This window comes from Streptomyces sp. SA15 (genome assembly GCF_002291145.1).
In the GTDB taxonomy this organism is placed as follows: Bacteria; Actinomycetota; Actinomycetes; order Streptomycetales; family Streptomycetaceae; genus Streptomyces.
Genome location: NZ_NTGE01000126.1, coordinates 1 through 57,096 on the forward strand (window position 1 = coordinate 1; position 57,096 = coordinate 57,096).

Sequence of the window (57,096 nt, forward strand, 5' to 3'; positions counted from 1 at the left end):
ACGGGTGCGTCCGCCCCGCGTCGGCCGGAGCAGGGCCGGGCGGCATGGATGGCACGGCCCTGCTCCGGCCGGCACGGACGGCTCATCCATGCGCGAGCCGGGGCCGGGGGTCGGCGGCCTGGAGGGGCAGGGCCCGGCCGGTGGCTGTGCGTGCCGAACCCCGCGTCGGCAGGAGGCCGGCCGCGTCGGGAGGTCAGCTCCGGCCCATGGCCCTCTCGAGGCGGTACGGACGGCACGGCCCTGCCTCCGTCGGCTCAGCCTTGCGCGAGGCCGAGCCGGAAGCACGCCGCGTCGGCAGGTCAGCCCCGCCCGACAACCCTCTCCAGCGCCCCGAGTGCCGACGCGAGCTCCGTCTCGGTGATCGTCAGCGGGGGTGCCAGTCGGATCGTGGAGCCGTGGGTGTCCTTGACCAGGATGCCCTCCCGCAGGAGCCGTTCGCCGACCTCGCGGCCGGTGCCCACGGCGGGGTCGACGTCGACGCCGGCCCACAGCCCGCGGGCGCGGAAGCCGACGACTCCCTTGCCGACCAGCTCGGTCAGACCGTCGCGCAGCACCGCCCCCAACTCGGTCGCCCGGCGCTGGAATTCGCCCGTCTCCAGCAGCTCGACCACCGCCGTGCCGACCGCCGCGGCGAGCGGGTTGCCGCCGAACGTCGAGCCGTGCTCGCCCGGCCGCAGCACACCGAGCACGTCCCGGCGGGCGACCACCGCGGAAACCGGCACGATGCCGCCGCCCAGCGCCTTGCCCAGCAGGAGTACGTCCGGGACGACCCCCTCGTGCTCGACGGCGAGCGTACGGCCCGTGCGGCCGAGCCCCGACTGGATCTCGTCCGCGATGAACAGACAGCCCTCGCGGCGGGTGAGCTCGCGCACGCCGGTCAGATAGCCCTCGTCCGGGATGACCACCCCCGCCTCGCCCTGGATCGGCTCGATGAGCACGGCCGCCGTCGTCTCGTCGACCGCGGCCTCCAGGGCGGCCAGGTCGTTGTACGGGACGATCCGGAAGCCCGGAGTGAAGGGGCCGAAGCCCTGCCGCGCCGTCTCGTCCGTGGAGAAGCTCACGATCGTCGTCGTACGGCCGTGGAAGTTCTCGGCCGCGACCACGATCGTCGCCTGATCGGCCGGGACGCCCTTCACCTCGTACGCCCACTTGCGCGCCACCTTGATGCCGCTCTCGACCGCCTCGGCGCCCGTGTTCATGGGCAGCACCATGTCCAGGCCGGTCAACTCGGCGAGCCGTTCGGCGAATTCGGCGAGCCGGTCGTTGTGGAAGGCGCGCGAGGTGAGCGTCAGCAGGTCGAGCTGCTCGTGGGCCGCCGCGATCAGCGCGGGATGGCGGTGGCCGAAGTTGAGGGCCGAGTAGCCGGCCAGCATGTCCAGGTAGCGGCGGCCCTCCACGTCCTCCACCCAGCTGCCCTCCCCACGGGCGACGACCACGGGCAGCGGGTGGTAGTTGTGCGCGAGGACGGGCTCCTCGGCGCGGATGAGGTCGGCGGACGAACGCGTACGGACGGGTGCGGTCATGAGCGGATCTCCTGGGTGCAGCACTTGATGCCGCCGCCGGCCTTCCGGAACTCGGACAGGTCGACGGGGACGGGGACATAGCCGTGCTCGCCAAGGCGGGCGGCGAGCGCCTCCGCCTGCGGCGCGATGAAGACGTGGCGACCGTCGGACACGGAGTTCAGGCCGAAGGCCATCGCGTCCTCGCGGGTGGCGAGCACCGCGTCCGGGTACAGCCGGGCCAGCACCTCGCGACTGCCGGGGGAGAAGGCCTCCGGGTAGTACACGATGTTGTCGTCGTCGAGCACGAACAACGCCGTGTCCAGGTGGTAGAAGTACGGATCCACCAGCGTCAGGCTGATCACCGGGTGCCCGAAGAACTCCTGCACCTCGCGGTGCGCCTCCCGGGTCGTACGGAACCCGGTGCCGGCCAGGAGGTACCGGCCCGTCCAGACCAGATCGCCCTCGCCCTCGCAGACGGACTCGGGGTGGTGGACGTCGTAGCCCGCCGCCTTGAACCACGTCGCGTAGTGCCGGGACTCGGGGCGCCGCTCGGGCGCGTGGAAGAGGGAGCCGAAGACGCGGCCGTCGACCACGACCGCCGAGTTCGCGGCGAAGACCATGTCCGGGAGACCGGGAACCGGCTCCACGGTGTCGACGGTGTGGCCGTGGGCCCGGTAGGCGCGGATCAGCGCCTGCCACTGCTCGCGGGCCAGATCGACGTCGACGCGGGTGTCGGGATGCATCCAGGGATTGATCGCGTACTGCACGGCGAAGTGTCTGGGTTCGCAGACGAGGAAACGCCGTCGGCGCGGCACACGGGTATCGGTCACAGAGGGGTTCCTCCGCTTCCTGCGGTGTCAACTGAGGGGTGACACCAAGGTAGGAAGGGACGGCGACGGCCGACAAGAAACGAGAATTGCGCGCTCGCGCAGGAACGCTGCGTATTCGGTCGCTTCCGCGCAGGTCTGCTGCGTGCGCCGGCGCTCACTCCGGCGCAGGCTGGCTCGCGCCCGCCTCCGGGCTCTCCGGGATGAGGTGGGACAGCACCATCACACTGATCGTCTTCCGGATGAACGGCTCCGCGCGGATCCGCTCCAGCACCTCCTCGAAGTGCTCCACGTCCCGCGCCCGCACATGCAGCAGCGCGTCCGCCCCGCCGGTCACCGTCATCGCCGCGGCGATCTCCGGGTGGTTGCGGACGACCTCCGCGAGCCGCCTGGGCGGGGCCGCGCCCTCGCAGTACACCTCGACGTACGCCTCCGTACGCCAGCCCAGCGCCGACGGCCGCACCGTGGCCGTGAACCCGGTGATCACCCCCGTGTCCCGCAGCCGGTCCACCCGCCGCTTGACCGCCGTCGCGGACAGACCGACGGCCGCGCCTATCTCGGCGAAAGAAGTCCGCGCGTTCGCCATCAACGCGGTGACGATCTTCCGGTCGAGCTCGTCGAACGGCGTGGGCCTGCTGTTCATGCGGGCACTGTATCCAGCGGAAAGGTCAGGACCCCGGCACGTGTCCAGGCGTACGAATAACTCCTACACTCCGGGTTCATGCTGCGCGCCCTGGCTGTCGACGACGAACGCCCCTCGCTGGAGGAACTCCTCTACCTGCTGAACGCGGATCCCCGCATCGGCAGCGCTCAGGGCGCGGGCGACGCGACCGAGGCTCTGCGCCGGATCAACCGGGCGCTGGAGTCCGGGCCCGACGGGCCCGAGGCCATCGACGTCGTCTTCCTCGACATCAACATGCCCGGCCTCGACGGCCTCGACCTGGCCCGGCTGCTCACCGGGTTCGCCAAGCCCCCGCTCGTCGTGTTCGTCACCGCCCACGAGGACTTCGCCGTCCAGGCCTTCGACCTCAAGGCCGTCGACTACGTGCTCAAGCCCGTCCGCAAGGAACGCCTCGCCGAGGCCGTCCGCCGGGCCGCCGAACGCCGCGACACGGCCCCCCGTATCCCCGTGCACGAGCCCGACCCCGACCACATCCCCGTCGAGCTGGGCGGCGTGACCCGCTTCGTCTCCGTCGACGACATCACGCACGTCGAGGCCCAGGGCGACTACGCCCGGCTGCACACCGACAAGGGCAGCCACCTCGTACGGATCCCGCTGTCCACCCTGGAGGAGCGCTGGCGCTCCCGCGGCTTCGTCCGCATCCACCGCCGCCACCTGGTCGCCCTGCGCCACGTCGGCGAGCTACGCCTGGACGCGGGTACCGTGAGCGTCCTGGTCGGCTCCGAGGAACTCCAGGTCAGCCGCCGCCACGCCCGCGAGCTGCGGGACCTGCTGATGAGGAGGCCGTGACGGTGCCCCAGAACCCCACCGAACGCCGTGTCGTCGTCACCGGCCCGCCCCGCCGGGTCCGCCGGGTCCCCGGCTACTACCGCCCGCGCACCGAGATCGACGAACAGACCACCCTCGGCCACACCTACGTCCGCTCCCTGATGCGCACCCAGCTGCGCGCCGCCCTGACCGTGTTCGCGGTCCTCGGCCTCCTCATCGGCCCGCTGCCGCTGCTCTTCGCCGCGATGCCCGACGCCCGCGGCCTCGAATGGGCCGTCCTGGGCTTCGGCCTCTACCTGCCGCTCGTCCTGCTCGCCCGCTGGGCCGTGCGCCGCGCCGAGCGCAACGAACGCGACTTCGTGCGCCTGGTCGAAGACCGATGAACCGGCGAGCCCAAGACCGATGAACTCGAACTACGCCGTCCCCGCCGTCGCCCTCGTCGTCGTGGCGACCGTCCTCGTCGGCGCCTTCGGCCTGCGCATATCCCGTACCACCTCCGACTTCTACGTCGCCTCCCGCACCGTCGGCCCCCGCCTGAACGCGGCCGCCATCAGCGGCGAGTACCTCTCCGCCGCCTCCTTCCTGGGCATCGCCGGCCTGGTCCTGGTGCAGGGCCCGGACATGCTCTGGTACCCGGTCGGCTACACCGCCGGCTATCTGGTCCTGCTCCTGTTCGTCGCCGCCCCGCTGCGCCGCTCCGGCGCCTACACGCTCCCCGACTTCGCCGAGGCCCGGCTCGCCTCCCAGGCGGTACGGCGGCTGGCGGGCGCCTTCGTCGTCGGGGTCGGCTGGCTGTACCTGCTGCCCCAGCTCCAGGGCGCCGGACTGACCCTGACCGTGCTGACCGGGGCGCCCGCATGGCTCGGCGGCGTGATCGTCGCGGCCGTCGTGGTGGCCACCGTCGCCGCCGGAGGCATGCGCAGCATCACCTTCGTGCAGGCCTTCCAGTACTGGCTCAAACTCACCGCCCTGCTCGTCCCCGCCCTCTTCCTCGTCCTGGCCTGGCAGGGCGACGGAGCCCACCGCCACGCCTTCGACGAACCGGCCACCTTCCGCGAGCAGCGGGTCGTCCGTGTCGACGACCGTCTCGACCTGAAGCTGGACGCGCCGCTGACCGTCACGGTGAGCGGCACGATCGACGGCCGCCCGCACGACGACGACCGGATCCGTCTCCCCGCCGGCACGCACCGCATCGAACAGGGCACCCGGCTGACCTTCGCCAAGGACGCCCCCGTCCCGGCCGCCGACCGCGGCAGCAACGGCGGCATGTCGACCTCCCTGGCCGCGGGCCGCGAGGAACGCCCGCTCTACGCGACGTACGGGCTGATCCTCGCCACCTTCCTCGGCACCATGGGCCTGCCGCACGTCGTCGTCCGCTTCTACACCAGCCCGCACGGCGTCGCCGCCCGCCGCACGACCGTCGCCGTGCTCGCCCTGATCGGCGGCTTCTACCTGCTGCCGCCCGTCTACGGCGCCCTCGGCAGGCTCTACGCCCCCGAACTCGCCCTCACCGGCGACGCGGACGCCGCCGTCCTGCTGCTGCCCGAGCGCGTGATCGGCGGGCTCGGCGGCGACCTGCTCGGCGCGCTGGTGGCGGGCGGGGCCTTCGCCGCGTTCCTGTCCACCGCCTCGGGGCTGACCATGGCCGTGGCGGGCGTCCTCACCCAGGACGTGCTGCCCTCGCGCGGTGTCCGGCACTTCCGGCTGGGCACGGTGCTCGCCATGGCCGTACCGCTCGCGGCCAGCATGCTGGTCGGCGGGCTCCCGGTCGCCGACGCCGTCGGGCTGGCCTTCGCCGTGTCCGCGTCCTCCTTCTGCCCGCTGCTCGTCCTCGGTATCTGGTGGCGGCGGCTGACCCCGCCGGGCGCCGCCGCGGGCATGCTGATGGGCGGCGGCTCCGCGTTCGTCGCCGTGGCCGTGACCATGGCGGGCTTCCCGGGCACGGGCGGGCTGCACGCCCTGCTCGCCTGGCCCGCGCTCTGGTCGGTGCCGCTGGGCTTCCTCACCATGGTGCTGGTGTCCCTGGCGACGGCGGGGCGCGTACCGGCGGGGACGGCGGCCATCCTGGCCCGCTTCCATCTGCCGGAGGAGCTGAGGGCGGAGGTGAAGGCATGAGAGGTCTTCACGGAGGGCCGGGCGCGGTCGTGGTGGAGGCGATGAGCGGTTTTCACGGAGGGCCGGGCGCGGTCGTGGTGGAGACGACGAGCGATCTCCACGAAGGGCTCGGTGCGGTCGTGGCGGTGAGCGCATGAGCGGATTCCTCGCCGGCCTGTGCGTGGCGATCCTCCCCGTCCTGGCCGCCGGGTTCTGGCTCGGCCGCCGCACCACACGCCCGCAGCACCTCGGCGGACTCGGCACCCCCGTCGAACACGCCACCTTCCAGACCCTGCACACCGCATCCCTCGCCGCGCCCCCGCTGCGGGCGGGCCTGACGGAGGAGACCGCGCGCAAGTCGGCCCGTCGGCTGCGCTCCCTGCTCGGCACGGACGCGCTGTGCCTGACCGACCAGAAGGAGGTCCTGGTCTGGGACGGCGTGGGCGAGCATCACCGCGCCGAGATCATGGAACGCCTCGCCGGCCCCCTGGAGACCGGCCGCGGCGAAGCCTTCCGCTTGGAGTGCGACGCCCCCGACTGCCCGGTGCGCTGGGCGGTCGTCGCCCCCCTCACCGTCGACGACCGCGTCCACGGAGCCCTCGTCGCCTGCGCACCCCGCGAGTCCGCCGTGCTCGTCCGGGCCGCCGGAGAGGTCGCCCGCTGGGTCTCCGTCCAACTCGAACTCGCCGACCTCGACCAGTCCCGCACCCGCCTGATCGAGGCCGAGATCAAGGCCCTGCGCGCCCAGATCTCCCCGCACTTCATCTTCAACTCGCTCGCGGTGATCGCCTCGTTCGTCCGCACCGACCCCGAGCGCGCCCGTGAACTGCTCCTGGAATTCGCCGACTTCACTCGCTACTCGTTCCGACGGCACGGCGACTTCACCACCCTCGCCGACGAACTCCACGCCATCGACCATTACTTGGCGCTCGTCCGGGCACGCTTCGGCGACCGCCTCTCCGTCACCCTGCAGATCGCCCCCGAGGTACTGCCGGTCGCCCTGCCCTTCCTCTGCCTCCAGCCGCTCGTCGAGAACGCCGTCAAACACGGCCTGGAGGGCAAGGCCGACAAAAGCCATATCAGCATCACCGCGCAGGACGCCGGCGCCGAGGCCCTGGTCGTCATCGAGGACGACGGCGCCGGAATGGACCCCGTCCTGCTGAGCCGTATCCTCGCCGGCGAGGTCAGCCCGTCCGGCGGCATCGGACTGTCCAACGTCGACGACCGCCTCCGCCAGGTCTACGGCGACGACTACGGCCTGGTCATCGAGACCGCCGTGGGAGCGGGCATGAAAATCACCGCCCGGCTGCCGAAGTATCAGCCGGGCGTGCACTCGGCGGGCCGCCTCAGCGACGGATGATCAGGTGCTCTTGGTGGCCACCATCCCGAGGGTGATCAGTCCCAGTACGACCCAGCCGAACCACAGCCAGCCGTTGCTGCCGAGTGCCACCGTGTAGGCCGTCACCACGACGAGTCCGCCGACGGTGAGCACCCCCATCGTCTTGGTCGAGCCGTCCGTAGAACCGGGCATCGCAACACCCTCCTCATGGTTCGTCCCCCTCCATGGTGCCCCCGTTCTGCTTCCGGACGGTACACACGACGAAATGTGCCTCGTTCTTCCAGGAGCCCTCGCTCGTCCAGGACCCCGCCGTGTACACCGACGGGTCGAAGCCGTAGTCGCCCGGCGGCACTTGACGGCCGCAGGCCAGATCCGACTCGGTGCGCGCCTCGCCGAGCGTGACGTCGGCGCCGAGCCGGGTGAAGCCCAGCACTTCCTCGTCGTGCGGGCCGGCGCAGGAGACCAGCCGGGCGTCCCGGTGGGAGCGGACGTCGAGACAGTCCCGCTTCTGCATGGTCGCCGTGTCCGCGAAGGCCGAGCCCGGCTTGCGGTGCTCGCCCAGCGGCCCGTACACGGGCCCGTGCGCGCCCAGCACCAGACAGGCGGTCCGCCGCCCGGCGGACTCGAACCCGTCCGACGTCGGCACGACGGCGAGACTGCGCACGTCCGCCAGCTTGTCCCGGAGCTCCCGCGTCCGCTCCTCGCACCGGTCCGGCCCCAGCCGCCGCGCCTCGTCCGCCGACGCGGCCGCCACGAAGGCCATCACCTGCCCGTCCGGCGCCTTGTCCCGGCAGGTCGTGTCGACCGACAGCCGGGGCGTGCCCTGGAAACGCTCCGCGCCCGGCCACTCGGCGAGCACACAGTCACCCTCCCGGAGGGGCTTGGCGAGCCCGACACTCTCGCCGTACGGCGGGCCGGTCCCGTCGGTGGTCCGGTCCGCCAGGGCGTACCAGACGCCGCCCAGGGCGAGCACCAGCCCGAGCCCGCAGGCTACGGCGACCTGCAGGGCCCGGGGTCGCTCGCGCCGTCGGCGTCCGGACGGGGACGCAGCGGGGAGGAGAGGCGGCCCGAAGCCCTGCGGATGCCTGGGCGGGCCGAAACCCTGGGCGTCCTCCCCGGACGAGCCGTGCCCTGACCGCTGCGGGGTCGCGGGCGGGTCGAGGCCGGGCCCGTGGGGCGACCTCGCCCCGGACCGACCGAGCCTTGGTCCTTGCGGCGACCCGGGGGAGCCGGATCCTACTCCTCGCGGCGGCCCGAGGGAGTCGACCTCTGGCCCTCGCGGCCCCCCGGACCGGCCGAAGCCGGACACTTCCGGCTCGCCGGGCGTAGCGACCTCTGGTTCCTGCGGCGAGCCAGGCGGGCCGGATCCGGCCCAATGCGGCCCCGTGGGCGGCACGGGTGCCCCTGTTCCGGCCCAGGGCGGCTGCCCCGCGCCGGCCCACGGCGGCTGCGACCCCAGGTCGGTCTGTGTGCGGGCGTACGCCTCCGCCTGCGGCAGGACGATGCGCGACAGCGCCGCCTCCGCCTCCGCCGCCGACAGCCGCCGCGCGGGGTCCTTGACGAGCAGCGCGTCCAGTACGGGACCCAGCGCCCCGGCGCGTACGGCCGGACGGGGCTCCTCCATGACGACCGCGGTGATCTCCGCGAGCTGCGACTCCCGCTCGAAGGGACCCCGGCCCTCGACGCCGTGGTACAGCGTGCAGCCCAGCGAGAACAGGTCGGCGCCCGGCGTGGGCGCGCCGCCCGTGGCCCGCTCGGGCGCCAGATACCCGGCCGTGCCCACCAGCACCGAGGCCAGCGTGTAGCGCGTCTCGTCGGCGTCCGGCTGCACCGAGATGCCGTAGTCGGTGAGCAGCACGCGACCGTACGGCGCCCCGGTGCGGTCCGGCGCCAGCAGGATGTTCGCCGGTTTCACGTCCCGGTGCATGACGCCCCGCTCGTGCCCGGCGGTCAGCGCGTCGAGCACGGCGAGCCCGATGCGGGCGCACTCGGCCGGGGCGAGCGGCCCCCGTGTCTCGACCAGCTCGCGCAGGTCGACGGCGCCCGCGACGTACTCCATGACGATCCATGGCAGCCCCTCGTGCTCCAGCACGTCGTGCACGGTCACCACGTGCGGATGGCCGCGCAGGCCCGCCGCGTGCCGGGCCTCGGCCCGGGCCCGCGCCACCCGGGCCTCCCGCTCGTGACCTGCCTCGGCCGGGTCGCGGAACACGATCTCCTTGAGCGCCACCTCGCAGGCGAGTCTCTGGTCGTGAGCGAGCCACACATGGCCCATACCGCCGCTGCCGAGGCGGTTCAGCAGCAGATAACGGCCGGCGATGACCCGGCCCACTCCCGACGTCGGTGATCCTGAAGGCATCCGGTGACTCCCGGGTTCTACGGGGGTGCTACGTGGCTGCGCTTGCGGTGGGCTCGCCGGTCCCGGGCCCACTGGTGGCGGGTGCGCTGCTCGTCGGCCCGGTGCTTGCCGGGTTGCTGGTGACGGGGACGCTGGTGACGGGCGCGCTGGTCGGGGGCGGTGGCGCGCTGCTGGTGACCGGGTCGCCGGTCGGCGGCGAGCTCGTCGGGGGGGTCGGGGGAGGGCGGTGAGTTCGGGGGCGGTGGCTCGGATGCGGAGTCGGGCGGTGGGCTGGACGGGGGCTGATCGGAGCTGGGCGGCGGGTTCGAAGACGGCGGCTCGGAGCCGGGCGCCGTACTGGACGAGGGACCGGAGGGCCCGGAAGGCGAGGGCCTGGGCCCACCGCTCGACGATGACGGCGGCGGCGTCGTGCCCGGCCCGCCGGACGGAGAGGGCGCCGGGGGAGCCGGGGGAGTGGTCGACCCACCGGTTGACCCTCCGGGTGACCCACCGATCGTGTCCTCGGACGCACCGCCCGCCACGCTCAACGTCACGTACTCCCCGAACCTGAGCTCGGTCCCGGCCGGCGGATCGGACGCCGTGACCCTGGCACCGTCCGGCGGCAGCCCCTTCCCGTCGTACGAGACCGCCAGCCCTCGGTCGGCCAGCTGCCGGCTCGCCTGCCCGAACGTCGTCCCGGCGAGGTGGGGCACCGCGCGCCGCTTCCGAGTGTCGAACGTGGAGTCGTCCTCGCCCGTCGTACCGACCGGCCGGTTGATGCCCCGGTCGGGCTTGACGACGTCGACCAGCGCGATCCGGTCCAGTGTCCGAGGCGCGGGCCGCACGGCCACCACGGAGGAGCGCTGGTATCCCCGCCATTTCTTGTTGCCGTCCTCGAACTCGACGGAAATCCGGCTCGTGTCCCCCTCGAAGGGGCGCAGCGGATTTCCGCAGGAACACTTCACGGCGGGAAGGCCCTGTTCATCGACGAGAATCGCGATTCCCGCCTGGAGCAGCGAGTTGAAAGGGACGGCCTTTTCCTTCTCGTAGTCGTGGTTCCTCACGAGAGTGTCGTGACGCAGGAGAACGGGTGTGAGTCGATCCAGATAATCCGGGATCCGCTCCGTGGTGATGTCCAGCGCTCCTGCCCACGCCTGGGCCTTTTTGTGATTCCCGGGGTCGGTGAGGAACTGTTCGAGCCGCTCGACATCACAGATCGTCGGCTTCTTCGTGCCCCCGTAGAGTCCGGGCGTGTCACCCCGCTGCAGGCCGCCGTGCGCGGGCCGCGACCGGACCCGGGCGTCCTGGCCGAGCCCGACGCTCTCGTCGAAGAACGGCGCGAGAGAGGGCACGCCCGCGGCGACCGCCTTCACGACGGACAAAGGTGTGTCTCTGTCGCAGCCGCTGAGCGCCAGAACGAAAACAACCAGGACGGCGATCTTTCGAGTCGTCGACCGCATCGCCGATTTCCCGGCACACTGCACGAACACGCGAAGTGTCATCACCGCTCCCCCCGGCGGTTCCCCCATCGCGTTTCATGCTACTGAATGGAAGGCCTCTCAACGCCCGCGTGCGTTCAATGAGGCCAAATAGGCGTTGTATGCCTCGAGTTCCTTGTCGCCGTCGCGATCGGCGGCCCGGTCCTCGCGCTTGGCCTGCCGCTGCTCGGAGCGGTACCACTGGAAGAGCAGCGCGATCAGCACCAGCACGGACGGGATCTCGCTGAACGCCCATGCGATGCCGCCGGCCGCGTTCTGGTCCGAGAGCGCGTCGATGCCGAGGGAGGCGGGCGGGTTCTTGAACGTCTCGACCATCGGCGCCGACGCCATCATCAACGCGATACCGAAGAACGCGTGGAACGGCATGCCGGCGAACAGCTCCAGCATCCGCATCAGATAGCCCGGGCGGTTGGGGCCCGGGTCCACGCCCATGATCGGCCAGAAGAAGACCACGCCGACGGCGAGGAAGTGCACCATCATCGCGGTGTGCCCGGTCTTTGAGCCCATCAGGAAGTCGAACAACGGCGTGAAGTACAGCGCGTACAGACTCGCGATGAACAGGGGGATGGTGAACGCGGGGTGCGTGATGATCCGCAGGTAGTGGCTGTGCAGGAACATCAGCAGCAGCTCACGCGGCCCCTTGCGGCCCTTGCCCGCGACCGGCAGCGCCCGCAGCGCCAGCGTGATCGGGGCGCCGAGCAGGACCAGGATCGGCGACAGCATGCTGATCACCATGTGCTGCACCATGTGCACGCTGAACATGACCATGCCGTAGTCGTTCAGCCGGGTGCACATCACGAGCCCGACGCTCAGCACCCCGAAGGCGAACGCGACAGTACGCCCCACCGGCCACGCGTCCCCACGCCGCCGCAGCCGCACGACCCCCCACGCGTACAGAGCGAGCCCCACCAGGCAGGCGACGAGGAAGAACGGGTCCGCCGACCACTGAAGCCCCCGCCCCAGCGTGAACGGCGGCAGATCCATGGTCATGCCGTGCCCGCTGTGATCCATCCACCGGCTCCTGATTCGTGGGGGTTGTGCAAGTCTGTCCGCACACAGACTAGAACCGCCCCCGGCCGCAGCAGCGGCCGGGGGCGGACTCTTCAGTTCCGTACGACTTGATCTACACGTTGATCTGCACGACTCGGCCTAGAGGACGCACTCCGCCTCTTCGTACCGCTCCGCAGGAACCGTCTTCAGCGTCTCCACGGCCTCCGCCAACGACACCATCACGATGTCCGTCCCCCGCAGCGCCGTCATCTTCCCGAACTCGCCCCGATGCACGGCCTCCACCGCATGCCACCCGAAGCGAGTAGCAAGCACCCGGTCGTAAGCGGTAGGCGTTCCACCCCGCTGCACATGCCCGAGGATCACCGGCCGCGCCTCCTTCCCGAGCCGCTGCTCCAGCTCGATGGACAGCTGCCGCGCGATTCCGGCGAACCGCTCATGCCCGTAGATGTCCTTGCCGCCCTCGTCGAAGCTCATGGAACCGGGCTCCGGCTTGGCACCCTCCGCCGCCACGACGATCGCGAACCGCTTGCCCGCCTCGAACCGCTCGCCGACCTTCTTCGTCAACTCCTCGATGTCGAAGGGCCGTTCCGGTACGACGATGGCGTGGGCGCCCGCAGCCATGCCAGAGTGCAACGCGATCCAGCCGGTGTGGCGGCCCATGACCTCCACGACCAGGACACGCTGATGGGACTCGGCGGTGGTCTTCAGCCGGTCCAGCGCCTCCGTCGCGACGCCCACGGCCGTGTCGAAGCCGAAGGTGACGTCGGTGACCGCGATGTCGTTGTCTATGGTCTTCGGCACGCCGACGATGGGCAGACCGGCGTCCGACATCAGCCGGGCGGCCTTGAGCGTGCCCTCACCGCCGATCGGGATGATCGCGTCGAGACCTAGCTCCTCGACGTGGCCGCGGGCCCGCTCCACACCGTCCCGCAGGTGCGAGGGCTGGACCCGGGAGGAACCGAGGATCGTCCCGCCACGCGCCAGGATCCCGCTCACCGCGTCGAGGTCCAGCTTGAGGTAGTCACACTCCAGGAGGCCCTTCCAGCCGTCCCGGAAACCGATGACCTCGTCGCCGTGGTCGACGACGGCACGGTGCACGACGGACCGGATGACCGCGTTCAGGCCGGGGCAGTCGCCGCCGGACGTGAGGACACCAATGCGCATAGCCCGAAATACCTTCTCGATGTGGGCCGGGTCCGGACCACGCTGTCCGGCTCGATCCCCGCCACACTAGCGGCAGGAGGGCGCGCGGCCGAACAACGCGTCCGCCTGCTGGACGACCCCGCTCACCTGTGCGGACGTACCGTCAGACGGGCTGGTTACACCAGGTCGGACACCCGGTGTACGACATCTCACGCGGGCTGCTGCGCGGAAGCGATGCGCTCGTTGCGCAGCGCCTCGTACCACCGGTCGTCGGTCGGCGGCAGCGCGTTGACGTCCAGCGCCAGCTTCAGCAGCAGGTCGGCGATGAGCGGGTTGCGGGCCAGCACCGGGCCGTGCATGTACGTACCGAAGACCGTGTCGTTGTACGCGCCCTCCGTGCCGTCCCCCGTGCCGTTGCCCTTGCCCAGCCGCACCTTGGCGAGCGGGCGGGCGGTGGGGCCGAGGTGGGTGACGCCCTGATGGTTCTCGAAGCCGGTCAGCGAGGGCAGGCCAAGGCGCGGGTCGATGTCCGCGAGCACGTCACCGACGCACCGCTCGCCCTCGCCGCGCACGGACACCACGTCCAGCAGACCGAGACCGGGCTCGCGCTGGCCGAGGTCGTTGATGAACTCGTGGCCGATGATCTGGTAGCCGGCGCACACCGAGAAGACGATCGCGCCGTTCTCCACGGCCCGGTGCAGACCGCCGTCCCGGCGCAGCCGCTCCGCCGCGAGCCGCTGCGGCCGGTCCTCGCCACCGCCGATCAGGTAGATGTCGCCGGAGGTCGGGATCGGCTGGTCGCTGCGCACGTCGAGCCGGGCCACGTCGAGGCCGCGCTGCCGCGCCCGGCGCTCCACGACCAGGACGTTGCCCTGGTCGCCGTACGTACTGAGCAGGTCGGGGTAGATCCAGACGACCCGCAGGCTGTTGTCGCTCATGAAGTCATTGTCCTCGGATTACGTCGGTTGCCGACTACGTCAGTTGCCGACGCGGCGGCGCAGGTCCTGGAAGGCGGTGTAGTTGGCGATGACCTCGATCCGGCCGGGCGGGCACATCTGCACGGCCTGGTCGAGGTTGTCGTACACCTGGAAGTGCTGTCCCGCGACCTCCAGGCGTACCGCGAGGTCCAGCCTCCGGTCGCCGATGACGCAGATCGGATGGCCGGTCAGGCGCGTGTAGTCGACGTCCCAGAGCCAGGAGGTGTCGGTGCCGTCGGCGCTGCGCGCGTTCACGGAGAGGATCACGGGGGTCGGCGGCGGATCGATCAGGCTGAACGTTTCGAGCCAGCCCGCCGGGTTCTTGGCGAGCAGCAGCCGCAGGTCCCGGCCCTGGAACTGGACGACGTCGTAGCGCCCGGCCACCGCCTGCACCTGGTACATGCGTTCCAGGGCGACCTGCGGCGGCACCCCGAAGACGGCGGCGACGGCGGCCGAGGAGGCGGCGTTGGCCTTGTTGGCGCGGCCCGGCAGCTGGAGGTGGATCGGCCAGGCGGAGCCGTGCGGGTCGAGAACATGGTCACCGGACAGCGCCCAGCTCGGCGTGGGACGGCGGAAGCCGCACTCACCGCAGAACCAGTCGTCGCCGGGCCGCTGCATCACGCCACCGCAGGACGGGCAGGACCAGGCGTCGTCCTTCCACATCTGTCCGGCGGCGACCCAGATCACGTTGGGGGAGGAGGACGCGGCCCACACCACCAGCGGGTCGTCCGCGTTGGCCACGACCACGGCCTTGGAACCGGCGAGCCCCTCCCGCCAGTTCTCGGCGAGCATGCGGGTCTCGGCGGCGCGGTCGAGCTGGTCGCGGGAGAGGTTGAGCAGGGCGATGCACTTCGGGGCGGTGTCCCGGGCGACGCCGGCGAGGTACTTCTCGTCGACCTCGATGACGCCGTATCTCGCGTCCGAGCTGCCCGCCAGCGCCGAGGTGATGCCGGCCGGCATGTTGGCGCCGAGCGCGTTGGAGACAACCGGGCCCGCAGCCCGGAGCGCCTCGGCGATCAGCCGGGTGGTCGTGGTCTTGCCGTTGGTCGCCGACACGAGGATGACGTCCAGGTTCTGGGCGAGCCGGGCGAGGAGGTCGGGGTCGAGCTTGAGCGCCACGCGGCCGCCGATCACCGAACCGCTGCCGCGGCCCGCGGCGCGCGACGCCGCCGCGACCGCCTTGCCCGCGGTCACGGCCAGCTTGGCCCGCGGCGTGAGCGGGTCCGAGTTGCCTGACATCAGTTCTCGATCCTCCTTGCGTACGCGCCGCGCCTCTGCCTGACGGCAACGTGGTGGTGGTCAGCCTATCGAGATTCCATTCGCACTCCCGAATCGCACCTGGGCTTTCGCCGACAGGCGCGGGCGGACGGGACCGTACGCTTGTCGCCATGCGAAACGGCTCCATCCCGGGCACCCACGGGCGTGTCCGCCCCCTCACGCTGCTCGGCGACCCGGTTCTGCACGCCCCGTGCAAGGACGTCACGGCCTTCGGCCCCGAGCTGGCGACCCTGGTCGAGGACCTGTTCGCGACGATGTACGCGGCACAGGGTGTGGGCCTGGCGGCGAATCAGGTGGGGGAGCAGCTACGGGTGTTCGTGTACGACTGCCCGGACGACGAGGAGGAGCGCCACGTGGGGCACGTGGTCAATCCACGGCTGGTCGGGACGGACGGGGTGGTGCTGCGGGGGCCGGAGGGATGCCTGTCCCTGCCGGGCCTGGAGGCGGGGACGGAGCGCTACGACCATGCGGTGGTCGAGGGCTTCACGGTCACGGGAGAGCCGATCACCGTGCACGGCACGGGCTTCTTCGCCAGATGCTTGCAGCACGAGTGCGACCACTTGGAGGGCAAGGTCTACGCGGACCACCTGAAGGGCTGGCGCCACCGCCGCTTGATGCGACAAGCGACGCGAGCTTCATGGCACCGGTGAGTGGACCTACCCCTGGGGGCGTGGGGCTGTGTCAATTTGCGGCTCCGCCGCGTGGGCGCGACAAGCCCCCACAGACCCGCACCCGAAATACGACCGTCAGAACCCAGGGCCCCCCAGTTTGTCGCCCGCGGCAGCGAGCCGCCCCCACAACAGATCCGCCAAACTCCGCACCAACTCCGCACGAGAACAGGGACGTTCCCCCAACCACCAGTCCCCCGCCGCATGCATCATCCCGACAATCCCATGCCCCCACACCCGAGCCAACTGCTCACCCCCCGGTCCAAGATCCAACCGATCCTCGATGACCTGAGCCAGCTCCTCACCCATCCGCCGCAACAACGGAATGCTGTTCTTGCCGACATCGAAGCCCTGATCACCGCTCTGGCCCCCCTCCGCCGGATGCATCAGGAACCGGTACACCTGAGGCCGCGCCTCGATCGCCGCGAGGTACGTGTCCAGCGTGGCCTCGACCCGCTCCCTCCGGTCCGCCGGCGCGTCCAGCGCCGCCCGCAGCGAATCCAGCAGCGCATCTGTGTGCCGTTTGGCCAACGCGGCGTAAAGTCCACCCTTGTCGCCGAAGTGCCGGTAGAGAATCGGCTTCGTGATACCGGCCTCCGCGGCGATGGCGTTCATCGAGGCGTGTGGGCCGTCGCGCAGCACCACTCGGTCCGCGGCCTCCAGCAGCTCGCGCCGACGGCGGTCGGCTGACCGCTGCTGATCGGTCCGCTGCGTGGTGTCCATGAGCTCTCCCCACCCGTGCTGTTTAGGTAATGCCTGCGCAAACTAACACCCTGCATGCCCGGTGCATCGAACGGGCTGCCGGGCGGTCATCAGGAGTTGACTTTTCCTACCGACCGGTAACAGACTCGGGTTACCGTAAGTAACATGCAAATGCGCCGCTGGAGGGGACAATGGCCGAGTTCACCATGGAGCTCAACGACGAACAGAAGGAGGTCCGGGACTGGCTGCACGGCTTCGCCGCCGATGTGATCCGGCCCGCGGCCGCCGAATGGGACGAGCGTGAGGAGACTCCCTGGCCGGTCATCCAGGAGGCCGCCAAGGTCGGCATCTACTCCCTCGACTTCTACGCCCAGCAGTACTTCGACCCCACCGGCCTCGGCATACCCATGGCCATGGAGGAACTGTTCTGGGGCGACGCCGGCATCGCCCTCTCCATCGTCGGCACGGGCCTGGCCGCCGTCGGCGTCCTCGCCAACGGAACCGAGGAGCAGATCGGCACCTGGATTCCGCAGATGTACGGCGATGCGGGCGATGTCAAGGTCGCCGCCTTCTGCTCGTCCGAGCCGGACGCCGGTTCCGACGTGGCCTCGATGCGGACGCGGGCCGTGTACGACGAGGCCAAGGACGAGTGGGTGATCAACGGCACGAAGACCTGGGCGACCAACGGCGGCATAGCCAATGTCCACGTCGTCGTCGCGGTCGTCGACCCGGAGCTCGGTTCCAAGGGCCACGCGTCCTTCATCGTCCCGCCGAACACGCCCGGTCTCGCCCAGGGCCAGAAGTTCAAGAAGCACGGCATCCGCGCCTCGCACACCGCCGAGGTGATCCTGGACAACGTCCGCGTGCCCGGCTCCTGCCTGCTCGGCGGCAAGGAGAAGCTGGACGAGCGGCTGGCTCGCGCCCGGGAGAGGGCGAAGGCGAGCGGTGAGCGTGTGAAGAACGCGGCGATGGCCACGTTCGAGGCCTCGCGTCCGGCCGTGGGAGCGATGGCGGTGGGCACCGCCCGGGCCGCGTACGAGGTGGCTCTCGACTACGCGAAGACGCGTGAGCAGTTCGGTCGGCCGATCATCGACAACCAGGGCGTCGCCTTCCAGCTGGCGGACATGCGGACGTCCATCGACGCGGCCCGCCTCCTGGTCTGGCGGGCGTCCTGGATGGCGGTCAACGGCAAGCAGTTCACTGCGGCCGAGGGCTCGATGTCCAAGCTGTTCGCGAGCGAGACCGCGAAGAAGGTCACGGCCCAGGCGATTCAGATCCTGGGCGGGAACGGCTACACGCGGGAGTACCCGGTCGAGCGGATGCACCGTGACGCCGCCATCTACACGATCTTCGAAGGCACGAGCGAGATCCAGCGGTTGGTGATCGCGCGGACGTTGTCGGGGATGCCGATTCGGTAGCGCCGGGGGTACTCACCGGCATGACCAGGTGACGCGCAGAGTCTCGGGCCCGCGGATCAACGCGCCCTTCCTGAAGGGCACTTCCTCCGGCGGTACGGCGAGCCCCAGATCCGGAATCCCGTCCAGCAGCGCGTCGACCAGCAGCTCGGACTCCAGCCGGACGAGCATTCCGCCAGGGCAGGAGTGCGGGCCGGAGCCGAAGGAGAGGTGCGGGTTCGGGCCGCGGTCGAAGTCGATCGTCTCCGGGAACGGGAAGACGTCCGGGTCGCGGTTCGCGGCCGGATACGACACGTGGATCGCGTCGCCCGTCCGGATCCGTACGCCCCTGATCCCCACGTCCTCCACGGCGATCCGCGACAGGCCGACCCCGTTGCGGTGCGGGATGTACCGCAGCAGTTCGTCGATGGCCCTCGGGCGGATCTCCGGCTCGGCGCGCAGCCGTTCGGCGAGGCCGGGGCGGGTCAGGAGGACGTAGAACATCTGGCCGCTGTGGTGGGCGACCTGCTCGCCGCCGATCTGGAGGAGCACCGCGAGGCCCACAGCCTCCTCCAGGGTCACCTCGCCGCGGCCCACGGCGGCGCCGAGCAGCGAGGTGACGTCCTCGGCCGTGCTGCCCTCGCGCGCGCCGATGAGCCGGGCGAAGTACGCGCCCATCTCGCTCTTGGCCTTCTCGCCGGCCTGGGCGCCGTGCGAGGCGGACAGGATGAGCTGGGTCCAGGTGTGCATGCCGTGCCAGTCGGCGGCCGGGACGCCCATCAGCTCGCAGATCACCGCGAGGGAGAACGGGCTGAGGACGGCCGCTGTGAGATCGGCGGGCGGGCCGTCCTGAAGCAGTTCGTCGACCAGTTCGTCGAGCATGCGGCGGGACTTCTCGCGGATCCGCGCCACGCCCGCCGCCGTGAAGGCGGCGGCCACCGAGCGGCGCAGCCGGGTGTGGTCGGGCGGGTCCAGGAAACCGACCTCGCCACGAACCGGAACGAAATCCGGGGCGAGCCGGGTGACCTGCCGGTCCATGACGGCCTCGCGGCTGAACCGGGGGTCGTCGGTCACCATCCGCACGTCCTCGTAGCGGGTGACCAGCCAGGCCCAGCCTTCGCCGTTGGGCAACTGGATCCTCGTGACCGGGCCCTCGCGCATCAACTCGGTCAGCACCGGGTCGAAGTCGACGCCGGCCAGGTCGAGCGCCGGCCAGTGCCGGATCGGGGGCAGGATCTCGGTGAGGGTCTCTTCGCTCATGCCGTCTCTTCGCGGAAGTCGTGAGCGTGGTCCCACCCACGATCCCCGGACGGGGCGACGATGTCGCGCCGGGCTGCTCCGTATCGGGGAACGCCATCCCCTATGGGGCACCCCCGCTGCTGTGAGCAATGCACGCCACATCGATACGATCGGCCAGCTTGGCCAACTCGATGGTCAACGCGGCCACCGTGTCCTCATCGAGCCCGTCCGCCCCGGCCTCCACAAGGTGCAGCCACCTCCCGCCCACCGTGCGGAGCAATTTGCTCACATCGGCGGCAGCCACCTGCAAGGTCCCGCGGTCGTCGACGATCAGAGGCAGAGTCACTTCGCGGTTCACAAACGGGATGGTAGCCGCGCAGCGCTCACGCACCGTGCCAAACGGTAGTGATGTTGCAGAACTCCCGGATTCCGTGCCCGGACAGCTCACGCCCGTATCCGGACCGCTTCACTCCACCGAACGGGAACGCCGGATGGGACGCCGTCATCCCGTTGACGTACACACCGCCCGCCTCCAGGTCCCGTACGAAACGGTCGACCTCGGTCTCGTCCCGCGTCCAGACATTGGAACTCAGTCCGAACGGCGAGTCGTTGGCGATCAGCACGGCCTCGTCCAGGTCGGCCGCGCGGTACAGCGTGGCGACCGGCCCGAAGGCCTCCTCCCGGTGGATGCGCATCTCGCGGCCGATGTCAGCCAGCACGGTCGGCGGGTAGTACCAGCCCGGCCCGCCGGGCCGTTCGCCACCGCACAGCACCGTCGCTCCGCCGCGCCTGGCGTCGGCGACCAGTTCCTCCAGATCATCCCGCCCCCGCTCGCTCGACAGTGGCCCGATCTCCGTCTCCTCCTCCAGCGGATCGCCGACCTTCAGCGCCTTCATGCCTTCGACGAACCGCTCGGCGAAGCGGTCGTACACGTCCGTGTGCACGATGAACCGCTTGGCGGCGATGCACGACTGCCCGGTGTTCTGCACGCGGGCGGTCACCGCGACCTGGGCCGCCCGGTCGATGTCGGCGGACGGCATCACCACGAACGGGTCGCTGCCGCCCAGCTCCAGTACCGTCTTCTTGATCATCTCCGCGGCGGTGGACGCCACCGCCCGGCCCGCGGGCTCGCTGCCGGTGAGGGTGGCCGCCTTGACGCGCTCGTCGCGCAGGATGTCGTCGACCTGTCCGGAGCCGATGAGCAGGGTCTGGAAACAGCCCTCGGTGAAGCCCGCGCGGTGGAACAGGTCCTCCAGGTAGAGGGCGGTCTGCGGGACGTTCGAGGCGTGCTTGAGCAGGCCCACGTTGCCCGCCATCAGGGCCGGGGCCGCGAAGCGGATCACCTGCCAGAGGGGGAAGTTCCACGGCATCACCGCGAGCACCGGTCCCATCGGCCGGTAGCGGACCAGGGCGCGGGAGGCGCCGGAGTCCTTCACGTCGAAGTCGGCGGGCTCCTCGTCGGCGAGCAGTTCCTCGGCGTGCTCGGCGTACCAGCGCATCGCCTTGACGCACTTGGCGGCCTCCGCGCGCGCCTGCTTGATGGGCTTGCCCATCTCGGTCGTCAGCACGCGGGCGATGTCCTGCTGATCCTCGTCGAGGAGATCGGCGGCCCGGTTCAGGAGGCGGGCCCGCTCGGCGAAGGTCGTCGTCCGGTACGTGCGGAACGTGGCCTCCGCGAGCTGGAGCCGGCGCTCGATCTCCTCCTCGCCCATGGCCTCGTACGTCTTGAGTGTCTCGCCGTTCGCCGGGTTGACCGTTGCGATGGGCATGGCTGACCTCCCTGGGGACGGGCTGTGTTCCGACCTTCCCGCGCGGCGGTGGGCGCCGCAACGCGTAGGCATCCGCTCAGACCGAGTGCTCCGCCAAGCGGTCGAGAAACGCGGCCTGCGCCTTCACGATCACGGTCCGGGCCCGCTCCAGTCCGAACCACTCCACCCGGTCCAGCTCCGGGAACTCCTGGATCCGCCCGGACTTCGGCGGCCACTCCATCGGGAAAGTGCCCGGGTCGATCGTCGCCGGGTCGAGGTCCGCCTCGACCGCCCACGCCGTGACGATCTTGCCGTTCGTCTGCCGGACCTCGCCGAGCGGTACGGCCTCGCCGTCGGGCGGCTCCAGCCCCAGCTCCTCCTGGAACTCGCGGCGGGCCGCGTCCCAGGCAGGCTCTTCGGGGTCGTACTCGCCCTTCGGCACGGTCCACGCTCCCGCGTCGCGCCGCGTGAAGAAGGGGCCGCCCATGTGGCCGAGCAACACCTCCAGGCCGTGGTCGGTGCGGCGGAAGAGCAGCAGGCCCGCGCTGTGTTTCACGGCTTCACCTCGCGATGGGCCGCGAGCAGCGTCTCGACCGTGTCCGCGTCCTCCGGTCGCTTGTCCTCGCGGTAGCGGACCACGCGGGCGAAGCGGAGGGTGACGCCGGCCGGGTAGCGGGTGGACTTCTGCAGGCCGTCGTAGGCGATCTCCACGACGAGCTCGGGGCGTACGGTGACCACGTATCCGCTGTCGTCCACGGCCAGCTCCTGGAGCCGCTCGGTCTGCCAGGTCAGCATCGCGTCGGTCAAGCCCTTGAAGGTCTTGCCGAGCATCGCGAAGGAACCGTCCGCGGTGCGGGCGCCGAGGTGGAGGTTGGACAGCTTGCCGGTGCGGCGGCCATGGCCCCACTCGGCCGCCAGGACCACCAGATCGAGCGTGTGGACGGGCTTGACCTTCAGCCAGGACGCGCCGCGCCGTCCCGCGCTGTAGGGGGCGTCGAGGGACTTCACGACCACGCCCTCGTGGCCGCGCTTCAGGGTCTCGGCGAGGAACTCCTCGGCCGTGCGCACGTCCTGTGGCCCGGACACCGTCGTGCGCCGCACCCGCATCGGCTCGGGCACCAGCCGGGCCAGCTCCGCGTGCCGCTCGGCGAACGGCAGGTCGAGCAGGTCGCGGTCGTCGACGGACAGGGCGTCGAAGAAGACGGGGGAGACGGGGACCGCCCGAGCGGCCGTCGTCACGTCCACGCGCGAACCGACGCGACCGGCGATCTCCTGGAAGGAGCGGGGGCGTCCGTCCTCGTCGAAGGCGATGACCTCGCCGTCCAGGATGAAGCGCTCGCCCCGCAACTCCAGGGCGGCGGAGGTCAGTTCGGGCAGGCGGTCGGTGATGTCGTCGAGGGTGCGGGTGTAGAGCCGTACGGTGTCGCCCTCGCGGTGGACCTGGACGCGGATGCCGTCCAGCTTCTCCTCCACCGCGCACGCCCCCAGCTTCTCGACCGCCTCGGCGACCGAGGAGGCGCTGTGCGCCAGCATCGGCAGGACCGGGCGGCCGACGGTCAGCCGGAAGCGGTCCAGCGCGGTGGGGCCGTCCGCCAGCAGGGCCTCGGCCACCGTCTGGAGCGAGCCCGCGAGCATCACCGCCCGCCGTACCTCCGCCGGCGGCGCGCCCGTAGCCTCGGCCAGCCCCTCGACCGCGACCGCGTCCAGCGCGCCCTGCCGGACCTCGCCGGTGATCAGGCCGAGCAGGAAGCGCTGTTCGTTCTCCGTGGCCGCGCCCATCAGCTCGCCGACCAGCCGGGCCCGCTCGGCCTGCGAACCGGTGCCCGAGACCTTGCCCAGCTCGCTGAGCCGGGCGTCGACCTCGCGCACGGTCAGGGTCGGTTCGGCCGCCGGGGCGACCCGGCGGCTGAGCACCTTCCAGCCGACGCCCAGCCGACCCTGGGGCAGCCGTCCCGCCAGATACGGGATGACGATCGGTACGTCGTCCGCCTCGGCGTCCCGGAACAGCTCGGCGAGGAGCGCGATCTTCCGGGAGCGCGCCGAGGTCGCGGCGACCTCCTGGGACACACGGGCCAGCCGGGTCAGCAGCATGCAGCCATGGTGCACCGGAAGGGGGCGGTCTACACCCGGACGGTCGCGTCGAGGTCCGACATGAGCAGCTCGCCGTTGATCGTGGAGCCCGCCCGGTACCCACCCGCCGCCGCGTTGACGACCTGCTCCGCGAAGCCCCTCGCGTTGCCCGCCGACCACACGCCGGGCACGGTCGTCAGGCCCGTCTCGTCGACCACGGGGTACGCGCCGAACGGGGTCTCGCGCAGCTCCGCGCCGAGGCGCCGCAGCAGATCGGTCTGTGGGACGGCCCGGGGCGCCACGAACAGCACCTCGCGGTGGTGCGTGGTGCCGTCCGCGAGCCCGACCCCGGTGAGCCGGTCGTCCTGCGTGACCAGTCCGGTGACCTCGCCGGGCACCACCTTGACCCCGGCCGTCGCCAGCCTGCGCAGGTCGTCGTCCGACAGCTCCTCCTCGCTGACCTTGTGCAGGAAGAAGGTCACGTCCTTCGACCACTGGGTCACCATCAGCGCCTGGTGCACGCTCATCGGGGACGTGGCGAGCACGCCGAACGCCTGGTCGCGGACCTCCCAGCCGTGGCAGTACGGGCAGTGCAGCACGTCCCGCCCGAAGCGCTCGGCCACCCCGGGCACCGCGGGCAGCTCGTCCTTCAGGCCGGTCGCGATCAACAGCCGGCGGGCGTGCACGGTTCTCCCGCTCGCCAGCGCCACGGCGAAGTCGCCGTCCTTGCCGACGTCCACCGCCCGGTCCCGGACCAGCTCCACGCCGTAGCGCGCGATCTCCTCGCGGCCGAGTGCCAGGAACTCCGCGGGCGGCATGCCGTCCCGGCTCAGGTAGCCGTGCATGTGCGCGGCGGGCGCGTTGCGCGGCTCGCCCGCGTCGACGACCAGCGTGCGGCGCCGGGCCCGGCCGAGGACCAGTGCGGCGGAGAGTCCGGCCGTGCCGCCTCCGACGACGACCACTTCGTACGAGTCCTTCTGGGTCATGGTGACCACCTCCACGGAAAAGGTCGCTCGCCCACTGCCGTATTGACAAATGTGTTTGCCGAAACTGCAATGGAGTCATGAGTGACGACACGGGCATGGACGAGGTGCTCGCGGAGGTCGGTCCCCGGCTGCGGCGGATTCGGAAGGAGCGGGGCGCGACGCTCGCCGGGCTGTCGGAGGCGACCGGCATCTCGGTGAGCACCCTGTCGCGGCTGGAGTCCGGCCTGCGCAAGCCCAGCCTGGAACTGCTGCTGCCGATCGCGCGGGCCCACGAGGTGGCTCTGGACGAGCTGGTGGGGGCTCCGCCGGTGCGGGATCCGCGGGTGCGGGCCCAGCCGATCGTGCGGCACGGGCGCACCTACTGGCCGCTCACCCGTCAGCCCGGCGGACTCCAGGCGTTCAAGGTGCTCGTACCGCAGGGGAAGGAGGAGCCGGAACCCCGTGTCCACGAGGGGTACGAATGGCTCTATGTCCTCTCCGGGCGGCTGAGGTTCGTGCTGGGCGAGCACGACGTGGTGCTCACCGCGGGGGAGGCCGCCGAGTTCGACACACGCGTGCCGCACTGGTTCGGGTCGACGGGGGAGGGGCCGGCGGAGTTCCTGAGCCTGTTCGGGCCACAGGGCGAGCGCATGCACGTACGGGCGCGGCCCAAGCGGTCGTGACGCACACGACTGTTCCCTGATGGGCAAGCGACCGCTTAGTATGCGTGGGACCCCGGTCAGAGGACACCGGCACGCCCCTCAGGCGAGCAAATCGACACAGTCCCGTGGAGGCCCCGCATGCAGGCATGGCAAGTGCACGAGAACGGCGAGCCGGGCGAGGTGATGCGCCTGGAGGGCGTGGCGCGACCCACGCCGGGTGACGGCCAGGTCCTGCTGAAGGTGCGTGCCGCGAACATCAACTTCCCGGACGTGCTCATGGTCCGGGGCCAGTACCAGGTCAGGCCTCCGCTGCCGTTCACCCCGGGCGTGGAGATCTGCGGCGAGACCGAGGACGGCCGCCGGGTCATCGCCAACCCCGCACTGCCCTACGGCGGTTTCGCCGAGTACGCCGTCGCGGACGCCGCCGCTCTCCTGCCCGCGCCCGACTCCCTGGACGACGCCGAGGCAGCCGCCCTGCACATCGGCTACCAGACGGGTTGGTTCGGCCTGCACCGGCGGGCCCGGCTGGAGGCCGGCGAGACTCTGCTCGTCCACGCTGCCGCTGGAGGGGTCGGCAGCGCGGCCGTGCAGCTCGGGAAGGCGGCCGGGGCCACCGTCATCGGGGTCGTCGGCGGGGCCGACAAGGCCGCCGTCGCGCGCGAACTGGGCTGCGACGTCGTGATCGACCGGCGCAGCCAGGACGTCGTCGCGGCGGTGAAGGAGGCAACCGGCGGCCGGGGCGCCGACGTGATCTACGACCCGGTCGGCGGCGAGGCCTACACCCAGTCCACGAAGGTCGTCGCCTTCGAGGGCCGGATCGTGGTCGTGGGCTTCGCGAGCGGGACCATCCCGAGCCCAGGGTTGAACCACGCACTGGTGAAGAACTACGCGATCCTCGGCCTGCACTGGGGCCTGTACAACACCAAGAACCCGAAGCTGGTCCAGCACTGCCACGAGCAGCTCACCGAACTGGCCGCCCGGGGCGCGATCAAGCCGCTGGTGAGCGAGCGAGTGCCGATGAGCGGGGCCGCGGCGGCCGTGCAGCGGGTCGCCGACGGTGTGACGACCGGCCGGGTCGCCGTCATCCCCGGTCTCGCTCAAGGAGGTGCGGCATGACCGACGCCGCCGAACTCGAGCGCCGCACCGCGGAGTTGCTGGCCGCCTTGCCTCCCGCCACCACCGACCGCCTTGACTTCCTCAAGGCCCGCTTCGACGCCGGCCTCGCCTGGGTGCACTACCCGGAGGGCCTCGGCGGACTCGGCGCCCCCCGTTCCCTCCAGGCCGTCGTGGACGCCGAGTTGGAGGCCGCGGGGGCTCCCGACAACGACCCGCGGCGGATCGGCATCGGGCTCGGGATGGCCGCGCCGACGATCCTGCGCTATGGCACCGAGGAGCAGAAGGAGCGGTTCCTCAGGCCCCTGTGGGTGGGGGAGGAGGTCTGGTGCCAGCTGTTCAGCGAGCCCGGCGCCGGGTCCGACCTGGCCGCGCTCGGCACTCGGGCCGTCCGGGAAGGCGACGATTGGGTCGTCAACGGGCAGAAGGTCTGGACGTCCAGCGCTCACATCGCCCGCTGGGCCATCCTCATCGCCCGCACCGACCCGGACGTGCCCAAGCACCAGGGCATCACGTACTTCATCTGCGACATGACCGACCCGGGTGTCGAGGTGCGCCCGCTGCGGCAGATCACCGGCGAGGCCGAGTTCAACGAGGTCTTCCTCACCGACGTCCGGATCCCCGACTCCCGCCGCCTCGGCGAGGTCGGCGACGGCTGGCGGGTCGCGCAGACCACGCTGAACAACGAACGCGTCGCCATCGGCGGTATGCGGCTGCCCCGCGAGGGCGGCATGATCGGCCCGGTCTCCAAGACCTGGCGCGAACGCCCCGAACTGCGCACCCACGACCTGCACCAGCGCCTGCTGAAGCTCTGGGTCGAGGCCGAGGTCGCCCGCCTCACCGGCGAGCGGCTGCGCCAGCAGCTCGTGGCCGGCCAGCCCGGCCCCGAGGGCTCCGGCATGAAGCTCGCCTTCGCCCGCCTCAACCAGGAGATCAGCGGCCTGGAGGTCGAACTCCTCGGCGAAGAGGGCCTGTTGTACGACGACTGGACCATGCGCCGCCCGGAGCTGGTGGACTTCACCGGCCGCGAGGCCGGCTACCGCTACCTCCGTTCCAAGGGCAACAGCATCGAGGGCGGGACCAGCGAGGTCCTGCTGAACATCGTCGCCGAGCGCGTCCTGGGCCTGCCCGCCGAGCCGCGCACCGACAAGGACGTCGCGTGGAAGGACCTCGCCCGATGAGCGACCTGCTGTACTCGGAGGAGGAAGAGGCGCTTCGCGCCGCCGTCCGCGACCTGCTCACCGACCACTGCGATCCGGCGGACGTGATCGCCCGCATCGAGTCCGACGGGCCGCACGACCGAGAGGCCTGGAAGGCACTCACCGACGGCATGGACCTCGCAGGCCTCCTCGTGCCCGAGGAGCGAGGCGGCCAGGGCGCCGGCCACCGCGAAGTCGCCGTTGTACTGGAGGAGTTGGGGCGCGCGGTCGCCCCCGTCCCGTATCTGACCAGTGCCGTCGTCGCCACCGAGGCCCTGCTGGCCTGCGGCGACGCGGACGACCTCCTCGCCGAGCTGGCCTCCGGACGCAGGATCGGCGCTCTCGCAGTCGCGCTGAGCCTCGCTCCGGGCGGCTCCTTCAAGGCCGTACGACAGGAAAACGGCTACGTGCAAGGGGAGTTGACCGGCATCGCGGACGCGGCGGCCGCCGATGTGCTGTTCGCCCCGGCCGACGACGGCGGGCTGTACGCGGTCGACGCGGACGCCGTGACCGTCACCCCGCAGCTGTCGCTGGACCTGACCCGGCCGCTCGCGACCGTCACCTTCGACGGGGCGTCCGCGCGCCGGATCGGCGACGCCGAACCCTCCGTACGACGGGCCCTGCGTGCCGGAGCGGGACTCCTCGCCTCAGAGCAACTCGGAGTCGCCGAGTGGGCGTTGACGGAGACGGTCCGCTACCTGAAGGAACGCAAGCAGTTCAACCGGCCCGTCGGCGGCTTCCAGGCGCTCAAGCACCGGCTCGCCCAGCTGTGGCTGGAGGTCGTCAACCTGCGCGCCGCGGCCCGCAACGCCGCGGACGCCCTCGCGACCGGCGAGGACGTCGACGTGGCCGTTGCCGTGGCCCAGGCGTACGCCGCTCCCGTCGCCGTCCGCGCCGCCGAGGAGGCGCTGCAACTGCACGGCGGCATCGGCATGACCTGGGAGCATCCGATCCACCTCTACCTGAAGCGGGCGAAGGCCGACTCGCTCGCGTACGGCACCGCGGGCGGCCACCGGGAGGCGCTGGCCGAACTGGTCGACCTCCAGGCCCCCTGAGAGCCTGCACAGGCTCTGACGTACACCTGGGAGAAATCCGCGAAAAGCCCGTCCCACCAGGGGCGGGCTTTTTCGTGAGCCCTGCTCCGAAGAAGTGAACGGGCAGCGGCAGTCCGGCCAACTCCTCTTCCGGCACTGCTTCTTGGGCTCTTCAGGAACGCATACTCACTGCGGTCCCGTAAGGCCTACCAGGGAGGCAGAGCATGGCCCTCACCACCCGCCGCAGAGTCCTCACCACCCTCGGCGCCGCCCTCGCGGGCACGGTCGCCCTGCCCGCCAGCAGCGCGCTGGCCGGTGAGCAGAAGCACGGCCCCCGCCCGCTGTGGCGCGCCCACGCCCACAACGACTACGAGCACCCGCGTCCCCTCCTCGACGCCCTCGACCACCGCTTCGGCAGCCTCGAGGCCGACATCTTTCTCGTCGGCGACCAACTCCTCGTCGCCCACGACCCCGTCGACCTCGACCCGGCCCGCACCCTCGAGTCCCTCTACCTCGAGCCGCTCGCCGCCCGTGTCCGGGCCAACCACGGTTCCGTGTACCGGGGGTACCGGGGGCCCCTGCAACTGCTGATCGACATCAAGACCGAGGGCTCGTCGACGTACCTCGAACTCGACCGCCATCTCCGGCGCTACAAGCACCTGTTCACGACGTACGCCCACGGCCGTGTCCTCCCCGGCCCGGTCACCGCCGTGATCTCCGGCGACCGTGCCGCCCGCACGCCGATGGAGGCGCAGACCGTGCGGCGGGCGTTCTACGACGGCCGGCTCGCCGACCTCGCCACCTCGGCCCCCGCCTCCTTCGTCCCGCTGATCAGCGACAACTGGACGCTCAACTTCACCTGGGCGGGCGTGGGCGCCTTCCCGGACGCCGAGCGGCAAAAGCTGCGGAGCATCATCCAGGCGGCGCACTCGCGCGGGCAGAAGGTCCGGTTCTGGGCCACCCCGGACGTGGCCGGCCCCGCCCGGGACGCGCTGTGGACCGAACTGGTCGCCGCCGACGTCGACTACATCAACACCGACGACCTGGCCGGACTGGAAGCCTTCCTGGACGCCCACCGGTCCACGTAGCACAGCCGTGTAGCCACAACCATCCGGACACCACACGTTCGGAGGACAGGTCAGCCGCCCGGATGAACCCTCCGCTACGCCACACTTGCGGCCGAACGCCGCGAAGCGGACGTGGCGGAGGAGGTTGACGATGGCGATTTCCATCTCTTTGGTGCTGTTGCTGCTGGTCCTGGCGGTGATCTTCCTGCGCAACGGCGGGCTGAAGATCTCCCACGCCCTGGTGTGCACGCTGCTCGGCTTCTACCTGGCCAGCACGAGCATCGCGCCCACCATCCACAGCGGCCTCACGGCAACGGCGGACATCGTCAGCAGCCTGCGGCCCTGAGTGTGCGGCTCACGGGGTCGAGAAGACCCCGATGCCGTTCGGGACGGGGCGTTCCGCGCCGGCGGAGGGGTGGTTGCGTACGGTGACGCTGCTCTCGTCCGGCGCGCGGGCGGCCAGCGTCGTCGATCCGCCGCCGTCCATGCTGAAGGCGTCGACCGATCCCAACTCCCGCATGATGGCGGCGACTTCTGCGATCGTCAGACCGCTGCGGTACTCGGGGGCGCCGTCCACCGCGAGCAGCAGCAGGCGGCTCCCGCCGTCCGCGATGCCCACGGCGGTGCGCACGGCCGACGTCGTGCCGTCCAGGCCCGGCAGCGGCTGTCCGCCCCTGAGGACCGGGTAGCCGCCTAGCGCGAAGCGGTACGGGATCCGGGTCTCGGCCGCCACCAGCTGGTGCCGGACCGTCACCAGCTCGCCCGCGACCAGCTTGCGCAGCTGGAGCGCTCCGGCCTCCCGGCCGACGAGGACCGTGGTCCCCGGCGCGATCGGGCCGCTGCCCGGCGTGTCGGCCGTCGACACGACGCGTCCGCCGCGCACCGTCACCTCGTAGGTGTCCGTGCCGCACGGCGCGGCCCGGTCCGTGTCCGTGCCGCAGGTGGCGCGGACACGGGACGCGGCGCCCCACTCCGGGGTGAACGCCCCGATGGACCCGACCGGCAGCGCGTACTGGTTGAGCCCGCCGAGCGGCAGCCGTTCCTCGGGCGTCCGGATCGATCCGTCCAGGGCCAGGTCGTCCAGCCGGGCCCGGCGGTCGGTGCCCACGCCGATCACGTCCTCGGTGCTCGTGCCGGGCGGCAGCGCGGGGCCGAAGCGCTGGCCGTTCGGCACCGCCCCCTTGAGGGCCCGGCCCTGCGCGACGGCCGGGCCCACGCTCGCCCCGGTGGCCTCGACACCCGGGTGCTGGGTCTCGGTGATGTTGAAGAAGTCGCCGTTGACGCCGGCCACGGCGCCCGCCGCGTCGGCCATGCTGGAGACGGGCGCCCGTGCGGCCACCGCCCCCGGATACAGCAGCTCCAGGCGTACGCGCGGATCGCGCAGGTCGACGTTCAGCACATGGGCGTGCGTCAGGCCTTTGGCCGCTGGGATGTCGAACTGCTCGTACACGACACCCGGCGCGATCTCGGTCCCGCCCCGCACGGCACCGGCCGGTGCCGCCCCCACCAGGGCCGCACCGGCCAGAGTGCCGAGTACCGCGAGAAACGTCAGCGCCGTTCTGCCCGTGCCCGCTCCGAACCGTCTCTGACGATGCGTCACAGCATCCCCCCTGAGTGATCGTCAACTTTCCCAGGACTCAGGGGAAGTGCAGCAGACGCCGGTGACCGCCGCGGTGTCTAGGCGCCGACGACCCGCGAACGGGTGAGAAAACGCACCCCCTCGGGCGCCTCCAGCGAGAACCCGCTGCCCCGGCCCTCGACCACGTCCACGATCAGCCGGGTGTGGCTCCACACCTCGTACTGGCTGCGCGCCATCCAGAACGTCACGGGCTCTTCCACTCCCGCCACCTCCAGCTCGGCGAGGAGCACGTCGGAGCCGCCGGTGCGGAACTCGCCCGCCGGGTAGCACATGGGGGCGCTGCCGTCGCAGCAGCCGCCGGACTGATGGAACATCAGCGGACCGTGCGTCTCACGCAGCCGGCGCACCAGGTCGGCGGCCGCCGGCGTGAGCTCGACGCGCGGGACCTCGTCGTACGGGGCGCGTGCGGATACGGCGTCCTTGGCGTTCATGGTCACCGAGTGCAGCACGGCGAAGGTTGCGAAGGGGTTGCACCCGATCCGTCGCTCATCCGGCGTACGGGGTGAAGTGGGCCGGAGCGTGGTCGACCGGGAGTCCGGGGCGCCAGGCGGTGAGGGCCTGGGCACTGCACACGAACAGGTTCTCCGGCAGCCGGTCCAGGGCGAACCACCGCCAGCGGCCGACGCTCTCGCCGGGCTGGTCGGCCGGTTCTCCGCGCCAGTCCGTCACCCGGGCGGCCACGGTGACCCGTACGACGCCGTCGACATGGTCGACGAGCGTGCCGAGGAGCCGTACGTCCTCCGGGCGGGCCGAGAGCCCGGTCTCCTCGGCTAGTGCCCCGGCAGGCAACGTTTGCCCGCTAAGGAGCGGCGTCCGGTGCGTGCTCTCGCCGTGCCGGCCGGAAGCCCTCGTACTGGACGTACTTGGGCTTTCGGCCGGTGCGGCGAGAGTGCGTGCCGGGCGTCGCGACGGGGCGAACGTTGCCTGCCGGGGCACTAGTTCCCGCACGGCCGTCTCCTGGAGCGACTCGCCGGGCTCCACCGTCCCGCCGGGAAGCTCCCACGTCCCCAGGCGGTGGCGGCCCAGCAGCAGGCCGCGCGGGCCGTGCAGGATGGCGCCGACGCCGAGCGCCGCCTGCGCGACCGGCGGCCGGGACGTGCGCGGGCGGGAGGAGGCCCGCACGGGGCGCGTCACCCGGAAGACGCGGTACGAGACGTGGTCGTCCTCGTCCGGCGCGTCGAGGACGTCGATGTGCTCGACGCGCAGCCCGTGCTCGGCGAGCAGCTCCGCCCAGACGTCGGGAGCGAGCACCCACATCCGGACGGTGATCTCGCCGCCACCGGCGAGCCGCAGGATCTCGGGCCGGGACTCGACGACGGGGGAGGGCCCGTCTCCGCGGGAGTTGGTGTGCAGCACGGTGAAACAGAGGGTTCCGCCCGGCCGGAGCGCCCCGGCCAGGGCGGGCAGCAGCCGCCGGGGATCGATGTACGGGACGGCGTTGACGGAGTAGACGACGTCGTACGGTTCCTGCACCGCGCGCAGGTGTTCGACCGCGTCGGCCCGCACCAGCCGCAGCCCGGGCAGGGAGCCGTAGCGGGCACGGGCCCGCTCGTACTGGCTCGGTGAGGCGTCGACCGCGTCCACCGTCGCCCCGTACGCGCGGACGAGGTGGGCCGCGTGCCGGCCCGGTCCGCACCCGAGGTCCAGCACCCGTCGCCCCGACAGCTCGCCGAGGATCTCGTCCCTCGGCCCGGTACCCCAGAAGCCCCAGTCGATCCGCTCCACCTCCGCCAGGACGGTGCCGCGCCTGAGGTGGTGAGTCCCGTACGTGTTCCATGCCTCGGCGTTGACCGATTCCGGGGGTGTGTCGGCGTCGTCCGGGCCCAAGGTGTGCGGCTGCACTCTGCCTCCCACGTGCGCGGTTTCTGACGGTTCCATCGATATGGAAACCATGTTCATTTAAGATGGTCGACAGCGCGGGGCGCAACGCACAGGTCGACCGAGGAGTCCGGGGATGGGTGAAAGGGTGGGTGAAAGGGATGGGTGAAGCGGAGGCGGACGTGACGAGCGGGCGGGCCCGCGCTGCCGGGCTGCGCAGCACGCGGCAGCGGCGGGCGGTGCTCGAAACACTGGGCCGCTGCCGCGAGTTCATTTCCGCGCAGGAACTGCACACCCGGCTCGCGGGCACCGGCAGCACGGTCGGGCTCACCACCGTCTACCGCACCCTGCGCGAACTGGACCGCGCGGGGCTCGTCGACGTCGTCCGCGACGAGGGCGGAGAGCGGCTCTACCTCCGCCGGCCGACCGGCGAGCACCGTCACCACCTCATCTGTCGTGACTGCGGCCGAAGCCGGCCGGTCGACGCGGAGGCCGTCGAGGAGTGGGCCGCCCGCCTCGCCGAGACCACCGGCTTCACCGAACTGGAACACACCCTCGAACTCAGCGGTGTCTGCGACCGCTGCCGCTGACGCGGGCCCCTGCCGACCGGCTCACGGTCGGTGGACGCCGACCGTGATGAAGCCGATGGCCCTCGCCGCTGTGGAGTTGTCGTAGACCACGTCACCGGTGGACTTCTTCCAGATCTCGATGCGGAAGGTGTCCGGGCCGTCGGTGGCGGTGACGCGGAACCCGTAGCCGTTGGTGCCGTTGACCGTCCCGGAGCCCTGGTGGACGGCCTTCGAACCGGTGACGACGAGCCAGTCGGAGCCGGTGGAGCGGAACTTCAGGCGGCCCGCGCCGAAGTCGAAGGCGACCTTGCCGGAGGGGCGGACGGAGCCCTTCTCGTAGCCGGCGGCGAAGGAGAAGGCCGCCTTGCCGGTGAGGTCGGGTCGTGCGGGAAGGGCGCCGGACGGCGAGGTGATGACGCCGGTGCCGGCCGCGGGGCCGGCGGCACGGTCGTAGACGATCAGCTCGGGGAGCGTCGTACGGTCCGAGGCGCCGTCGTCGTCGGTCACCGTGACCACGGGGCGGCGGATGCCCGCCGTGGTGTAGGTGTGGGCGGCCTCGCAGCCGGAGGCGGTGACGGTGCCCGCCGTGGGCTCGGAGCCGTCCTTCCAGTCGACCGCGCAGGTGTGGGTGTCGCCGGTGCCGGGGTCGCCGAACTCGGCGGTGATCGCGGCGCGGTGGCCCACCGATACCGCGGACTTCGGGCCGGTGCCGGAGCTGATCGCCGGGGCCGCGTTGGCGACGGTCACGGTCGCGGAGTCGCTGCTGCGGCCGCCCGTCAGGGTGACCCGGTAGGCGCCGTCGTCGGTGCAGGTGAGCGTGGTCCGGGCGGCCGTCGGGTCGCCGAAGGTGCAGGGCGCTCCCTCCTCGACCGTCCACTTCGGGCTGCCCGCACCGGAGATGGTGCCGCCCAGCTGGATCTGGTCGCCCTCGATGCCGTCGGCATCCGGGCCGGCGCGGACGATCGTGACCGGGTCGATGCCGGTCAGCGTCGGGACGACCTTCTTGATCAGGCCGTCGGCGTCGAATTCCAGCTTGTCGATGGTGGTTTCGCGGTGGGTGCCGTCACCGCCCGGGATCGCGAACCGGTGGTAGGCGATGTACCAGTCGTCGGAGTTCGGGACCTGGACGACGGAGTGGTGGCCGGGGCCCTTGATGCCCAGGGAGAGGTCCTTCTCCAGGATCACGCCCTGCTTGGTCCAGGGGCCGGTGGGGGAGGGGCCGGTGGCGTAGGCGACGCGGTAGTTCTCGTCCCGGGTGTCGTTCTCCGACCACATGAAGTAGTAGGTGCCCTTGCGCTTGATGACGAAGGAACCCTCGTTGTAGCCGCTCGGGGTGATGTCCTTGACCTTCGAGGTGTCGAGGGACGTCATGTCGTCGTTCAGCGGGACGACGTACCCGCGGCCGTTGCCGAAGTAGAGGTACGACTGTCCGTCGTCGTCCGTGAAGACACCCGGATCGATCATCTGGCCGGGGAACTGGCCCGCCTTCAGCAGCGGTTGGCCAAGCGGGTCCTTGAAGGGCCCTGTGGGCGAGTCGGAGACCGCGACGCCGATGTTGGCGTCGGCGGAGAAGTAGAAGAAGTACTTCCCGTCCTTCTCGGCGATCGTCGGAGCCCAGGCCCGGCTGTCGGCCCAGCTGACGTCCGGCCCCAGGTCGAGGATGACGCCGTGGTCCTTCCAGTGGACCAGGTCGGTGGAGGAGTACGCCTTGAACTGCGTGCCGCTCCAGCCCGGGAAGCCGTCGGTGGTCGGGTACAGGTAGAAGGTGTCGCCGAACCGCACGATGTTCGGGTCGGCGTTGAGCCCCGGCAGCACCGGGCTCTTCATGACCAGTGCCCGCACCGTCCAGCTGCGCTTCTTCCCGTCCGAGCCGGTGACCTCGTACGTCACCGGCTCGGTGAAGTCGTGGACGCTGCCGGAGGAGGGGCTGATGGCCGCGCCGTGCGCGAGGGTGAACTCCGGGGCCAGAGCGGTGAGATCGGTGCCTTCGGTGAGGGGCAGGGTGATCGTGCTGCCGGCGTCGTCGACGAGGGCGTCGACCTTCAGCGCCGGATGGGTCGCCTTCGCGATGCCCGTGGTGTTGCCGCTGAGCTCCAGGACCTCCGTGGGCGTGAGGGCCCGGTTGTAGATCCGGAAGTCGTCGACCTCGCCGCCGAAGTACGGGTCGGCGGCGTAGAGGGAGCGGCCTATGTAGCCGCTGTGGTCCTTGCCCGCGTCGTACAGCTCGGACGGCTTGGTGGTGACGCCGGTCGCGCGGGCCGCCTCGATGCCGTCGACGTAGAGGACCGCGGTGCCGGCCGCGCCGTCGAGCGTGACGGTGACGTGCCTCCACTCGCCCGGGGTGAGCTGGGAGCCGGCCGTCAGCTTCGACTCCGCCGACCAACTGGCCTTGGTGATGGCCGAGTAGAGCTTCGAGGAGCCGTTGGAGGGGCTGGCGAAGAGGTACTTGTCGCTGTCGGGCCCGAGCCCGAACAGCCACTGCCAGTTGTCCCCGCCCTTCCACTTGGCGTACGTCGAGACGGTGACACTGTCGGCACCCTTGAGGACGCCGTTGGGGATCTTCACGTACGGCGAGTCGGAGGCACCGGACATCTTGAACGAGCCGCCGTCCACGCCGGTGCCGAAGCCGGGCGTGCGGGCGTAGGTGCCGTGGTAGCCGTGTCCGCTGGAGTCACGGGCGATGGTGCCGCCGGTCTCGTCGAAGTCGTAACGCAGGAGCAGGTCGGCCGGGACGTCGGGGCCCTCGGTCGAGACCGTGACCTCGGCCTTGAGTGTGGCGCCGTCCGGCAGGCCGCCGGTCACCGTGAAGGTACCGGCCTGCGCATACTGGGATGCCGGTACGTCCGCCCAGGTGACGGAGACGGGACGCTTCACGCCGTCCGCGTACGTGGCGATGACGGTGGCCGGCAGGACCGGCGCGTCACCGATGCGCGTCTCGACCTTGATGTCCTCGACGCTCTCCACCAGCTGGTCGGGCTGGTAGGCGCGCAGCAGCCGGTCGTACTCGGCCTGCGTGACCGGGAGCACGGTGCCGTGGCGGGGCTTGGCGGGCAGGTCGTAGCCGGTGGACGGGGTCCAGACGCCGGAGTCGAGGTCCGTGGTCTCGAAGGGGATGTAGCCGCGGCCGCCGAACTCATCGAGGAACGCGTACCACTTCTCCTCGGTGTTGGACTTGAACACCAGCGGCCCTTCGGCGGCGTTCATCGCGCCCTTGCCGATACCCTCGGCGACCGCGTCCCAGGAGGTGTCGAGGAGCGAGTCGCTCTTCTCCTCGAAGATGAACTTGCTGTTGGGCGTGGAGGAGGTGTTGTTCCGCTCGTCCTTGGACAGGCGGTAGTAGGTCCCGTCGTGCCGGATCACCGTGGAGTCGATGACCGAGTAGCCGCGGTCGATCCAGACCTTGGGCTCGCTGAAGGTGTGGAAGTCGCGGGTCGTCGCGTACATCATGCGGTTGTACGTGTCGCCGGAGTGCGCCTCGTTGTCGTACAGCTTCGACGCCCAGAAGACCACGTACTCGCCGCGCTCGGCGTCGTAGAACGCCTCCGGCGCCCAGGTGTTGCCCGCGCTGTCGGGCGAGACCTTGACCAGGCGCTGGTCCGTCCAGTGCACCAGGTCGGTGGACTCCCAGACCATGATGGACTTGCTGCCGGTGCGCTGGGAGGCGTCCCAGTCGCCGTTGCCGTAGATCCTGAGGTCGGTGGCGATCTGGTAGAACTTGTCGCCCTCCGGGGAGCGGATGATGAACGGGTCGCGCAGGCCCTTCTCGCCGAGCGTGGAGGTCAGGACGGGCTTGCCGTCGTTCAACTCCCGCCACTTCAACGGGTCGTTGCCCTTGCTGAGGGCGGCGTAGAGCTGCTCGCCGTCCGAGGTGCCCTCGCCGGTGAAGTAGCTGAACATATAGCCCTTCAGGGCTTCCTGCTCGGGCAGTTCGGGCACCTTGGCGGTGAGCGTGCGGGTGGCCTTCGCCGTTCCCTTGGTGACGGTGGCGGTCAGCTCGACGGTGGTGGCGCCCTCGCCGTGCGCGGGGCGGTGGACCACGCCGTCGGCGGATATGACGTCCGGCTTCGCGGAGGTCCAGGTGACCTCGGTGTCGTAGGAACCGGTCGCGGGGAGGGTGAGGTTGCCGCGTACGTCGTCGAGGTTGTGGACCGTCAGGGCCTCGGCGGCCTGCCGGGTGGCCGTCTCGTCGTCGAACGCGGGAAGGACCGTGACGTCGAAGCTCTTGGTGTCGGTCACGGTGCCCTTCTTCAGGGTCGCCGTGAGGGTGGCGTGGCCGTCCGGCTCGCCCGCGGCGGGGCGGGTCACCTTGCCGGCGTCGGACACCACGGCGGGGTTGTCGCTCGCCCAGCTGATCGTGGAGCCGCCGGCGGTGCCGGTCTTCGGCAGGTCCAGGTCGGCCGTGACGGCGCCGGTGTCGCCGAGGGAGAGGGCGGCCTTGTCGTCGGCGACGCCCCGCGTGGCCACGGGGAGCGCGAGCTGCTCGACCTCGGAGCCGGCGAGTGCGCGGTCGTACACCCGGAAGTCCCGCATCCTGCCCTTGAAGAGCTTGTCGCCGGAGTACACGGACTTGCCGATGTAGTTGGCGGTGGTGGTGCCGGAGCCGATGGCGCCGGGGGTGATGGTGACCGAGCTGTTGCGAGCCACCTCGACGCCGTCCTCGTACAGGACGCCGGTGGTGCCGGTCTGGGTGTACGTCACGTGCTTCCACACGGCGCGGGTCAGGTTGTGCGAGTCGGCGGGCCTGGTGGTCTGCTCCGTCGACCAGTTGCCGGTCGCGATGGAGGTGCGGAAGGCGTTGCCGGTGGTGAACAGGTAGCCGTTGCCGCTGCTCCCGCTGGAGTTGCCGAAGCCGTAGAGGAAGTACGGGGTGGCCTGGGCGGAGTCGATCAGCACGTCCATCGAGACGGTGATCGCGTCCATGCCCTTCATGACGTCGTCCGGCACCTTGACGTAGGTGTCGGACCCGTTGAAGGCGAGCCCCTCGCCGGTGCCGGACCAGCCGGCGGCGCCGTTGACCGTGCCGTTGCGGCCGTTGCCGGACGCGTCGGTCGCGGTGCCGCCCGAGGCCGCGTCGAACTTGTACCAGAGGGCCAGGCCCTCGGTGATGTCCGCGGTGTCCGCCGCCTGTGCGGGAACGACAGGTGCGGCGAGGCCGAGGAGCAGCGACGCGGCGGTCATTCCGGCGAGATGGCCCGCCCAACGTCTCGCGCGGGTGCGCAGACGTGCGATGTACGTCATGTCGGGTTTCCCTGCTGAGGCATGGCGGGGCCTCGGCCATGGGCACCCTGCCGTTTCGGCTGTGTGACGTCGTGTTGCGAGAGTGTCAATCCGTGCCTGGTGCAGCGTCAAGGGGTTTCGAACGATGTGCGGCAGGTCGAACATGCTGGGTGCTTGTCGCTGTCGTTGACATGCCCAAAACACCTGATTAGCATTCAGGAAATCTAGAAAGCGCTTTCTGTCGCTTTCTGTCCTGGGGTCCCGGGTTGGTGCGGGCGAACGCGGGTGCCGGAAAGATCCGTTCACTCATCCCTGGAGGAACCGCATGAGTTACTTACGCAGCACGCGCACCGCTCCGGCTCTCGCTCTCGCGCTGCTCCTCGGCGCGGCGGCGGTGCCGGCCGGCAGTGGCAGCGCCGTCGCGCAGCCCCCGGCGCCGCTGGCGGAGACGTCCCCCACCGGTTTCGCCGCGGTCAACGCGCTCGGCCAGAACGGCACCACCGGCGGAGCCGGTGGCCCGACCGTGACCGCCACCACCACCGACCAGTTCCTGGAGTACATCGACACCACGGGGCCGCTGGTGATCCGCGTGCAGGGCACCATCAACATCACCAGCAAGCAGGGAGTGCGCCCGAACAAGACCATCGTCGGGGTCGGCTCCTCGGCCGTCATCAACGGCGGCGGCCTGGACTTCTACCGCTCCTCCAACGTCATCGTGCGGAACATCAAGTTCACAGGCGCCGAGGACGACGCCGTCAACGTCGGTCAGGAGTCGCACCACATCTGGATCGACCACAACGAGTTCGTCGGGGCGGTCGACGGGGCGATCGACGTCGTCCGCGGCTCCCAGTACGTCACCGTGTCGTGGAACTGGTTCAACAAGACCGACAAGAGCATGCTGCTCGGTCACTCCGACGGCAACAGCAGCCAGGACGCCGGGAAGCTGAAGGTCTCCATCCACCACAACTTCTTCGACGGCTCACGGCAGCGGCATCCGCGGGTGCGGTTCGGCGAGCCGGTGCACGTCTACAACAACTACTACAAGGGGAACGCCATCTACGGCGTCGCATCGACCATGAACGCGGGCGTGGTGGTCGAGGGCAACTACTTCGAGAGCGTTCCGCACCCCTGCTACTCCGCCAGCGGGTACGACCAGTCGGGGCCGGGCCGGCTGGTGCAGCGCGGCAACGTCTTCACCGGGTCGGGCGCGTGCGAGACCAACGGCACGGTGACCGAGCCGCGCACCTACTACTCGTACACGCTGGACCCGGCGGCCAACGTGCCCTCCCTCGTGCGGGCCGGGGTGGGGGTCGGCAAGATCGGCACCTGAACCGTCGGATCCCTGGAGGGTTGCCGGACCTGTTCCCACTGCGGTCCGGCAACCCTGTGCCCGGGACGAGCAGACGCTCCCCGGCGGGTGGATCAGAGCGCGCCCTGGGTCCAGGGGCCGGTGATCGCGAACGTGATGCCGGGGGTCTGGACGTTGACGAACAGCCAGTTGCCGTTCTTCGGTTCGAACACGGATCCGGCCCACTCGGAGCCCCTGTGGTCGGCGGCCGGGACGTTCTTGCCCGCGGTGCCGCCGCGCAGGTCGACGCTGTTGGTGGCGAAGCGGAAGATCTCGCCCTGAGTGGTCAGTCCGTGGACGTACTCGGTGCCGCCGCCGTCCTCGCAGAGCACCAGGCCGCCGCGAGGGCTGACGCACATGTTGTCCGGCGCGTTGAGCACGTCGGCGCCGGGGGAGGCGAAGAGCACCCGGAACTCGTCGGTGGCCGGGTCGAGTTCGAAGACCTGTCCCTGGCGGGCGGGGCCGCCGTCGGTCGTGATCACGTAGATGCGGTCGTTGCCGTACCAGGCGCCCTCGAGGCGGCTGAATACGGCGGCGCCGTTCGCCTGTGCCTGGAGTCGTACCGTGTCCGTCGCCGGGTCGACGTCCTCGACGGGCACCCAGGAGACGGTGCCGTACGTCTTCTCGCCGTCGAGGCGGGTGTCGTACTTCATGGTGCCGATGCGCAGGGCCTCGAGCCGGCCGCCCTTGGCCAGATCGCCCGGGACCGCCGGAACGAACCGGTACAGCGAGGCGTCGCCGCGATCCTCGGTCTCGTAGATGTAGCCGGTCGACGGGTCGACGGCGACGGCCTCGTGGTTGAACCGACCCATGGCCTTGTAGGGCTCGGGGTTGCCCTTGCCCTCCGAGGCCACCTCGAAGATGTAGCCGTGGCGCTTGTCGGCGACCGTGGAGAAGGTTTCCTCGCAGGTGAGCCAGGTGTTCCAGGGGGTGGGTCCACCGGCGCAGTTGCGGATGGTGCCGCCGAGGCTGCCGTAGGACTCCAGCCACTGGCCGGCGTCCGGGTCGAAGACCATGGTGGTGGTCCCGCCGCCGGCCGCGGGGTTGTATGCGGGGGCGGTGAAGGCGGGTCCGGCACCGCGCTCGTGGTTGCGGACGATGTGGACCTTGTCGTCGTACCGGAAGGCCGCCATGCCGTCATGCGAGCCCGGGGTACGGACCCCGTCGTCCATGAGGTCGTTCGTCCAGCCGTAGGAGATGTACTCGAACCCGCTCGGCAGCTGCAGCAGTTCCAGGCCGGTCGCCTGGTCCTTGACCGGGCTCAGCGGGCCGTACCCGGCGTCGAACTCGAACTTGGCCGGCGCGGCTGCCGCCGTCCGCGCCGCGAGCGCCTGGAAGGGGACGGACGCGGCAGCGGCCACGGCGGCCCCGCGCAGGAGGGTGCGCCGTTCAAAACCGGAACCGGTCGGTCTTCCGGACTTGCCTGTCATGGGAGTCCTCTCGATACAACGGACCGGGGGGCGGCGCGAGTCACCCTAGGAGCAGACGCCGGTTCCTTTGACCAACGGCAGGTGAGCGTTGGGAGAACGCCTTTCGGCCATGATCAGAGGGATCAGAGGTTGAAAACAGGCGACTTCGCCCCCGGCGAGTACCGTGGCGCATGACTCCGGGTGGGGCCGGGGCTCGCGTCACCCGTCTGCGGTGGTCCGGCCACGCCGTGGGACGAAGCGCTGGGCGGAGAAGGGGAGAGCCGTGCGGGCCGTGTCGGCTCGCTGCCGGCGTCCGGAGATCTCCGCGGAGATGATGTCCGCGGTCACCGGCGCCAGAGTGACCCCGAGCATGCTGTGTCCGCTCGCGACCAGCACGTTGTCCTTGCCCGGCAGCGGCCCGATGACCGGCAGTCCGTCGGGTGTCATCGGACGCAGCCCGGTCCAGCCCTGCGGCTGTGACTCGAGGGGGAAGTCCGGCAGGTACGTGTGGGCGCAGCGGGCGATGCCCCGCAGCCGATGCGGATCGATGGTCGCGTCGGAGCTGCCGAACTCCATCGTTCCGGCGAAGCGGAGCCGGTTGGACAGCGGTGTGACGGCGACCTTCGCCTCGCCGAGGTACACCGAGTGCCGCAGTGTCACCGAGCCGCTGGTGTCGTCGAAGCCGTATCCCTTGCCCGGCCGGATGGGCAGGGCATGTCCGGCCAGCCGCGCGAGCGGGCCGGTGTGGACTCCGGCCGCGAGGACGAACAGGTCGCCGAGGACCTCCTCGCCCCCGGCGAGCACCGAGGTCACGCTGCGGCCCTTCGACCGGATGCCGGTGACCGGGCTGCCGTGCAGGAACCGGACTCCGAGTTCCCGGCAGCGGTCTTCCAGGCCCTTGACCAGACTCGCGGGGTCGACGTGTCGTTCCTGCGGGCAGTGAAGCCCGGCAAGTACCTGCCTGCCGAGGGCTGGTTCGAGGTCCCGGAGTTCGTCGCCGGTCAGGGGGACAGCGGTGTGGCCGATCCGTTCCATGGGGGCCGTGGCCGTCCGGTACTCGTCCATGGTGTGCCGGGTGGTGAAGACCAGGAGCTGGCCCACGCGGTGGTTCAACCTCTTCCCCCACCTGTCCGTGCTGCGCAACATCACGCTCCCGCAGGAGCAGGTGCTCGGCCGCGGCCCGGAGCAGGCCCGCGAGCGTGGTCTCGCGCTGCTGGAGCGGGTGGGGCTCGCGGACAAGGCCGAGCAGTACCCGAACCGCTGTTCAGGGGGCCAGCAGCAGCGCATCGCCATCGCGCGCGCCCTGGCCCTCGACCCCCAGGTGATGCTCTTCGACGAACCCACCTCCGCGCTCGACCCCGAGCTGGGCCTCGAGGTGCTGAACGTGATGCGGGAACTCGCCGACGACGGCATGACCATGGTGGTGGTCACCCACGAGATGGAGTTCGCCCGGGACGTCTCCGACCACCTCGTCGTCATGGCCGACGGGGCCGTCCTCGAAGAGGGCAAGCCCACCGACATCTTCTCGGCGCCCGCGCACGCCCGGACCCGGCAGTTCCTCAGGGCGGTGGACCGCGATGGGGTCTGACCTGGTTCTCACGGTGCTCAAAGGCGTACCGACGACGCTGCTGCTGACCGGCGCGAGTCTCGGGATCGGCATCGTGGGCGGTTTGCCGTTCGTCGCGGCGCGCGTCTCCAGCCGGCCGTGGCTGCGCTTGCTGTCCCGCTCCGTGATCGAGGTGTTCCGGGGTATCCCGCCGCTGGTATGGCTGTTCATCATCTACTTCGGCCTGGGCACCTCGCTGCCGGGAATCGAGCCGCTTCAGGCGTCGATCATCGGCATGGGCCTGATCTCCTGCGCCTACATGGCCGAGATCTACCGTGGCGGGCTCACCGCGGTGCACCACGGCCAGTGGGAGGCCGCCAGGGCCCTGGGCATGAGCAGCGTGGCCATCGTCCGCAAGATCATCGCCCCGCAGGTCTTCCGTATCTCCGTGCCGGCGACGGCCACCTACGGCATCGGCCTGTTCAAGGACTCCTCGGTGGCTTTCACCCTCGGGGTCACCGAGGTCCTCTACTGGGCGAACGAGCGGTCGCGCACGACCGGTGACGCGATCAAGCCGTTCCTGGTGGCGGCCGTCCTCTACATCGTCCTGTCGGCGGTTTGCGCGGCGCTGTCCCGCTCCCTCGACAAGCGCCTGCAGCGAAGGGTGGCGCGATGAGCTTCCTCACCGACTGGACGGATGCCTTCCCTCAGCTCCTGGACGGACTCAAGGTCAGCGCTCAACTGGTCGCGGGCAGTCTCGCGCTCGGCATGCCGCTGGGACTGCTGCTGGCACTCGGCTCGGCATCACGCATCGTGCCGGTCCGCTACACGGTCATCGCCCTCGTGGAGATCGGACGTGGCACACCGGCGCTGGTGATGCTGCAGATCGTCTACTTCGGCCTGCCCGAGCAGGGATTGTCGCTGAGCTCCTTCGTCTCCGCGACGCTCGCCCTCGCCCTGACCACCGGCGCCTACGCGAGTGAGATCATCCGTGGCGGCCTGCAGTCCGTTCCGCAGGGCCAGCTGGAAGCGGCGGACGCCCTCGGCATGAGCCGGTTCTCCGTGTTGCGCTTCATCGTGATCCCCCAAGGGCTGCGCGTCGCCATCCCCGCCCTCATGGGCCTGTCCATCCTGATCTTCCAGGCCACCTCGCTCGCCTACTCGATCGCCGTGCCCGAACTGCTGGGTGCCGCGTACTCGTACGGCTCCTCCACGTTCAAGTACCTGAGCGTCCTCTCCCTCGCGGGCCTCATGTACCTCTCCATCACCATCCCCGCCAGCTGGCTGTCCGAGCGCGCCGAGCGCCGTCTCGCCCGCCACGTCTGAGAACCCGGACGCACCGGCTGCCGCGGACCCGGCCCGCGGCACGGCACCGAACGACACAGCCGGAGTCCCATCGACCCGGGACAACACGCGCACGCGTTCACCCGGTCACGGAAACACCAGGGAGAAACATGAACAGCAAGTTCCCCGCAGCCATGGCCGCCGTCACGCTCCTGGCCGTCGCCACGCTCTCGGGCTGTGGAGGCGAATCGTCCACGACCACCGTCAGCGACGACTGCAAGCCCAAGCACGAGTTCAAGACGATGACAGACGGCACTCTCTCCGTGGTGAGCTTCGAGATTCCGCCGTTCAGCAAGGTCGAGGGGAACGACCTCACCGGCGTCGACGGGGACATCCTCAAGGCGATCGCGAAGATGGAATGTCTCACCCTGTCCGTCAAGGCCGCCGGTGCCGCCGCCGTCATTCCGACCGCGCAGGCCGGGCGGGCCGATCTGGCGGCCGGAGACTGGTACCGCACCGCGGAACGGGCGAAGGCGCTCGACCTGTCCGACCCGCTCTACCTTGACGACATGGCGCTCGTGTCGGAGGAGGGCGTGACCGCCATCCCGGACCTCAGGTCGAAGGGGCTCACGGTCGGGACGGTGGAGGGCTACTTGTGGGTCGCGGACCTCAAGGACTACCTCGGCGGCAAGCTGAAGACGTACGCCTCGGGCGTGAACTGTTACCAGGACCTCCAGGCCGGCCGCCTCGACGTGTGCGTGGACAGCTATGGCTCCGCCGTGTACACGGCCAAGGGCAAGAATCTGAAGGTCGAGAAGGCCAAGCCCTTCGACAAGGTCGCCGCCTCGGTCGAGGCCGCCCAGTCCACCTTCCCGATGCCCAAGGGACATGAGGACATGCTGAAGGCCGTCAACGCGGACATCGCGGAACTGCGGAGCAGCGGCGAACTCGCGAAGATCCTCACCAAGAACGGCCTGGAAGCCGACGCGGCCGAGGTCGGAGAGCCGCGCCTGATCGGCTGACCGGGACGTCCGGGCGCGCCCCGGTACGTTCCTGGCGCGTGCCTACCACCGGGCCGGCAGGCCCGAAGAGTCGCGGCACACGCTGTCCAAGGTGCTGGAACTCCGAACCCAGGTACTCGGACCGGGACATCCTCACACGCAGGCGACAGCCGTCGAACTGTATGGGCAGTCTCACGAGCTGGGGTGACAGGTTTGGACAGTCAGATTCGTAGGCGGAGCTTGAATCTGGAGCGGGTGCCGAGAATCGAACGTCCTAGATGGATGGCCGTCTCCCCGGCCGCTGCGAGGCGACCGGGTGACAAAATCCGGCGTACAGCCGACTCGTCTGCCATCAGGGCTCTGAACTGGACGTACGTCCATCCCGTCACGGTCCGACTTGGTCAGTTCCTCGGGCTCGGTCAGGGCTCGGCACACGCATCCGGGGAAGCAGCTCCAGGGGTCGGAGATCGACCTTGCGCGCGGCGGCCAGCAGCGCCTGCACCGTCACGGACTCGGGTTCCCGACGGCAGGCCACCAGGCCGATCTCCGGCGCCGGTGAGATGTCGGCCATGGGTACGGCCCGCACCCCCGGGGGTACACCGAGGGCGTGTATCCAGGCCAGTGGAACGATCCCGGCCCACCGCCCGGGGACCACGTGGGCGATCAGCGAGGCGAACGAGTCCGTCTCCACCCTCGCCACCGGTTCGGCCCCCTCCTCCGCGAAGAAGGCGTCCATGGTGCGCCGCCCGCGCATGGTGGGGGTGAGCAGGCACAGGGGGAGCGCCGCCGCCTCGGCCCAGGACACCGATTCACCGCGGACCGGTGCCCAGTCCACACCGGTGAGCAGGACGTACTTCTCCCGGTACAGCGGCACCACGCGGAATGCGGCTCGCACGTCGTCGTCCAGGTAGGTGAGGGCGGCGTCGATGGAAAACTCCCGGAGCATCGTCAGAATGTCGGTGGATGTCAGGTCAGCCATCACCTGCGCGGTGAGCAGCGGATGCCGTGTGCACAAGGGGTCGATCAGCCGTGGCACGGCGGTGGCGGCGCTGGGTACGGTGCCTATGCGGATACGGCCGCTCAGCCCCGTCCGCATGGCGTCGACCTCGCCTCGGAGAGCGTCTCGGTCGGCCAGGATCTGCCTCGCCCACACGACGACGCGTTCTCCTTCGGCGGTGAGCCCGTCGAAGCGCCGTCCCCGCTGGATCAGCGGGACCCCGAATTCCTCTTCCAGCTTGCGGATCGCCTCGGACAGAGAGGGCTGGGACACCCCGCAGCTTTGGGCGGCGCGGGCGAAATGGCGTTCGCGGGCCAGGGCCACCAGGTATTCGAGCTGCCGGAAGAGCACGGCAGAGCACCTTTCGCTCGGCGCCCCGCAGATCAGGAACTTCGAGGGTTGGGGCACTTCCCAAATCTATGCTGCATGCCGGTTTCACCGGCGGCGGGCTCCTCTGGTGCGCGTCACGGAGCGGAGACCACAGGGCCGGCCCGAGGGCTGAGCGGGTGGCGGCAGGTCGGCCACGATCGAGCACCCGGTCTCCGAATGCACCTCGACGAGCCGAGATGCTGAGCATGCTGGGCTCGACAGGGTGCAAGTTGGCTGAACCGGCTGTCGGCCTCGCAGCGCCACTAGCGCCGCTGCGCCCGCTGGAGGCGCTGCGAAAACCAGCGCCGCGGCCGCCGGCTGCAGGTCGACGTGACGCTCATCGAGCCGCTGGGACAGGCGACCGCAAGAAGCGCTACCACTCTGGAGCCGGCGACCGGCACCATCACCGCGACAATGGTGCCGTCGGGCGCATGGACCAGGTAGTAGGCGATCCCGTCCGCTTGGGCAATGCTGCGGCGCGACAGTACCCACCGGTGGTGGGAAGGCTCGTCACCTCCGAAGAAGGCAACAGCCGGGAGCCGGGCGGCTGCCCAGTCGTGGACGCGCGGGCCCTTGGCTCCGTCGCCGCGGGAGAGCCGCTCCAGGCTTCACCGGGGGCGTCACCTATGAGCGGGTCGATGCGCCGGCAGTCGGCGAGGTTGACCTGCTGCTACTTCGGGACCGCGACGACGTAGCCCAGCCTGGCCTCCTCGAGCACGCCCGGGCGTTGGGCACCTCTGCAGCGCGGCACCGCTGGCGGTCGGACGTCGAGGACTTCGGTAGCCTGCTTAGAAACCGGCCTCTGACCGGCGGCAATAGCGAAGCGCAACTGGAGTATTAGGCGCGATCGTCGGCGGCCGGCTCCAGCCGCACCACGATTCCCTTGGATGTGGGGCAGTTGCTGACGTCCGCGACGCTGTCCAGGGGTACCAGGACATTGGTCTCCGGGTAGTAGGCGGCGGCCGATCCGCGGGAGGTGGGGTAGGGGACCACCCGGAAGTCCTCGGCCCGCCGCTCGGTGCCGTCGTGCCAGACACTGACCAGGTCGACCGTTTGCAGGTCGGCCAGGCCCAGGGACGCGATGTCCTCGGGGTTGACCATGACCACGCGGCGGCCGTTGTGGATGCCGCGGTAACGGTCGTTCATCGCGTACGGGATGGTGTTCCACTGGTCGTGCGACCGCAGCGACTGCAGGATGAGGTGCCCTGCCGGGGGCCGCAGCATCGCCAGGTCGTTGCAGGTGAAGACGGCCTTGCCGGTCGGGGTGCGGAACGTCAGGTCATTGACGGGATTGGGCAGCAGGAAGCCGCCCGGCTGGTTGACGCGCTCGTTGAAGTCCTCGAAGCCGGGCACCACACGGGAGATGCGGTCCCTGACCGTGCCGTAGTCCGCCTCGAACTCCTCCCAGGGGATGGCGGGGAAGTCACCGAGGGTGCGGCGGGCCAGCCGGGAGATGATCGCCACCTCGCTCAGCAGGTCGTCCGAGGCGGGCGCGAGCCGTCCTCGCGACGCGTGGACCATGCTCATGGAGTCCTCGACGGTGACGAACTGCTCGCCGCCGGCCTGGATGTCCCGGTCGCTGCGGCCCAGCGTGGGCAGGATGAGGGCCGTCTCGCCGCAGACGGTGTGGGAGCGGTTGAGCTTGGTGGAGATGTGCGCCGTCAGCCGGCAGCGGCGCATCGCCTGCTCGGTCACTTCGCTGTCGGGCGCGGCCCGTACGAAGTTCCCGGCCACGCCGAGGAAGAGCTTCGCCTTGCCGTCGCGCATGGCGCGTATGGCGTCGACCGAGTCGTAGCCGTGCTTCTTGGGCGGGGTGAAACCGAACTCGCGCTCCAGGGCGTCGAGGAAGCTCTGTGGCATCCGCTCCCACACGCCCATGGTGCGGTCGCCCTGGACGTTGCTATGGCCGCGCACCGGGCACACCCCGGCGCCGGACCTGCCGAGATTGCCGCCCAGCATGAGGAAGTTGACCATCTCACGGATGGTGGCGACCCCGTGCTTGTGCTGCGTCACGCCCATCGCCCAGCACACGATGACGCTCCTGGCCTTCAGGACCCGCTCGTGAACCTGCTCGATTTCCTCGCGGGTAAGACCCGTGGCCGTGAGGACGTCCTCCCAGGACGTCTTGCGCGCGTGCTCGGCGAACGCGTCGAAGCCCGTGCTGTGCTTGCGGATGAAGTCGTGGTCCAGGACCGTGCCCGGGTCTTCGTCCTCGGCCTGGATCAGCAGCAGGTTCAGCGCCTGGAAGAGCGCGAGGTCGCCGCCGGCGCGGATGTGCAGGAACTGGTCCGTGATGACTGTGCCCCGGCCCAGCACGCCGCGGGGCCGCTGCGGGTGCTTGAAACGCATCAGCCCGGCCTCGGGAAGGGTGTTGACGGCGACGACACTGCCGCCGTTGCGCTTGGTCTCCTCCAGGGCCGACAGCATGCGAGGGTGGTTCGTGCCCGGGTTCTGGCCCACGACGAAGACCAGGTCGGCGTTGTGGATGTCGTCGAGACTCACGGTGCCCTTGCCGATGCCCAGGGTCTGGGTCAGCGCGGCCCCGCTGGACTCGTGGCACATGTTGCTGCAGTCCGGCAGGTTGTTGGTGCCGTACGCGCGGGTGAAGAGCTGGAGGAGGAACGCCGCCTCGTTGGCCAGCCGGCCGGAGGTGTAGAAGAGGGCTTCGTCCGGGGAGTCGAGTTCACGCAGTTCCCGAGCCATCAGGGACAGCGCTTCCTCCCAGCCGATGGGCTCGTAGTGGTCCGAACCCGGCCGCTTGACCATCGGTTCGGTCAGCCGCCCCTGCTGATTGAGCCAGTAGTCGGACTTCCGGCCCAGTTCCTCGACGGTGTACTGCCGAAAGAAGTCGCGCCGCACTCGTCGCGAGGTCGCCTCGTCGTTGATGTGCTTGGCGCCGTTCTCGCAGTACTCGTTCATGTGCCGCTTGCCGGGCTCCGGTTCCGGCCAGGCACAGCCCGGGCAGTCGATGCCCTCGGCCTGGTTGATGTTCAACAGCGTCAGCATCGTTCGGCGGGGCGACGTCTGGCTCAGCGAGTACCGCAGCGCGTGGGTGACCGCGGGGACACCGGTCGCCCAGGTCTTGGGCGGCGTGACTGCCAGGCGATCGTCGGTGGGGTCTTCCAGAACACCCATTCTTCTGCCCTGCCTTTCCGCGTCCGACTTCGCGGAGACCTTGCGAACATCCTCCCCGCGAAAAAAAGCTAAGCCAGTTCATCACACCCGTCAAAAAGGCTGTTCCTGTCCCTTGATAGGTGGCACCGATGAAGCGGAAAACGTCGGCAGGAGGTGCTCTTTCTCTCAGCTCGGTCACTGGGATTTCGGGCCGCTGAGCGACTCGTTGTCGGAATCGTGGAAATGGGCGTTCGGTTCTTCCCGTCGAAGTGGCGCACAGCCTCCACGCCTTGCACGCGGCCCTGCTCGCCGTCGGCTCCGGCAGGCTTTCATCGGACCGCGTCAACTACGCGCCGTTCTGAATGTTCGAGGAGTACGTCGGACTCTCCGCGGGCGGCACGCTCGGCACTTGGGTGCCAGGTGGTTGCGATCCTCGACCCGGACCGCGTGGTGCCTGTCGCGCCGCCACGCACACCCGTCCCCTGTCCACGAAAACCATGACCGCGCCCCGGCAGGTGGCAGCACCGACCTTCTCCGGAGACGGAGGACGAGGACGAGAACGAGGACGAGGACGGGCAACCGGACCACGATTCAGCGAGTTCGCGGTTCACACCGGTCGGCTCCGGGGTGACGGCCGGGACGACGGCCGGGACGACCTCACGGTCCAGTCGTCCGCTGTGCAGAGCGTGGTGGGCGCGGTCAATCTGGCCGAAGTGCTGAGGAAAAAAGGGCGTTACTCCTCAGGCGAAGCGCGTCGGCACGGCCGCGGTCGATTCGGCGTTGGTGAAGCCAAGCCGTGCACCGCGACGACCCGCACCGCGACTACTCGCACCGCGGCGACGCGGGTGGCGTTTGGCACGTGCTCCAACGACACCGACATCGACCACGACAAGGGCGTCCTCCGCTTCGGTGACGTGACCGTTCCCCAGCGGCGAGGTTGTCATCGACGCCGAACCCTACATCGCGAAGGCTGGTTCACAGCCCGGCTGGTTCGGGGCGCGGGCCGTCCGCACGATCGGCCCGGTGTGACCCGTCCGGTGCGCCGTCAGGCCGGGGAACTCGCGGGCAGCCGGCGCTCGAGTTCCGCCAGCCGCGTGCGCAGGGCCTTCTCGGTGTTGCGGCGTTCCGTGACCTCGCGCATGACCGCGGAGATTCCGGCGATCCGGCCGGTCGCGTCCCGCAGCAGCGCCACCGTGAACTCGATCGACAGGCGGTGGCCGTCCCGGTGGGTGGCCGGCACGCCGAGCAGCTTGTCGCCGTATCGGGTCTGGCCGGTGGCCATCGTGTTCCGGTAGCCCTTGTCGTGCCGCGCCCGCAGCTTCTCCGGGATGATCAGATCGAGGCTCTGGCCCACGGCCTCGGCCGCCGTGTGGCCGAACATGCGTTCTGCGCCGTTGTTCCACACCAGGATGATCCCGTCCGGGTCGGCGACCACGATGGCCTCGGGTGACTCGCGCACGATCGCCTGGGCCAGCCAGGCCTCCGGCTCGCCAGTACGTCCGGTGCCGGAGCTCGCCGTCTCCTTCGAGGCCTCGCATGCGGCCGTCGTGTTGCTGCTCTCACCCACGATGGTTCCCTCCTCCTGGGCGCACCCGCGGACCGCGATCACGTGCGTGTGGCGGGCGCCTTCTCCCGATTGACCTCGTCGAGGGTATGGCGTCCGGCCCAGAATAAGGAATACTGCATACAGTAGGGTGCGTACAGACCGCACTGGCCGGGACCGACGGCCGGTCCTGTGCCATCCAGCCCCTGAGGAGCCGCTCATGTTGTTCCGGCAGCTCGAGTACTTCGTCGCAGTGGCCAGGGAGAAGCACTTCGCACGGGCGGCGGAGTCCTGCTACGTCTCGCAGCCGGCGCTGTCGATCGCCATCTCCAAGCTGGAGCGGGAGCTGAACGTCACCTTGATCAACCGGGGGCACAACTTCGAGGGCCTGACCCCGGAGGGCGAGCGGCTCGTCGTATGGGCCAAGCGGATCCTCGCCGAGCACGACGCCTTCAAGGCCGAGGTGGCCGTCATGCGGTCGGGCATCACCGGAACGCTGCGCCTGGGGACAGGCCCCACTGTGTCGACCACGACAGGGCTGCCCGTGGCCAGGTTCTGCGCGATGCACCCGCTGGCCAGGGTGAAGGTCTGCTCCCGGCTGTCCTCCGCGGAACTGGTGCGGCAACTGCGCGACTTCGAGCTGGACGCCGCCATCGCCCACTTCGGGCCCGAGGACCGGGACGGCCTGGAGATGGTGCCGCTGTACGAGGAGCAGTACGTGCTGCTGGTGTCCGGCGATCACCTGGTGCCCGCGGGCCCCACGATCACGTGGGCCGAGGCGGCCCAGCTCCCGCTGGCACTGCTGACGCCGGACATGCGGTTCCGCCAGTTCATCGACGACGCCTTCGAAAGCTGCGGGGCCGTGGCGACTCCGCAGGTCGAGACGGACTCCGTCGCCTCCCTCTGCGCCCATGTCGCCACGGGGGCGTGGGCGAGCGTCGTTCCGCACACATGGCTGAACGCCATGCCGATGAGCGGCCCGACCAGGGCCGTCCGGCTGGTCGAGCCGGACGCCAGGGCGCAGATCTCGGCGGCCATCTACGCGGCGACGCCCGGATCGGTCGCCGCCAGGGAGTTCCTCAACGTGGTCGCGGGGCTGTCGTTGGACGAGGTCTTCGTGCCGGGGCAGTCGGACCTCGCTGCTTCGCCCGGCATGGACGAGCCCCGGTACGACAAGCCCGTGGACATCCGCGTCGCAAGCTGACGGAAACGCCCCGGGTCGGCAGGGAGCCTGTCACCACTGCCCCTGACGGAAGCCCCTGAGCGCACCGTGGCGCATGCGGCGGCTGTGCGCCCACATTGATAAACAACGTAAATCAGCTGGTTGGCAACAGATCTTGGACGAGTCGGCCCCCTTACGCGGATGGTGAGGGCGGAAGAGGAACTCGGTGACCCGCTAGGGAGGATCCGTACCATGACGGACGCTGTCGTACAGGACACAGGCGTGGAGGGCGCCGGCGATCCGGCCGCTCTCACCGATGGGATCCATCTGGTTGTCGATGCGTTGAAGATGAACGGCGTCGAGACGATCTACGGGGTTGTCGGCATCCCGATCACCGACTTGGCTCGTCTCGCGCAGGCGTCGGGGATTCGCTACATCGGTTTCCGGCATGAGAGCGATGCGGGGCACGCGGCGGCGGCGGCCGGGTTCCTGACGCAGAAGCCGGGCATCTGCCTGACGGTGTCCGCACCGGGTTTCCTCAACGGGCTTGTGGCACTTGCGAACGCCACCACCAACTGTTTCCCGATGGTGCAGATCTCGGGGTCCAGCGAGCGGCACCTGGTCGATCTCCAGCGGGGCGACTACGAGGAGATGGACCAGCTCGCGGCTGCGAAGCCGTTCGTCAAGGCGGCCTACCGGGTGCACCGGGCCGAGGACATCGGCCGTGGCATCGCCCGTGCGATCCGTACCGCGATTTCGGGACGCCCGGGTGGGGTCTACCTGGACATCCCGGCCGCGGTGCTGGGTGAGGTCATCGACGCCGAGAAAGGTGCCGCGTCGTTGTGGCGGCTTGTCGACCCGGCGCCGCGTCAGCTACCGGAGCTGGCGGCCGTGGACCGGGCGATCGAGTTGCTGGCGGGTGCCGAGCGTCCGCTGATCGTGCTGGGCAAGGGCGCGGCGTACGCGCAGGCCGATGAGCGGATCCGGGAGTTCGTCGAGACCACCGGCATCCCTTACCTGCCCATGTCGATGGCGAAGGGCCTGCTGCCCGATGACCATCCGCAGTCGGTGGCGACCGCGCGGTCGCTGGCGCTGCGCCGGGCGGATGTCGTGATGCTGGTCGGTGCCCGTCTGAACTGGCTGCTCGGTCACGGCGACGCACCGCAGTGGAACGCGGATGCCAAGTTCGTCCAGGTCGACATCGCGGCCCCGGAGATGGACAGCAACCAGCCCATCGCGGCTCCGCTGGTCGGCGACGTCGGCTCGGTGATGGAGCTGCTGGTCGAGCGGAGCAAGCCGGGGCGGATCGCGGCGCCGGCGCAGTGGCGCGAGGAGATCGCTGCCCGCTCCGCGCAGAACGTCGCCAAGATGGCCGGGCGCCTGGAGGCCGCACTGACGGCACACCCGATGAAGTTCCTGGGCGCGCTGCAGGCCATCCGCGACGTGCTCAGCGAGAACCAGCGCATCTATGTCGTCAATGAGGGTGCCAACGCGCTGGACCTGGCCCGTAACACGATCGGCATGCAGGTGCCGCGGCACCGGCTGGACAGCGGCACCTGGGGCGTGATGGGCATCGGCATGGGCTATGCGATCGCCGCCGCCGTCGAGACGGGCGATCCGGTCGTCGCCATCGAGGGCGACAGTGCGTTCGGGTTCAGCGGTATGGAGATCGAGACGGTCTGCCGCTACAACCTTCCCATCGTGACCGTCGTCCTCAACAACAGTGGCGTCTACCGCGGAGACGACCCGTCCGCCTCGGACGACCCGGCGCCGACGGCGCTGAAGGCCCGCCACGACCTCATGATCGAGGCGTTCGGCGGCAAGGGCTATCAGGCGACGACGCCTGCCCAGGTCGCCACCGCCCTGCGCGAGGCCCTGGCCGCCGGTGGTCCGGCGCTCATCGACTGTGTGATCGACCCCACGGACGGCACCGAGAGCGGCAACATCGCGCACCTGAACCCCAAGGGCATCACCGTCAAGTGAGCGGCGCGCTGGGCGAAACGCGCGCACCCGTATCCAGATGATTCACGAGAGAGACAGCAAACATGACTGAACTGCCCCTTTCCGGGATAAAGGTGATCGACTTCACGGGCGTGCAGGCCGGTCCGGCCTGTACGCAGATGCTCGCCTGGCTCGGCGCCGACGTGCTGAAGGTCGAGCGCACCACCGGCGGTGACGTGACGCGTAACCAGCTGCGCGACATCCCCGACGCCGACGCGCTGTACTTCACCATGCTGAACAGCAACAAGCGCTCCCTGGCCATCAACACCAAGGCCCCCGAGGGCCGGGAGGTCATGGAGAAGCTGGTCCGCCAGGCCGACCTCCTGGTCGAGAACTTCGCGCCGGGCGCCATGGACCGCATGGGTCTGAGCTGGGAGACGCTCCAGGAGTGGAACCCGCGGCTGATCTTCGGCTCCGTCAAGGGGTTCAACGAGGACTCGCCGTGGAACGACCTCAAGGTCTACGAGAACGTGGCCCAGTGCGCCGGCGGTGGCGCCTCGACGACCGGTTTCTGGGACGGACCGCCGACCGTCAGCGGCGCCGCCCTCGGTGACAGCAACTCCGGCATGCACCTGCTGATCGGCCTGCTGACGGCGCTGATCGACCGTGACAGGACGGGCAAGGGCCAGAAGGTGTCGGTGTCGATGCAGGACGCCGTGCTCAACCTGTGCCGGGTCAAGCTCCGCGACCAGCAGCGCCTGGACCGGGTGGGCTATCTGGAGGAGTACCCGCAGTACCCGGGCGGCGAGTTCGGGGAGGCAGTGCCGCGGGGCGGCAACGCCGGCGGCGGCGGCCAGCCCGGTTGGGTGCTGAAGTGCAAGGGCTGGGAGACCGACCCCAACGCCTACATCTACTTCACGATCCAGGAGCAGAACTGGAAGCGGACTGCCGAGGCCATCGGCCGCCCCGAGTGGGCAGAAGACTCGGAGTACGCCACCGCGAAGGCCCGTCAGAACCACATCTTCGAGATCTTCGAAGAGATCGAGAAGTGGCTGGCCGACAAGACGAAGTACGAGGCGGTCGACATCCTGCGCAAGTGGGAGGTGCCCTGCGCGCCCGTGCTGAGCATGAAGGAGATCGCCGAGGACGCCGCGCTGCGCGAGAGCGGGACGGTCGTCGAGGTCGAGCAGAAGGGCCGGGGTACGTACCTGACCGTCGGCAGCCCGGTCAAGTTCTCGCGGTTCAAGCCCGACATCAAGGGTGCCCCGCTGCTCGGCGAGCACTCCGACGAAGTCCTGGGCGAACTCGGTTACGACGGGGCTGCCATCGCCGCGATGCGTGACAAGCAGGTCATCATCTGAACCGGACCACCCGGCCCCTCGCGCTGGTCTCCGCGACCCGCGTGAGACGCCTGGCAGGCCCCGAACCCGGACCGCCGCAAGGGACGGCGTCGGCCGGGTCACCCTGAGAGCCGGCCCCAGGTCAGCGACCTGGGGCCGGCTCCCGTTCCGGCGCATGCTGATCGGGGGAGCCCTCGGCCTGGTGACGACCATCGCCGTCTACGGTTTCGCGGTCAGCGGGTCTCCCCAGGCGGCCGGGTCGTCGTCTCGTCAGGGGCGGTGGCGGTGGCAGTGGCGTTCGGCGTCAGCCTCGCCGTCTGCGGAGTTCGGCTGGAGCGGGAGTAGCGCTTGACGCGAATCGGCCCTCACCGTTGCCCGCAGTTCATGCGCCAATTCCCACGCGAGGATGCGGACATGCTCAACCCCACCCATCTCAGGACGTTCGTCGCCGTCGCGCGAACGCTGAGTTTCACGCACGCCGCCGCGGAAGTCGGACTTCAGCAGTCGACGGTGAGCGAGCACATCCGCAAGCTGGAGACGGCTGTCGGAAGGAAGCTCTTCACTCGGGACACCCATTCGGTACAACTCACTGCCGACGGCGAGACTCTGATCGGATTCGCCAATGCCATATTGGATGCCGAAGCGCGCGCCATGACTCACTTCGCCCGATCAGGCGCGGTTTCCGGGGTGTTGCGTTTCGGACTCGCCGAGGAACTCGCGGAAACCGATGCACCGTCGGCCATCGCCGATTTCCTCAGGATGAATCCGCAGACGCGGGTCGAACTCGCCGTTCGGTCGAGTCGTGTCCTGGAGGTGATGCTCGAAGACGAGGCCCTCGACCTTGTTCTTGGTGAGCGACGACCAGGTGAGGACGACCGCAAGCCCGTCTGGAGGGACCGGTTGGTGTGGGTCGGCCACCCGCACACACGCGTCGACAAGGACGAACCACTCCCTCTGGTGCTTCCTTCCCACCCGTGCTCGGCGACGACGCGGGCGGTCGAAGCACTGTGCGCTCGCGGGCAGCGGTGGTTCAGGGCCGCGACGAGCAGTGATGTGACGGGCCTTTGGGCTGCCGTGCGCGCCGGACTGGGCGTGACGGTGCACGCTCGCTCGCTCACGCCCGACGACCTGCGCGAGCTGGCCGGTGCCGTGCGACTGCCGGACCTGGGCGAGCTCGACTTCGTCTTCAAGCCGGCCCGGTGCGACGACATGGGACTGGCCGGAGCCTTCTGCGAGGCGCTGATGACGCGTATGTCGGGCGCGCACCGGAAACCAGGCCTGCCGTCGGCGCCGGACAGGGCGATGTCGGCGTACCCGCGCCGCGCACCCGGCGCCGCTGGCCGTGGCTGCTGTAGAGAGGCGCCAGGAGAGCCGCGACAGCGAGGCGAGCCCGGTACGACAACGGGCGCCGTACGCATCGTGCCGGAGCCTCATCAGGATTCCGAAGCCCAACTGTGACCGGTGTGGTCACGCTGGCATC

The 57,096-nt window shown here is 70.3% G+C and carries 49 protein-coding genes and 1 pseudogene; 24 read left to right on the forward strand and 26 right to left on the reverse strand.

Annotation, left to right across the window (positions count from 1 at the left end):
- Positions 1–299: 299 nt before the first annotated feature.
- The 3 genes from rocD to CLM62_RS29060 all read right to left on the reverse strand — a co-directional run bounded on the left by rocD (position 300) and on the right by CLM62_RS29060 (position 2,972).
- A complete protein-coding gene (gene rocD / locus CLM62_RS29050; RefSeq protein ID WP_095752881.1) occupies positions 300–1,523 on the reverse strand; it encodes an ornithine--oxo-acid transaminase in 1,224 nt (407 codons plus the stop codon).
- Positions 1,520–2,332 (reverse strand): dimethylargininase, encoded by an 813-nt coding sequence (ddaH, locus tag CLM62_RS29055; protein ID WP_095752882.1) that lies wholly within the window; start codon positions 2,330–2,332, stop codon positions 1,520–1,522. The genes rocD and ddaH overlap by 4 nt, the downstream gene beginning before the upstream one ends.
- Before the next feature lie 154 nt (positions 2,333–2,486).
- The gene (locus tag CLM62_RS29060) at positions 2,487–2,972 is read right to left on the reverse strand and encodes an Lrp/AsnC family transcriptional regulator (RefSeq protein ID WP_095752883.1); all 486 of its coding nucleotides are present in this window, start codon (positions 2,970–2,972) and stop codon (positions 2,487–2,489) included.
- A 78-nt stretch (positions 2,973–3,050) separates the two neighbouring features.
- On the opposite strand from CLM62_RS29060, the gene CLM62_RS29065 reads away from it, so the two are divergent.
- The 5 genes from CLM62_RS29065 to CLM62_RS29080 are packed head-to-tail and all read left to right on the forward strand — an operon-like array spanning position 3,051 to position 7,233.
- Positions 3,051–3,800 carry a LytTR family DNA-binding domain-containing protein gene (locus CLM62_RS29065; protein ID WP_095752884.1) on the forward strand — a complete coding sequence of 250 codons (750 nt, stop codon included), beginning with the start codon at positions 3,051–3,053 and terminating at the stop codon, positions 3,798–3,800.
- Between the two features lie 2 nt (positions 3,801–3,802).
- Entirely contained in the window at positions 3,803–4,162 is a 360-nt protein-coding gene (locus CLM62_RS29070; RefSeq protein WP_095752988.1) for a hypothetical protein, read from the forward strand.
- A gap of 19 nt (positions 4,163–4,181) precedes the next feature.
- Entirely contained in the window at positions 4,182–5,894 is a 1,713-nt protein-coding gene (locus tag CLM62_RS29075; RefSeq protein WP_095752885.1) for a cation acetate symporter, read from the forward strand.
- The gene (locus CLM62_RS50280) at positions 5,891–6,031 is read left to right on the forward strand and encodes a hypothetical protein (protein WP_179382266.1); all 141 of its coding nucleotides are present in this window, start codon (positions 5,891–5,893) and stop codon (positions 6,029–6,031) included. Before CLM62_RS29075 ends, CLM62_RS50280 begins: the two co-directional genes overlap by 4 nt.
- The gene (locus CLM62_RS29080) at positions 6,028–7,233 is read left to right on the forward strand and encodes a sensor histidine kinase (RefSeq protein ID WP_095752886.1); all 1,206 of its coding nucleotides are present in this window, start codon (positions 6,028–6,030) and stop codon (positions 7,231–7,233) included. The genes CLM62_RS50280 and CLM62_RS29080 overlap by 4 nt, the downstream gene beginning before the upstream one ends.
- Here the strand turns inward: CLM62_RS29080 and CLM62_RS48945 are convergent, their stop codons facing one another.
- From CLM62_RS48945 to CLM62_RS29110, 7 genes are all read right to left on the reverse strand, one after another.
- Positions 7,234–7,404: a hypothetical protein gene (locus tag CLM62_RS48945; protein WP_107483830.1), complete on the reverse strand. Its 171-nt coding sequence runs from the start codon at positions 7,402–7,404 to the stop codon at positions 7,234–7,236.
- Between the two features lie 13 nt (positions 7,405–7,417).
- A complete protein-coding gene (locus tag CLM62_RS29085; RefSeq protein WP_095752887.1) occupies positions 7,418–9,571 on the reverse strand; it encodes a serine/threonine-protein kinase in 2,154 nt (717 codons plus the stop codon).
- A gap of 17 nt (positions 9,572–9,588) precedes the next feature.
- Positions 9,589–10,923 carry a PASTA domain-containing protein gene (locus tag CLM62_RS29090; protein WP_257004147.1) on the reverse strand — a complete coding sequence of 445 codons (1,335 nt, stop codon included), beginning with the start codon at positions 10,921–10,923 and terminating at the stop codon, positions 9,589–9,591.
- Between the two features lie 186 nt (positions 10,924–11,109).
- Positions 11,110–12,060, reverse strand: coding sequence for a cytochrome c oxidase assembly protein (locus tag CLM62_RS29095; protein ID WP_095752888.1), 951 nt, complete (start codon positions 12,058–12,060; stop codon positions 11,110–11,112).
- A 138-nt stretch (positions 12,061–12,198) separates the two neighbouring features.
- Complete coding sequence (locus CLM62_RS29100; protein ID WP_095752889.1) at positions 12,199–13,224, reverse strand: 6-phosphofructokinase; 1,026 nt, start codon at positions 13,222–13,224, stop codon at positions 12,199–12,201.
- A 188-nt stretch (positions 13,225–13,412) separates the two neighbouring features.
- Entirely contained in the window at positions 13,413–14,141 is a 729-nt protein-coding gene (locus tag CLM62_RS29105; protein WP_095752890.1) for a type 1 glutamine amidotransferase, read from the reverse strand.
- Between the two features lie 39 nt (positions 14,142–14,180).
- Positions 14,181–15,419, reverse strand: a complete 1,239-nt coding sequence (locus CLM62_RS29110; RefSeq protein WP_095752891.1) for a MurT ligase domain-containing protein — start codon at positions 15,417–15,419, stop codon at positions 14,181–14,183.
- 149 nt (positions 15,420–15,568) lie between these two features.
- On the opposite strand from CLM62_RS29110, the gene def reads away from it, so the two are divergent.
- Positions 15,569–16,108: a peptide deformylase gene (gene def, locus CLM62_RS29115; protein ID WP_095752892.1), complete on the forward strand. Its 540-nt coding sequence runs from the start codon at positions 15,569–15,571 to the stop codon at positions 16,106–16,108.
- Between the two features lie 96 nt (positions 16,109–16,204).
- On the opposite strand, the gene CLM62_RS29120 is transcribed toward def, so the two are convergent.
- Positions 16,205–16,849 carry a TetR family transcriptional regulator gene (locus CLM62_RS29120; protein WP_095752893.1) on the reverse strand — a complete coding sequence of 215 codons (645 nt, stop codon included), beginning with the start codon at positions 16,847–16,849 and terminating at the stop codon, positions 16,205–16,207.
- A 170-nt stretch (positions 16,850–17,019) separates the two neighbouring features.
- Between CLM62_RS29120 and CLM62_RS29125 the strand changes: the two genes are divergently transcribed.
- Positions 17,020–18,246 (forward strand): acyl-CoA dehydrogenase family protein, encoded by a 1,227-nt coding sequence (locus CLM62_RS29125; protein WP_095752894.1) that lies wholly within the window; start codon positions 17,020–17,022, stop codon positions 18,244–18,246.
- Between the two features lie 12 nt (positions 18,247–18,258).
- On the opposite strand, the gene CLM62_RS29130 is transcribed toward CLM62_RS29125, so the two are convergent.
- The 6 genes from CLM62_RS29130 to CLM62_RS29155 form a co-directional block, all read right to left on the reverse strand.
- Entirely contained in the window at positions 18,259–19,482 is a 1,224-nt protein-coding gene (locus tag CLM62_RS29130; protein WP_095752895.1) for a cytochrome P450, read from the reverse strand.
- A 100-nt stretch (positions 19,483–19,582) separates the two neighbouring features.
- A complete protein-coding gene (locus CLM62_RS29135; protein ID WP_095752989.1) occupies positions 19,583–19,819 on the reverse strand; it encodes a DUF6213 family protein in 237 nt (78 codons plus the stop codon).
- Positions 19,820–19,844: 25 nt separating this feature from the next.
- A complete protein-coding gene (locus CLM62_RS29140; protein ID WP_095752896.1) occupies positions 19,845–21,230 on the reverse strand; it encodes an NADP-dependent succinic semialdehyde dehydrogenase in 1,386 nt (461 codons plus the stop codon).
- Between the two features lie 76 nt (positions 21,231–21,306).
- Positions 21,307–21,765, reverse strand: a complete 459-nt coding sequence (locus CLM62_RS29145; RefSeq protein ID WP_095752897.1) for an NUDIX domain-containing protein — start codon at positions 21,763–21,765, stop codon at positions 21,307–21,309.
- Positions 21,762–23,300, reverse strand: coding sequence for an ATP-dependent DNA ligase (locus CLM62_RS29150; protein WP_095752898.1), 1,539 nt, complete (start codon positions 23,298–23,300; stop codon positions 21,762–21,764). Before CLM62_RS29150 ends, CLM62_RS29145 begins: the two co-directional genes overlap by 4 nt.
- Before the next feature lie 29 nt (positions 23,301–23,329).
- Complete coding sequence (locus tag CLM62_RS29155; protein WP_095752990.1) at positions 23,330–24,265, reverse strand: NAD(P)/FAD-dependent oxidoreductase; 936 nt, start codon at positions 24,263–24,265, stop codon at positions 23,330–23,332.
- Between the two features lie 77 nt (positions 24,266–24,342).
- Here CLM62_RS29155 and CLM62_RS29160 point away from each other — a divergent pair, with 77 nt between their 5' ends.
- From CLM62_RS29160 to CLM62_RS29185, 6 genes are all read left to right on the forward strand, one after another.
- Positions 24,343–24,927 carry a helix-turn-helix domain-containing protein gene (locus tag CLM62_RS29160; RefSeq protein WP_095752899.1) on the forward strand — a complete coding sequence of 195 codons (585 nt, stop codon included), beginning with the start codon at positions 24,343–24,345 and terminating at the stop codon, positions 24,925–24,927.
- Positions 24,928–25,044: 117 nt separating this feature from the next.
- Positions 25,045–26,022 carry an NADPH:quinone oxidoreductase family protein gene (locus CLM62_RS29165; protein ID WP_095752900.1) on the forward strand — a complete coding sequence of 326 codons (978 nt, stop codon included), beginning with the start codon at positions 25,045–25,047 and terminating at the stop codon, positions 26,020–26,022.
- Entirely contained in the window at positions 26,019–27,200 is a 1,182-nt protein-coding gene (locus CLM62_RS29170) for an acyl-CoA dehydrogenase family protein (RefSeq protein ID WP_095752901.1), read from the forward strand. Before CLM62_RS29165 ends, CLM62_RS29170 begins: the two co-directional genes overlap by 4 nt.
- Positions 27,197–28,273 carry an acyl-CoA dehydrogenase family protein gene (locus CLM62_RS29175; protein WP_095752902.1) on the forward strand — a complete coding sequence of 359 codons (1,077 nt, stop codon included), beginning with the start codon at positions 27,197–27,199 and terminating at the stop codon, positions 28,271–28,273. Before CLM62_RS29170 ends, CLM62_RS29175 begins: the two co-directional genes overlap by 4 nt.
- Before the next feature lie 203 nt (positions 28,274–28,476).
- Complete coding sequence (locus CLM62_RS29180; RefSeq protein ID WP_095752903.1) at positions 28,477–29,340, forward strand: phosphatidylinositol-specific phospholipase C/glycerophosphodiester phosphodiesterase family protein; 864 nt, start codon at positions 28,477–28,479, stop codon at positions 29,338–29,340.
- Positions 29,341–29,470: 130 nt separating this feature from the next.
- Positions 29,471–29,665, forward strand: coding sequence for a hypothetical protein (locus CLM62_RS29185; RefSeq protein ID WP_095752904.1), 195 nt, complete (start codon positions 29,471–29,473; stop codon positions 29,663–29,665).
- 9 nt (positions 29,666–29,674) lie between these two features.
- Here CLM62_RS29185 and CLM62_RS29190 read toward each other — a convergent pair whose 3' ends face one another.
- The 3 genes from CLM62_RS29190 to CLM62_RS29205 form a co-directional block, all read right to left on the reverse strand.
- A complete protein-coding gene (locus CLM62_RS29190) occupies positions 29,675–30,919 on the reverse strand; it encodes a phosphodiester glycosidase family protein (protein ID WP_095752905.1) in 1,245 nt (414 codons plus the stop codon).
- Between the two features lie 77 nt (positions 30,920–30,996).
- The gene (locus tag CLM62_RS29195) at positions 30,997–31,389 is read right to left on the reverse strand and encodes a DUF779 domain-containing protein (protein ID WP_095752991.1); all 393 of its coding nucleotides are present in this window, start codon (positions 31,387–31,389) and stop codon (positions 30,997–30,999) included.
- Between the two features lie 55 nt (positions 31,390–31,444).
- Complete coding sequence (locus CLM62_RS29205; RefSeq protein WP_257004149.1) at positions 31,445–32,800, reverse strand: methyltransferase domain-containing protein; 1,356 nt, start codon at positions 32,798–32,800, stop codon at positions 31,445–31,447.
- A gap of 137 nt (positions 32,801–32,937) precedes the next feature.
- Here CLM62_RS29205 and CLM62_RS29210 point away from each other — a divergent pair, with 137 nt between their 5' ends.
- Positions 32,938–33,366, forward strand: a complete 429-nt coding sequence (locus CLM62_RS29210) for a Fur family transcriptional regulator (RefSeq protein WP_095752906.1) — start codon at positions 32,938–32,940, stop codon at positions 33,364–33,366.
- A gap of 21 nt (positions 33,367–33,387) precedes the next feature.
- On the opposite strand, the gene CLM62_RS29215 is transcribed toward CLM62_RS29210, so the two are convergent.
- Positions 33,388–38,583 (reverse strand): family 43 glycosylhydrolase, encoded by a 5,196-nt coding sequence (locus tag CLM62_RS29215; protein WP_095752907.1) that lies wholly within the window; start codon positions 38,581–38,583, stop codon positions 33,388–33,390.
- A 304-nt stretch (positions 38,584–38,887) separates the two neighbouring features.
- Between CLM62_RS29215 and CLM62_RS29220 the strand changes: the two genes are divergently transcribed.
- Entirely contained in the window at positions 38,888–39,892 is a 1,005-nt protein-coding gene (locus CLM62_RS29220; RefSeq protein ID WP_095752908.1) for a polysaccharide lyase family 1 protein, read from the forward strand.
- A gap of 92 nt (positions 39,893–39,984) precedes the next feature.
- Here CLM62_RS29220 and CLM62_RS29225 read toward each other — a convergent pair whose 3' ends face one another.
- Positions 39,985–41,340, reverse strand: a complete 1,356-nt coding sequence (locus CLM62_RS29225; protein WP_095752909.1) for an alkaline phosphatase PhoX — start codon at positions 41,338–41,340, stop codon at positions 39,985–39,987.
- Between the two features lie 198 nt (positions 41,341–41,538).
- Positions 41,539–42,420: an FAD-dependent oxidoreductase gene (locus CLM62_RS29230; RefSeq protein ID WP_257004150.1), complete on the reverse strand. Its 882-nt coding sequence runs from the start codon at positions 42,418–42,420 to the stop codon at positions 41,539–41,541.
- A gap of 7 nt (positions 42,421–42,427) precedes the next feature.
- Between CLM62_RS29230 and CLM62_RS29235 the strand changes: the two are divergent.
- The 5 genes and pseudogenes from CLM62_RS29235 to CLM62_RS53185 all read left to right on the forward strand — a co-directional run.
- Positions 42,428–42,907: pseudogene (locus CLM62_RS29235) on the forward strand (amino acid ABC transporter ATP-binding protein); the annotation flags it as partial.
- The gene (locus CLM62_RS29240; protein ID WP_095752911.1) at positions 42,897–43,541 is read left to right on the forward strand and encodes an amino acid ABC transporter permease; all 645 of its coding nucleotides are present in this window, start codon (positions 42,897–42,899) and stop codon (positions 43,539–43,541) included. The pseudogene CLM62_RS29235 and the gene CLM62_RS29240, both read left to right, overlap by 11 nt.
- Positions 43,538–44,191, forward strand: a complete 654-nt coding sequence (locus tag CLM62_RS29245; RefSeq protein WP_095752912.1) for an amino acid ABC transporter permease — start codon at positions 43,538–43,540, stop codon at positions 44,189–44,191. The genes CLM62_RS29240 and CLM62_RS29245 overlap by 4 nt, the downstream gene beginning before the upstream one ends.
- Before the next feature lie 128 nt (positions 44,192–44,319).
- Positions 44,320–45,171: an ABC transporter substrate-binding protein gene (locus tag CLM62_RS29250; protein WP_095752913.1), complete on the forward strand. Its 852-nt coding sequence runs from the start codon at positions 44,320–44,322 to the stop codon at positions 45,169–45,171.
- A 31-nt stretch (positions 45,172–45,202) separates the two neighbouring features.
- On the forward strand, positions 45,203–45,358 hold the full coding sequence (locus tag CLM62_RS53185) for a tetratricopeptide repeat protein (RefSeq protein ID WP_107483831.1): 156 nt from the start codon (positions 45,203–45,205) through the stop codon (positions 45,356–45,358).
- Between the two features lie 177 nt (positions 45,359–45,535).
- Here the strand turns inward: CLM62_RS53185 and CLM62_RS29255 are convergent, their stop codons facing one another.
- The 3 genes from CLM62_RS29255 to CLM62_RS29265 form a co-directional block, all read right to left on the reverse strand.
- A complete protein-coding gene (locus tag CLM62_RS29255) occupies positions 45,536–46,498 on the reverse strand; it encodes a LysR family transcriptional regulator (RefSeq protein ID WP_095752914.1) in 963 nt (320 codons plus the stop codon).
- Positions 46,499–47,353: 855 nt separating this feature from the next.
- Entirely contained in the window at positions 47,354–49,651 is a 2,298-nt protein-coding gene (locus CLM62_RS29260) for an FdhF/YdeP family oxidoreductase (RefSeq protein ID WP_095752915.1), read from the reverse strand.
- 1,024 nt (positions 49,652–50,675) lie between these two features.
- Positions 50,676–51,197 (reverse strand): PAS domain S-box protein, encoded by a 522-nt coding sequence (locus CLM62_RS29265; protein WP_257004151.1) that lies wholly within the window; start codon positions 51,195–51,197, stop codon positions 50,676–50,678.
- Between the two features lie 196 nt (positions 51,198–51,393).
- Here CLM62_RS29265 and CLM62_RS29270 point away from each other — a divergent pair, with 196 nt between their 5' ends.
- The 4 genes from CLM62_RS29270 to CLM62_RS29285 all read left to right on the forward strand — a co-directional run bounded on the left by CLM62_RS29270 (position 51,394) and on the right by CLM62_RS29285 (position 57,074).
- On the forward strand, positions 51,394–52,377 hold the full coding sequence (locus tag CLM62_RS29270; RefSeq protein ID WP_095752917.1) for a LysR family transcriptional regulator: 984 nt from the start codon (positions 51,394–51,396) through the stop codon (positions 52,375–52,377).
- A gap of 210 nt (positions 52,378–52,587) precedes the next feature.
- Positions 52,588–54,318, forward strand: a complete 1,731-nt coding sequence (gene oxc / locus CLM62_RS29275; protein WP_095752918.1) for an oxalyl-CoA decarboxylase — start codon at positions 52,588–52,590, stop codon at positions 54,316–54,318.
- A gap of 62 nt (positions 54,319–54,380) precedes the next feature.
- Entirely contained in the window at positions 54,381–55,637 is a 1,257-nt protein-coding gene (gene frc, locus CLM62_RS29280) for a formyl-CoA transferase (protein WP_095752919.1), read from the forward strand.
- Positions 55,638–56,030: 393 nt separating this feature from the next.
- A complete protein-coding gene (locus CLM62_RS29285) occupies positions 56,031–57,074 on the forward strand; it encodes a LysR family transcriptional regulator (RefSeq protein WP_179382267.1) in 1,044 nt (347 codons plus the stop codon).
- Positions 57,075–57,096 lie beyond the last annotated feature (22 nt).

Excerpts from the sequence above, each read along its gene's own strand:
- rocD (WP_095752881.1), bottom strand. The coding sequence starts at position 1,523 with ATGACCGCACCCGTCCGTACGCGTTCGTCCGCCGACCTCATCCGCGCC.
- CLM62_RS29060 (WP_095752883.1), bottom strand. The coding sequence starts at position 2,972 with ATGAACAGCAGGCCCACGCCGTTCGACGAGCTCGACCGGAAGATCGTC.
- CLM62_RS29065 (WP_095752884.1), top strand. The coding sequence starts at position 3,051 with ATGCTGCGCGCCCTGGCTGTCGACGACGAACGCCCCTCGCTGGAGGAA.
- CLM62_RS29075 (WP_095752885.1), top strand. The coding sequence starts at position 4,182 with ATGAACTCGAACTACGCCGTCCCCGCCGTCGCCCTCGTCGTCGTGGCG.
- CLM62_RS50280 (WP_179382266.1), top strand. The coding sequence starts at position 5,891 with ATGAGAGGTCTTCACGGAGGGCCGGGCGCGGTCGTGGTGGAGGCGATG.
- CLM62_RS29080 (WP_095752886.1), top strand. The coding sequence starts at position 6,028 with ATGAGCGGATTCCTCGCCGGCCTGTGCGTGGCGATCCTCCCCGTCCTG.
- CLM62_RS48945 (WP_107483830.1), bottom strand. The coding sequence starts at position 7,404 with ATGCCCGGTTCTACGGACGGCTCGACCAAGACGATGGGGGTGCTCACC.
- CLM62_RS29085 (WP_095752887.1), bottom strand. The coding sequence starts at position 9,571 with ATGCCTTCAGGATCACCGACGTCGGGAGTGGGCCGGGTCATCGCCGGC.
- CLM62_RS29095 (WP_095752888.1), bottom strand. The coding sequence starts at position 12,060 with ATGGATCACAGCGGGCACGGCATGACCATGGATCTGCCGCCGTTCACG.
- CLM62_RS29100 (WP_095752889.1), bottom strand. The coding sequence starts at position 13,224 with ATGCGCATTGGTGTCCTCACGTCCGGCGGCGACTGCCCCGGCCTGAAC.
- CLM62_RS29105 (WP_095752890.1), bottom strand. The coding sequence starts at position 14,141 with ATGAGCGACAACAGCCTGCGGGTCGTCTGGATCTACCCCGACCTGCTC.
- CLM62_RS29110 (WP_095752891.1), bottom strand. The coding sequence starts at position 15,419 with ATGTCAGGCAACTCGGACCCGCTCACGCCGCGGGCCAAGCTGGCCGTG.
- def (WP_095752892.1), top strand. The coding sequence starts at position 15,569 with ATGCGAAACGGCTCCATCCCGGGCACCCACGGGCGTGTCCGCCCCCTC.
- CLM62_RS29120 (WP_095752893.1), bottom strand. The coding sequence starts at position 16,849 with ATGGACACCACGCAGCGGACCGATCAGCAGCGGTCAGCCGACCGCCGT.
- CLM62_RS29125 (WP_095752894.1), top strand. The coding sequence starts at position 17,020 with ATGGCCGAGTTCACCATGGAGCTCAACGACGAACAGAAGGAGGTCCGG.
- CLM62_RS29130 (WP_095752895.1), bottom strand. The coding sequence starts at position 19,482 with ATGAGCGAAGAGACCCTCACCGAGATCCTGCCCCCGATCCGGCACTGG.
- CLM62_RS29140 (WP_095752896.1), bottom strand. The coding sequence starts at position 21,230 with ATGCCCATCGCAACGGTCAACCCGGCGAACGGCGAGACACTCAAGACG.
- CLM62_RS29150 (WP_095752898.1), bottom strand. The coding sequence starts at position 23,300 with ATGCTGCTGACCCGGCTGGCCCGTGTGTCCCAGGAGGTCGCCGCGACC.
- CLM62_RS29155 (WP_095752990.1), bottom strand. The coding sequence starts at position 24,265 with ATGACCCAGAAGGACTCGTACGAAGTGGTCGTCGTCGGAGGCGGCACG.
- CLM62_RS29160 (WP_095752899.1), top strand. The coding sequence starts at position 24,343 with ATGAGTGACGACACGGGCATGGACGAGGTGCTCGCGGAGGTCGGTCCC.
- CLM62_RS29165 (WP_095752900.1), top strand. The coding sequence starts at position 25,045 with ATGCAGGCATGGCAAGTGCACGAGAACGGCGAGCCGGGCGAGGTGATG.
- CLM62_RS29170 (WP_095752901.1), top strand. The coding sequence starts at position 26,019 with ATGACCGACGCCGCCGAACTCGAGCGCCGCACCGCGGAGTTGCTGGCC.
- CLM62_RS29175 (WP_095752902.1), top strand. The coding sequence starts at position 27,197 with ATGAGCGACCTGCTGTACTCGGAGGAGGAAGAGGCGCTTCGCGCCGCC.
- CLM62_RS29180 (WP_095752903.1), top strand. The coding sequence starts at position 28,477 with ATGGCCCTCACCACCCGCCGCAGAGTCCTCACCACCCTCGGCGCCGCC.
- CLM62_RS29185 (WP_095752904.1), top strand. The coding sequence starts at position 29,471 with ATGGCGATTTCCATCTCTTTGGTGCTGTTGCTGCTGGTCCTGGCGGTG.
- CLM62_RS29195 (WP_095752991.1), bottom strand. The coding sequence starts at position 31,389 with ATGAACGCCAAGGACGCCGTATCCGCACGCGCCCCGTACGACGAGGTC.
- CLM62_RS29210 (WP_095752906.1), top strand. The coding sequence starts at position 32,938 with ATGGGTGAAGCGGAGGCGGACGTGACGAGCGGGCGGGCCCGCGCTGCC.
- CLM62_RS29215 (WP_095752907.1), bottom strand. The coding sequence starts at position 38,583 with ATGACGTACATCGCACGTCTGCGCACCCGCGCGAGACGTTGGGCGGGC.
- CLM62_RS29220 (WP_095752908.1), top strand. The coding sequence starts at position 38,888 with ATGAGTTACTTACGCAGCACGCGCACCGCTCCGGCTCTCGCTCTCGCG.
- CLM62_RS29225 (WP_095752909.1), bottom strand. The coding sequence starts at position 41,340 with ATGACAGGCAAGTCCGGAAGACCGACCGGTTCCGGTTTTGAACGGCGC.
- CLM62_RS29240 (WP_095752911.1), top strand. The coding sequence starts at position 42,897 with ATGGGGTCTGACCTGGTTCTCACGGTGCTCAAAGGCGTACCGACGACG.
- CLM62_RS29245 (WP_095752912.1), top strand. The coding sequence starts at position 43,538 with ATGAGCTTCCTCACCGACTGGACGGATGCCTTCCCTCAGCTCCTGGAC.
- CLM62_RS29250 (WP_095752913.1), top strand. The coding sequence starts at position 44,320 with ATGAACAGCAAGTTCCCCGCAGCCATGGCCGCCGTCACGCTCCTGGCC.
- CLM62_RS29260 (WP_095752915.1), bottom strand. The coding sequence starts at position 49,651 with ATGGGTGTTCTGGAAGACCCCACCGACGATCGCCTGGCAGTCACGCCG.
- CLM62_RS29270 (WP_095752917.1), top strand. The coding sequence starts at position 51,394 with ATGTTGTTCCGGCAGCTCGAGTACTTCGTCGCAGTGGCCAGGGAGAAG.
- oxc (WP_095752918.1), top strand. The coding sequence starts at position 52,588 with ATGACGGACGCTGTCGTACAGGACACAGGCGTGGAGGGCGCCGGCGAT.
- frc (WP_095752919.1), top strand. The coding sequence starts at position 54,381 with ATGACTGAACTGCCCCTTTCCGGGATAAAGGTGATCGACTTCACGGGC.
- CLM62_RS29285 (WP_179382267.1), top strand. The coding sequence starts at position 56,031 with ATGCTCAACCCCACCCATCTCAGGACGTTCGTCGCCGTCGCGCGAACG.